Origin of the sequence: Rhodopseudomonas infernalis (assembly GCF_022271405.1) — a bacterium.
Taxonomy (GTDB): Bacteria; Pseudomonadota; Alphaproteobacteria; order Rhizobiales; family Xanthobacteraceae; genus Rhodopseudomonas; species Rhodopseudomonas infernalis.
This window is the reverse complement of the sequence record NZ_JAJNAL010000010.1, coordinates 56,595-113,203: the sequence shown is the minus strand read 5'-3', so window position 1 is coordinate 113,203 and position 56,609 is coordinate 56,595. Positions and strand designations below refer to the sequence as shown.

Here is a 56,609-nt window from a genome sequence, read left to right as displayed (position 1 = left end):
AGATCGCCCAGCGCAGCGCCTGCGGCAGTCCGACCAGCTTGGGCAGGAACCATGCGCTGCCGGCTTCGGGGACGAGGCCGCGTTGCGCAAAAATGAACCCGATCTTGGCGCCGGTCGCCGCGATGCGGACATCCATCGGCAACGTCATGGTGATGCCGATGCCGACCGCCGGACCGTTGATCGCGGCGATCGACGGCTTGCGGCAACGGAAGATCGCATCGACGAATCCGCTGCCCGATCGCGGCGCGCCGCTGGTCAGCCGGTTGCCGAACACGCCGGCGCCATGTGCGCCCGAGGTGTCGAAGCTGGCGGCGCCGCCCGAGACGTCGGCGCCGGCGCAGAACGCCCGGCCGGCGCCGGTGACGATGATGGCGCGGACGTCATCGTCCACGTCGGCGTCGCGAAACGCCGCCTCGATTTCGCTGCCCATGGCGCCGGTGTAGGCGTTCAGCTTGTCGGGCCGGTTCAGCGTGATGATCAGGATCGCGCCGTCCATGCTGCAGGTGATCTGTTGGTAGCTCACGGTGTCCGTCCTGAAAGATGAGAGCAGTGTGCTCGATTGGCGCCGTCAGATCGTGCGACCGGCGTCGCGCCAGAACGGCTCCTTCAGCTTGCGCTTGAAGATCTTGCCGGTGTCCTCGCGCGGCAGCGCGCTGGCGAATTCGATCCGCTTCGGGATCTTGTAGCCAGCGAGCCGCGGCTTCAGCTCGGCGCGGATCGCTTCGGCGCTCAGCACCTCGCCGATATCCGGCTGGATGAAGGCGCAGACGGTCTCGCCGAAATCCTCGTCGGGAATGCCGAACACCGCGCAGTCGGCGATGCCGGGCACCTTCATCAGCTCCGCCTCGATCTCCGCCGGATAGACGTTGGTGCCGCCGAAGATGATCATGTCGCCGGCGCGGCCCGACAGGTACAGATAGCCGTCCTCATCGAAGAAGCCGATGTCGCCGGTCGCCACCAGATCGCCGCGCGCCGACTTGGCCCGCTTGGCCGGATCGCCGTGGTAGGTGAATTCCGGAAAGCGCTCGCGGCCGCAGACCACTTCGCCGCTCTGCCCCGGCGGCAGCACGCGGCCCTCCGCGTCCATGATCACTACGGTGCAGCCGTCGAGCCGGCGTCCCACCGTGCCGGGATGCGCCAACCATTCGTCCGCGGTGCAGTTGGTCACCGCGCCGACTTCAGTGGAGCCGTAGTGCTCGGTGATGATCGGACCCCACCAGTCGATCATCGCTCGCTTGACGTGCGGCGGGCAGGGCGATCCGACGTGCATGACGTGGACCAGGCTCGACAGATCGTAGCGCGCGCGTGTTTCCGCCGGCAGTGCCAGCAGCCGCACGAACATCGTCGGCACGACGAGAGCATGGGTGACGCGGTGCGCCGCGATGGTCGCCAGCATCCGCTCGGCGTCGAAGCGCGGTTCGACCACGAGGTTGGTGCCCATGTTGTAGAACGAATACATCCAGCCGTTCGGGCTGGAGTGATACGCTGGACCCGGGATCAGCAGCGTCGCGTCGCCGAGCCGATCCTCCCAGCCGATCAGGCCGCCGACCGTGCGCATCATCTGCTGGCTCGCCGCAGCCTGCTCCGGCGTCGGCGGCTGGCGGCGGACACCCTTGGGATGGCCGGTCGTGCCCGAGGTGTAGATCATCGAACCCGGCGAGGTCGGGAACGGCGGCTGCGCCGGCGCGTGCTGCATCAGCCAGTTCTCGAAGGCCCGCAGCCCAGGCGCGACGGCCGCTGCTTCGTCACTGACATGGTAGTCCGCGCGCAGCATCGGCGGCGTTTCGGCGACCAGCACCTCGACGCCCTCGGGGATCGCCTGCTGCACCGCGCGCCAGAGATCGGCGTGGATCACCAGCACCTTCGCGCCGGAATTCTCCAGCACGTAGCGGGCTTCCTCCGGCGTGTTGTGCCAGTTGACCGGCACCACATAGGCGCCGCACAGGCCCGCGGCCAGCGCGGCTTCCATCAGCGCGAAATCGTTGCGCATATAGACCGCGACGACGTCGCCCGCAGTCACGCCGAGCTTGGCGTAGCCGGCCGCCGCGCGACGCGCGCGCTCATCGATCTCGGTCTTGCTCTTGACGAGGTCACCGATCCTGACCCACGAAGTCATGCGCCGTGCTCCTGCTGCTCAGCGCCCGGTGAACACCGGTTCGCGTTTTTCGAGGAAACTGCGGACACCTTCACGGTGGTCCTCGGTCTCGAACAATTTGTAGATGGTCTCGATCGCCCAGCTGCCGGTGTCCCGCGCATTCTGCTGGCCGGCGCGGCGCAACCCTTCCTTCATGTAGCGCAGCGCCAGCGGCGAATTTTTCGCGATACGTGCCGTCAGCGCCATCGCCGTCGGCATCAGCTCGGCGTGCGCGGTGACTTCGCCGACCAGCCCGATCCGTGCAGCCTCGTGCGCGTCGATGACGTCGCCTGTGTAGAGCAGCTCCGCGGCCTTGGCCGGGCCGACGATCGCCGGCAGCCGCAGCAGGCCGCCGACGTCGCAGATCAGGCCGCGGCGGATGAACAGTTCGGCGAATTGCGCCCGTTCGGATGCGAGGCGGATATCGGCGTACAGCGCCAGCTCCATGCCCCATCCCACCGCCGAGCCGTTGACGGCCGCGATCACCGGCACGTCGCATTCCAGTGCCGCCATCGCGGCGGGCGTCGGCGGCCGGCGTACCATCGGCGGCGCGGCTTTCTTTTCGCCGGTCATCATCTCCTTGACGTCCTCGCCGGAGCAGAACGCCGGATCACTGCCGGTGACGACGACGCAGCGCACATCGAGATCGGCAGAGGCCGCGCGAAACGCCGACTCCAGTTCGTCATAGGCGCGCCGGTTCAGCGCGTTGCGCCGCTCGGGCCGATCGAGGCGGATCAGCGCGACGTGGTCGGTCACCTGATAGACCAGGCATTCGAAATCCTGCGGCGCGATGGCCGGTCGTGCGCTCATGATCCATTCCTGTCGATGAGGGGCGGAGGCGAGGCGGCGCTCAATCCTGCGACGCCGGCTGCAACACGGTCTCGGTCATCACCGGGCCGACCTTGTCGAAGGTCTTGCCGTTGAAGCGCAGCAACTGCATCTGCGTGATCGGAAAGTAGTTGTCGGGGCTGGTGTTGACGGTGATGCCGTCGAACAGCAGTCCGAATTTGAGCCCCTTGAGATTCGCCGCCTGCTTCATGATGTTGGCGCGCGAGACGTCGTCGCCGCATTGCTCGATGACCTTGTGCATCACCTGCGAGGCGAGGAAGCCGTAGGCGTTCTGGCCGTTGGCGACGTCGCCCTCCGGATTGTAGGTCTTCATGAAGGTCAGATATTCCTGCACGCCGGGGTCGTCGGCGTACCGCGGGTCGAGCGGCTCCTTGATCGAGGTCGCGGTGATCAGGCCGGTGGAATTGTCGAGGCCGGCCGGCTTGAACACCGTGGCGATCGAGGCCGCGGTGGTGTTGATGAAATGCACCGGCTTCCAGCCGAGTTCGGCGACGCGGCGGATCGCCAGCGCGCCGAAGCGCGGCGTCGAGAAGTTGACGAAGATGTCGGCGCCCGAGGCTTTCAGCTTGCTGATCTGCGAGTCGATGGTCGGGTCGGAGCTGTCGTAGGCCGCCTCGGCGATGATCACGGTCTTGGCCTTGGCGCCGAGCGCGTCCTTGAAGCCGCCGTAGATGTCGCGGCCGTAATCGTCGTTGGGGTACAGCACCGCGACCTTGCCGTCCGGGTAGTTCGCCATGATGTGGCGGGCGTAGATCGCGCTTTCGATCCGGTAGACCGAGGTGGAAAAGCCCATCGTCCAGGGGAAGTTCTTCGGGTCGCCGAATTTCGACGCGCCGGTCGCCGACAGCAGTTGCGGCACCTTCTTGATGTTCATGTACTTCATGATCGCGGCGTTCGACGGCGTGCCGACCGCCTGGAAGATCGCGATGACCTCGTCCTGCTCGACCAGCTTGCGGGCCTGTTCGACCGCCTTGGCGGGGCTGTAGGCGTCGTCATAGGAAAGGAACTGAACCTTGCGGCCGTTGATCCCGCCCTGTTCGTTGACCATCCGGAAGTAAGCGGCCTCGGTCTTGGCGAAGGCGCTGTAGGCCGATGCCGGGCCGCTGTAGGGCGCGATATTGCCGAGCTTGATGTCGGGCTTCGCCGTCTGCGCGGTCGCCATGGTCGAGGCCGTCGCCAACACCACGCCGGCCATCAGGGCACAGATCATCGGCCGCAGACGCGGCATTTCGCGCAGACGCATGGCGTATCCTCCCGATCGTGCGGTGTCGCGACGCCGCGCGGCGCGCCCGCTTTTTTATAACGTGATATAAGTTTTTCGGGGTGTCAATCGACCATTATGGTGGCGGCGATCAGCAGCGGCGGATGGATTCGATGAGCGGCCGGCGAGAAACGGCAAAGGCGGAACGGCGGTCGCGGATCGTTCAGGCGGCGCGCGATCTCATTCGCGAGACCGGCGATCCGGGGCTGTCGATGCGATCGCTCGCGGCCCGCGCCGGCGTCAGCCTGGCGACGCCCTACAATCTGTTCGGCTCCAAGCGGGCGGTGCTGGTCGCGGTGCTGGAAGACATCGAAGGCTTCGGCACACGCTTCGCCCAGCTGCGCACGCTCGATCCGCTCGACCGCATCCTCGGGGCCGCACGATTGGCGGTGAGTTACTACGAGGCCGATCCGGCATTCTATCGCGCGCTGTGGGCCAGCATTCTGGCGGCGTCCGGTTCGGAGGAGCGCGGCGCGATCTTCAATCCCAAGCGGCACGATTTCTGGCTGCGGCTGCTCGACGACGCCGTCGAGGCCGGGCTTTTACTGCCGGAGATCGACACCGCGCTGCTGCTGCGCAACCTCGACTACACGTTTCGATCGGTGATGCTGCATTGGGTGATCGCAGAGATCGAGCTCGAGGACATCCAGCCGGCGGTCGGCTACGGCTACGCCCTGGCGCTGCGCGGCGCCGCGACGGCTGCCGGGCAGAAGGCGATGTTGAGGCGGCTGGCGACTTACGGCAAACGCGCCCAGCCGGCGCAAGGCGGCAAGCTGGCGGCGAAAGCACGCGCCCGCTTGCGCGACGAAGCAGCCGGATAACTCCGCCCGCCGCTATTCCTCCGGCTCGGTGGTGAACAGCAGCGGATAGCCCTTGGCGCGGCCGGCGTCGGTGGCGCGGGTTGCCTTGGTTTCGGCGACGTCCTTGGTGAACACCGCGACCACGCAGACGCCGCGCTGATGCGCGGTCAGCATCACCTTGGTGGCCTGATCCTCGGTCATCCGGAACTCGGCCTTGAGGATGTGCACCACGAAGTCGCGCGGCGTGAAGTCGTCGTTGACCAGGATCACCTTGTGCAGCTTCGGCCGCTCGACCTTCGGCTTGGTCTTGGTGGCCCGCCGCGTGACGACATCGATATTGCTCATGAGCCTTACACCGTGGTGGATCGCTCTCAGTTTACAACTCCGGGGCCGCGCGCGAAACCTGCGCGGCGCCTCGCTCTGCGCATTTTCGGTGCAGTGGCTGTTTGTTCGCGCGGCCTGGCTGCTAGCAAGTGACTGAAACGTGATCGCGGCGGAACCGGCTTTGCGGTTGCGCCTCCGGTCCGGCATGTCACCATCGTGTCATCCTCGAGCGGAGGCGTGCGATGCGGTGGATCTCGATCGGCACGATGGCCGCCGCCGTCACGGCGGCCGGGATGGTGGCGGGGCTTGCCGCGCCGAACCGCATGCCGCAACTCGCCGACCGCATTGACGATTCCAAGACGGTCGATGTCGAGCTGGTGCTCGCCGTCGACGTCTCCTACTCGATGGATGTCGACGAGCTCGCGGTGCAGCGCGAGGGCTATGCCCAGGCGATCCGCTCCAGCGATTTCCTCAAGACGCTGAAGACCGGGCCGACCGGCCGCATCGCCGTGACGTATTTCGAATGGGCGGCGTCGGGCGATCAGAAGATCATCCTGCCGTGGCAGGTGATCGAAGGCCCGGAGTCCGCCGACGCGGTCGCCACCGAGATCATGAACGCGCCGCTGCGCCGCGCCTCGCGCACGTCGATCTCCGGTGCGATCAATTTCGCGGTGCCGCTGTTCGATCAGAACCCGTATCACGGCCTGCGCCGCGTCATCGATATTTCCGGCGACGGCCCCAACAACAACGGCGAGCCGGTGACCCTGGCGCGCGACGCCGCGGTCGAGAAGGGCATCATCATCAACGGCCTGCCGATCATGGTGAAGGAGCCGTCGTACTCCACCATGGATATCGAGAACCTCGATTATTACTACGAGGACTGCGTGATCGGCGGCCCCGGCGCGTTCGTGGTCACGATCAAGAGCCGCGACAAGTTCAAGGAAGCGATCCACACCAAGCTGGTGATGGAAGTCGCCGGCCTGACGCCGCCCGGCCGCATTGTGCCGGTCGCCGAACAGGACCGCACGCCGCGGGTATCATGCCTGGTCGGTGAGAAGATCTGGCAGGACAGGTGGGGACGGTAGTGAGTGTTGCATTCTCCCCGTCGTTCCGTGACGCGCGGAATGCAACTCCGCGTCCGTCATTACGGGGCGCGGACGAAGTGAGCGAACCCGGAATCCCGCTGCGTTCTGCGAGACGGTAGACACGCGCGAGCCGCGCGTGCGGCGGATGCAGGGACAGTGCCCGTTGCAGATTTCGGATTCGCTCCGCTTCGCTGCGCGCCCCGGAATGACGGAGGCGGTGGGGCATGACGAGGCGTTCCGCCAGGAAGCGGACGCGCCGTGCGCGTCCGCTGTGGTGAGACGAGCCGTCAGGCGGCGGCGCGGAAGATGGTTTCGATCTCGGTTTGCGTCGCCTGCTTCGGATTGGTGAAGCCGCAGGCATCCTTCAGCGCATTGGCGGCGAGAATCGGCACGTCGGTCTCCTTCATGCCGAGCCCGCCGAGGCCCGCCGGAATGCCGACATCGGCCGACAGCCGCTGGATGGCGTGGATGGCGGCGTCGGCGCCTTGCGCGTCGGACATGCCGGTGATGTCGACGCCGAGCGCGTGGGCAACGTCCTTCAGCCGGCCGGCCGCGACCTGCGCGTTGTAGGCCTGCACGTGCGGCAGCAGCACCGCGTTGCAGACGCCGTGCGGCAGATCGTAGAAGCCGCCGAGCTGATGTGCCATCGCGTGCACATAGCCGAGCGAGGCGTTGTTGAACGCCATGCCGGCGAGGAAGCCCGCATAGGACATCGCCTCGCGGGCGGCGAGGTTCTGTCCCTCGGCCACCACCGTCCGCAGGCTATTCGAGATGATCGACATCGCTTTCAGCGCGCAGGCGTCGGTGATCGGCGTCGCGGCGATCGACACATAGGCTTCGATCGCATGGGTCAGCGCATCCATGCCGGTGGCGGCCGTCAGGGCCGGAGGCTTGCCGAGCATCAGTACCGGATCGTTGACCGACAGCAGCGGCGTGGTGTGGCGATCGACGATCGCCATCTTCACCTGACGCTCCTCGTCGGTGATGATGCAGAAGCGGGTCATTTCGCTCGCCGTTCCGGCGGTGGTGTTGACGGCGATCAGCGGCAGCTGGGCGTGCGCCGACTTGTCGACGCCTTCGTAGTCCTTGATGCTGCCGCCATTGGTGGCGGTGAGCGCGATGCCCTTGGCGCAGTCGTGCGCCGAGCCGCCCCCGAGCGAGATCACGCAGTCGCAGTTCTCCTGCTTCAAGAGCGCGAGCCCGTCCTCGACGTTCCTGATGGTCGGGTTCGGCTTCGCGCCGGGGAAGATCACGCTGCCCACGCCGCGCTCGACCAGCATCGAGGCGATCTGGTCGGCGACCCCGAGCTTGTGCAGGCCACTGTCGGTGACGATCAGCGCGCGCTTGAAGCCGCGGGACTTGGCGTGGTCCGCGGCGCTCGACACGCAGCCGGCGCCGAACAGGTTGAGGGAGGGAATGAAAAAGGTCGTTGCGGTCATTGGTGCTTCCTTCCATGCGTTTGTTTTGAGGTTGGTGGTCGATAAGCGCTCCGGCCGGACGAATGCGCCGGCTCGGATGCGCTCGGTACTTCAGGGCAAGGCCCTGCTGTCCGGACGGCGCGGGAAACGCCGTCCGGCATTGCTGCGGCCGAGTGCTCTGCACCCGCCGGTGAAATCAGTTCGTCCTAGAAAAAGCCGAGCGGTCCGGTGCCGTAGCTCACCAGCAGGTTCTTGGTGTGCTGATAGTGATCGAGCATCATCTTGTGGGTCTCACGCCCGATGCCGGATTGCTTGTAGCCGCCGAAAGCGGCGTGGGCCGGATAGGCGTGGTAGCAATTGGTCCACACCCGGCCGGCGGCAATCGCCCGCCCGAACCGATAGGCGCGGGTGCCGTCCCGCGTCCAGACGCCGGCACCAAGGCCATACTGGGTGTCGTTGGCGATCGCGAGCGCTTCGGCTTCGTCCTTGAAGGTGGTGACCGACACCACGGGGCCGAAGATCTCTTCCTGGAAGATCCGCATCTGGTTGTGGCCGCGGAACACGGTCGGAGTCACGTAGTAGCCGCCGGCGAGTTCGCCGGGAAGCTGCGCGCGGGCGCCGCCGGCGAGCAGCTCGGCGCCTTCCTGCCGGCCGATGTCGATGTAGGAAAGGATCTTGTCGAGCTGTTCCTGGGACGCCTGCGCGCCGATCATCGTCGCCGGATCGCGCGGGTCGCCCTGGCGGATGGCGGCGACGCGGGCGAGCGCGCGCTCCATGAAGCGATCATAGATCGACTCCTGCACCAGCGCGCGGCTCGGGCAGGTGCACACCTCGCCCTGGTTGAGCGCGAACATCACGAAGCCTTCGATCGCCTTGTCGAGGAACGGATCGTCTTCGGCCGTGACGTCGCCGAAGAAGATGTTCGGCGATTTGCCGCCGAGCTCGAGCGACACCGGCACCAGATTCTCGCTGGCGTATTGCATGATCAGCCGGCCGGTCGAGGTCTCGCCGGTGAAGGCGATCTTGGCGATGCGCGGGCTCGACGCCAGCGGCTTGCCGGCCTCGACGCCGAAGCCGTTGACGATGTTGAGCACACCCGGTGGCAGCAGATCGCCGATCAGCTCGGCCCACACCAGGATCGACGCCGGCGTCTGCTCGGCGGGCTTGAGCACCACGCAGTTGCCGGCGGCGATCGCCGGTGCCAGCTTCCAGGCCGCCATCAGCAGTGGGAAGTTCCACGGAATGATCTGGCCGACGACGCCGAGCGGCTCGTGGAAATGATATGCGATGGTGTCGTGGTCGATCTCGGAGATCGAGCCTTCCTGGGCGCGTAGTGCACCTGCGAAGTAACGGAAGTGATCGATCGCGAGTGGCAGATCGGCGGCGCGCGTTTCGCGGATCGGCTTGCCGTTGTCGAGCGTTTCCGCAGTCGCGAGCAAATCGAGATTGGCCTCCATCCGGTCCGCGATGCGATTGAGAATGAGTGATCGTTCGGTCGTGGTCGTCTTCGCCCAGCCGGGGCTCGCGGAGTGGGCGGCATCGAGCGCGAGTTCGATGTCTTCCTTCTGAGAGCGCGGAATCTCGGTGATCTTACCGCCGGTAATCGGCGTGGTGTCGTCGAAGTAACGCCCGTCGAGCGGCTCCACCCAGCGCCCGCCGATGAAGTTGCCGTAGCGGGCCTTGAAGATCGAACTCGCCTTGGGCTGCAGTGTCGTGATGATGTTCATGGTGTCCTCCCGTTTATTAAAGCGCGGTCAACTACGCACATTGCGTGCCAATTCATCGGGGGAGGAGCGTAGGGCTGCGACCGACCGCGCAGTCCGTTGATAAGTCTGGGATGATTCTATCCGGCGTAAATCGGCGATGACGTTCGCTCTCTGGACAGCGCGCGACACTGCGTGTGATACTGCGATCAGTTGGACGCAACAGCTGTTGCAGAATCCAACACCCCCGGAGACGCCCATGTCGCCTGCATCAAGTCATGATGCCGTTTTCGTCGCGCGTCGTCGCTTCTTCGACGAAGGACGGTCAGCTTCTGGAATTGTCGCGGCACCGATCCTGCGGTCGTGGGAGCGATGCGCCGGGCAGGGGCTCGACGTCAGCCGCTCGCCCTCGCCGGAACTACCAACTGCTCATGAGTTGCGTGAGCTTCAAGAGCGTCACGCCCGGCTCAGTCGCCTGGCTCGCCCCGAGCTGGATGCGCTCCAGGGCGATGCGCGGCTGACTGGTAGTGTAGTAGTTCTCACCGATACGGCGGGCGTGCTGCTCGATATGGTCGGCGACGCCGCCTTCGCGGGACGCGCCGCCGAAGTGGCGCTGCGGCCCGGCGTGTCTTGGAGCGAGGCCGCCACCGGCACCAATGCGATCGGAACGGCGCTGGTCGAGCGGCAGCCGATCGCCGTGCATGGTGCGGAGCATTTCTTCGAGCACCACAGGATCCTGGCCTGTGCGGCCGCCCCGCTGATCGATCCCTACGGCAATATCGCAGGCGCGCTCGACATGACCGGGCCCGCAGCGATCCGCCACGTCCACGCCCTCGGATTGATGCGCCTCGCGGCCGAGCAGATCGAACATCGCTTCTTCAGCGAGGGGTTCGAGCACTGCACGATGCTCCGCTTTCATGCGGACCGTGCGCTGGTCGGCACGCCGCGGGAGGGCGTGCTGGCCTTTGCGGATGGCGTGCTGGTCGGCGCCAATCGGCGCGGCCTCGACCTGATGAAGCTCGACTGGTCATCGATCAACCGGGCGAAGCTGGCGGCGGTGCTGCCGGGAATTCGGCCGTCCTATCAGATCCAGCCGCTGCGCGGGCCGGAAGGGACGCGGCTCTACGGCCGTCTCTTGGATGCTCCTCGTCGGCCCTCCCGGAGCGTTCCTGCAACCGCTCGTGCGGCACCGGCGCCCGCAGCGTCGTGCGAGATCGAGCCGATCCTCGGCGAGGAAATGCAGGCATCGCTGGTGCGGGCGGTGCGTCTGGTCAACGCGGGCATTCCGTTGCTGCTGCTCGGCGAAACCGGCTCCGGCAAGGACGTGTTTGCGCGCCGTGTCCACGCCGAGAGCGACCGGCACAACAAGCCGTTCGTGCCGGTCAATTGTGCGGCGCTGCCCGAAGGCCTGATCGAGTCCGAGCTGTTCGGTTACGAGGCCGGCGCCTTCACCGGTGCGCGGCGCCAGGGCGCGCCGGGTCTGTTGCGCCAGGCGGACGGCGGCGTGCTGTTTCTCGACGAGATCGGAGACATGCCGCTGTCGCTGCAGAGCCGTCTGCTCCGCGTGCTGCAGGACAAGCAGGTGTCGCCGCTCGGCGGCGGAAAGCCGGTGCCGGTCGACTTCGCGCTGATCTGCGCCACGCATCAGTCGTTGTCGACATTGCTGGCAGCCGGCGCGTTCCGGCAGGATCTGTACTTCCGCATCGCCCAATATGTCGTCGAGCGGCCGCCGGTCCGGCATCATCCGGACCGGCTCGCACTGGTGCGCCGGCTGTGGCGCCAGCTTGGCGGCGAGACGGCGGGCGTCGAGCTGTCGATGGAGGTCGAGCGGCTGCTCGCCGCCTATGAGTGGCCGGGCAATTTCCGCCAGCTGGTCGGCACGCTGCGCGCCCTGATGGTGCTTGGCGAGCCGGGCCAGCCGGTCGACGTCTCGGCGCTGCCGGCAGAGATTCGCGCGGTGGCGCCATCGTGCGACGCGGTGATCAGCGCTCCGCCACCGCTCTCGCTGGCCGCGCAGACTCGCTCGGCGTTGCAGGCAGCGCTCGACGCCAGCGGCGGCAACGTCTCCCGCGCCGCGCGCCGTCTCGGGATCGATCGAAGCACGTACTATCGCCGCCTGCTCAAGGAGAAAGACGGCGGCCCTTGAGCAAATGCGGCCAAGTCCTCGCGTGAGGCGTGACCCTCAGCGCGCCGCCACCCAGTTGCCGTGAAAGCCGTCCGGCACGCGGTGGCCGAGTTGGACCAGGGCGATCGGGCCGCTGCCGATATCGGCGGCGTTGAACACCGCGAGGTCGCTGCGGTTCTCGCAGCCGCGCCAGATTACGGTTAGCAGCCAGCCGTCGGCTTCCTCCGCATCCGGCGTCCGCGGCACGAACACCGGCTCGCCGATGGTGTCGCCGGCCGGCAGCAGATAGCGGGCGCGGCGAGTGCCGTCGCCGTCGACATGCACCAGCCCGGTCAGCATGCCGAGCATCGGGGTTTCCGGGCTGGCGCAGGCGTACCAGCCGTGACGGTTGGGCAGGCCGGCGCGGCGTTCGTCGATCCGCGGAAACTCGCCGCTGATCTCGTCGAGATAATTGCGCGAAAAGCCGCTGCTGTTGCTGGCCATGTCGAAACTCCAGCGGCACAGCCGGGCGCGGCCCTTCTCCGAGTCGGTGCGGCGGCCGTCCGGATGCGGAAACAGCGGCGCGACTTCCGACTGCATCACGTCGGCGACGATCTTGGTGCCGTCCTCCCACGCGTTCATGACGTGGAAGACGAAGCAGGCGTCGCCGCGGAACCAGCGGATGTCGCGCGTCGTGCCGCTGCGCTTCATCACCCCGACATAGGCGCCTTTTGCCGGCTCCCAAGCGTAAGGCGGCTTGCCTCGTATCGCGCGCCACATGCTGCCGGTCAGCGGCAGGATCGGAAACAGCACGTAGTTCTCGGTGACGATGAAGTCGTGCACCATCGCCGCATAGGGCGCCTTGAAGTACTCGAGCCGCGTGACGTGCCCCGAGGCGTCGACGGCGCCGAACGACATCGTGCGCTTCAAGGGACCGGCGGCATTGTAGCCGAAGAACAGCATCTCGCCGGTCACCGGGTCGATCTTCGGGTGCGCCGTGAACGGCCCCTTCAGCGCGCCTCCGTAGTCGTGATAACCGCGTGTCGCCAGCGTGCCGGGCTCGATCTCCATCGGCAGATGCGCTTCTTCCAGCGCCAGCAGCCGACCGGCGTGGTACACGATGTTGGTGTTGGCGACGTTGCCGTCGTCCGGCGTGGAGCGCGGCGCGTCGGGTAGCTTCATGTTGAACTCGCCGTAGAGCGGCCGGCCGGCTTCGTGCTCGGCCAGCCATTTCGGCGTGCGGACCCAGCGGTTGCGGTAGCTGACGCGTCCGTTCTCGATTTGGAAAGCGTGCAGCATGCCATCGCCGAAGAACCAATGCGCGTTCTTTGAGGCGAATTGCGGGTTGGCGCCGTTGCGATAGAGCGTGCCGTTCAGCTCGCGCGGCAGTTCGCCCTTGATCGGCAAAAACGGCGCGTCGCACTCCATCGGGATCGGCGCGAGATTGTCGCACGCATCTGGAATTCCGACGACTTGCAGCATGGCATGCTCCTGACGATGTTCATCGTCGCAATCGACTTAGTGTAATTGTCTTAGTTCAATGTCAGCAGCCGGCCGAACGGTTGTGCCGCCTGCGACTGCGTTTCCGGCACGGCCCAGATCACCGGCCAACGTGGCTTGAAATCCGCCGGCCCTTCGAGATCGGTCAGCACCACGGCGATGTCCGGCTTGTGCCTGTCTGCTTCGGCGAGCAGCGGCGTGAAGTCGGTGCCGCCGCCGCCGCTGAAGGATATCTCGCCGAGCACGAAGCGGCGGCCGGGCTCGAACCATTCGACCTGCCGGACACGCTCGTCACCGATGATCAGGACCAGCCCGGCTTCCTGCCGTCGCAGGATGGTCTCGATCTCGTTGGCGAAGCGTTCGATCAGCCGGTCGTCGATCGAGCCCGAGACGTCGATGATCAGTGCCAGCCGCGGCTCGTTCTTGGTGGCCTGAAAGCCAGGCTCGAACGGCATGCGATGCCGTCCGGAGCGGCCCTGATTGGCAATGTAGGAGCGTGCCGGCCGCGACCAGGTCAGCGCCGGCTTGCGCGCCAACCCGCGCGCCAGCTGGACACGCAGCACCTGCGCCCAGGGCGTGCGGGTCCGCGGCAGATCGGCGATCAACGTGCGCAGCATCGAGAACGCGCCGTCGCCGGCGTGGCCGCGCAGGATGCGCTCGCTCCAGTCGCGGGCGTGTTCGGCTTCGGCCTCCGGTGCCGATTGCGACTCCGCATTCGGGATCAGATCGCGCGCGCCGCCGGCGCCGAGTTGGCGGACCTTGGCGGAGCGGGCGCCGTCGGCGCGCTGCTCCGTGCTCTCTTTCGCGGAATCCGACTGCGACTGCGATGGATTGCGTCCGCCGCTGCCGGCGTCATCCGCCTCGGAGCCGGAGCGCGATGCGTCACGTGACTTTTGCTTGCCGTTATTGGCGGTCTCGTCGCGATCGTCGATCGCGCGGTACAGTTTCTCGACGTCCCATTCCAGCAGCGCCGCTTCGGGCGCTTGCTCGCGCTTCAGCGCCTGGACGAGGAGCTGCTCCAGCATCACCGACATGGCCGGCAGCTTGAGCCAGCTGAGATGGGCGAGCGTGGAGTTGACGATGGCGTCGGCGCAGATGGTGTAGAGTTCGAGATCGACGTCGCCGATCACGCGCTGCAGCTCGACGAAGCGCTGCGGGTGGCGCAGCGCGATGTGCAGCACCTCGTGGGCGACCAGCCCGGTCTGCTCGGCGAGCGGCAGCTTGTCGAAGGCGGCGCCGTAAAACACGGTGGTGCCGTCGGTCACCGCGATCGTCGCGGCGTCGCTCTCGGCGGGCAGGTCCTGATGCCGGACCCACAGCGCCAGCCCACCGGTGGAAGGCGCAAACTCGACCATGCGCTGGATCGCGCGCGTTCCGCGATGGCTGTAGAGCGCCGCGGTGTCAGGCATCCTGCGCTTCCAATTGCCGGCGTTCGCCATAACTGGCGTAGGCCGGGCTGTCGAAGATCGCCGCTTCGAGACCGTTCTCCAGCGCGCGCTGCATCAACAGCTCCATCGCCAGTGTCTGAGCCTCGCGGATCGGCAGCGGGACATTGCCGCGAATGTCGGGCAGTTGCTCGATGATCTCGAGCGCGCGGGCCAGTGTCGGCTGATCGTTGCACGCCGCGAGCAGGCCGTACAGCATGCCGTAAAGCCCATCCAGCGTTCTGGGCAGCAATGCCGCGGTTTCCGGGCCGGAACGCGCCGCCAGCAGCTTCAGCACGTCGGTCCCGGCCTTGATCTCGCGCAGCACGCCGAAGAACTCGGCCGCATTGGCGGCGCCGATCCGCCCTTGCACGAACAGCCGCTTGGCGGAGTCGGACAGGCCCGACTTCAGCACGTTGGAGATGTCTTCCCAGCCGCGCGGGCTGGCGCCGATCAGATGATCGCCGGCCAGCTGCGCCTGCGTATCGTCGAGCTTGTCGGGCCGCACCTTGAGATAGGCCATCACCTCCGGCGCGAAGTCGCGCGCCATCGCGTGGCTGAGGAAGGCGTCGATCGCGGTCTGGACGTTGAAGTGGAACATCCGGTCGGCGAGCGCGGTGCCCATGTCGTGGCTGATCGCGCCGTGGAAGCTGGCGTTGCCGGCCGCGACCACCAGCCAGCCATCGGGCAGCACGTAGTTGCCGACGCGGCGATCCAGGATCAACGAATAGGCCGAGATCTGCAGCCGCTGGTCGGCGGCGGTCAGCTCGTCGAGAAACAGCAGCCCTTCGGGCTGATCCGGCGACGGTAGAAACTCCGGCGGAAACCACACCGTCTTGGCGAGGTTCTCGTCCGCATAGATCGCGCCGCGGATATCGACGGGCTCGATGGTGGTGAGCCGGAGATCGACCAGCGGCACCTTGTAGTGCTCGGCGACCTGGCGGACGACCGATGACTTGCCGACCCCGCGGGTGCCCCACAGCATCGAGGCGCGCCGCCGCAAAGTCGGCTCGCCGTACTGTTCGATCAGCGCCGCCTTGGCGGCCGCGATCGAGACCGGGGGGATATTCATCGGGTTGCCGTGCATCGATCGGGTCCTCGGTTAGGTCGTCTGAACGTCGAGACTGGGCGGCGCCGCGGTCTCGGCTTGCGGATGCCACGCGGGGTGATCGATGCGGCGCGGCAGCGGCGGAATCTCCATCGACGGGATGTCACGCATCCCGAATGCGCCGATCATCAGCAGCGGCGGCGCGCCCATCAGCAGCAGGTTGAAGATCGAGTCCTGCGGAATATCCACCAGCGTCAGCCCGGCCGCGCCCACGATCAGGCTGCCGAAGAACAGCAGCGGCAGTGCGCGGCGCAGCGCCACGCCCCACCGGGCGCGCACCTGAGTGGCGTGGAAGGCGGCCGGCGGCTGCGACAGCGTGCGGGCGAGATGCGCGATGGCCTGCTCGAACCGTGCCTCGATCGTGCGGCTCAGCTCCGCGCCGCTACCGCGTGCCTTCAGCTTGCCGCTCCAGCCGGCCTTGCTGCGGCGCAGTGGGGACCACGCCCAGCCCATCACCGCGAGCAGATCCTCCGGCAACTTGACGTCGGCTGCCGGCGGCGTGATGTCGATCTCGGCCGGATAGCCACGGACCTGCGGCGTGCGCAGCACGATGGTGAAGCCGGCAATGCGCGCTTCGCCGCGCAGCAGCTCGCGGTCGACCGCTGCCGGATCATATCCCTTTGCGCCGGCGCGCGGCGCCAGGCGATAGTTCAGCGCCACGATGGTGCCGTCGACGGAGCGGAATTGCTGGTGCGGCCGCATCGTCTCGATCCGCGCCAACAGCACGCGCGGATCTTCGCCTTGCGTTTCGAGCGTTGCGCAGAGCCCGCTGCCGAGCGTCAGCGTGCGGGTGAGGATGCTGTAGCCGGGGCGGGGATTGTCGAGCTGCAGCACTTCCTGCGCATCGATCCCGCCGACCCCGTCTTCGTGATGCGAGACCGGCTTGAAGACCAGCCGCCGGTTGACGCGGTCGGTGGCTGCGAGATCGACGTGGAGGTCACGCCGCGTGAACGGCTGCACGAGCGTCAGGATCTCATGGTGAGTGAGCGGATGCGCCGGCGGTGTGTCGAGTCCGGCCGAGCCGGTGAGGAGGCTTGCGTAGTTCATTCTCGTTCAACACCTCCGCAGGGAGAGTCGGATCACATGATTTGCATTGTCAGTTAACAGTGCTCGTATTGACGTTTGCAACCCGAAAACAGAATCCGTGTAGTGATCACAGGGAGCGCCGCTTCACATCCTCGTGCGGCGCTCCGGTGTTTGTCAGGCGGTCAGGACAGGTGCGTCAGCTCGCTCTGACACTGCGATAAACCGGTCGTATGACCGTACCACCTGGTCGAGAATTTCGAAGTGCATCATCGCGCCGGCGTCGAATTGCTGGATGGTCCAGTTGGACCGGCCTGCGACGCGGCTCTTGTGCCGATAGTCGACGAAGTCGCCGCGGGTGCCATACGCCATCCAGACCGGCAGCCGCAGCGATTCGTAGACGCTCAGGATGTCCTTGCTGAACATGTAGCCGGCCACGAAGTAGTACGGGGCGTAGCGCGCGCCGGGCTGGTGGGTAGTATGGTAGTCGTAGTCCAGCATCGATTCGTCGATCTTCTTCGAACCCCAGGCTTTTTCCAGGAATTTCCGGATCACCGGGCGTGCCGTCAGCAGCTTGAAGAAACCTTCGTCCCACAGCTTGAAGCGCAACGTGCCGAGCAGCCAGCCCTGGCCGCGTGTGGTCGGCACGTGCTCGTCGCGCGCCTTGCCTTCGAAGCCGGTTGGGCTGATCAGGCCGAGCGTGTGAAAGGCCTCCGGCTTCTCGGCTGCGGCGCGTGCGGCGAATTCGCACGAGAGCGATAGCGCCATTACGTCGATCGGCTGCGGCCCGTGCAGCTCCTGCACCCGCGCGATGGCGGCATGCACCGCGTCAGTCATCATCCGAGCGGTGTATTCGCGATCGTCGCGATCGGACTGACCGAAGCCGGGCAGGTCGACGGCATGCACCGGGCGATATTTGGCGTAGTGATCATACAGCGTCTTGATCTCGAACGCCGAGCCTGCGGCATTGACGCTGTGAATCAGCAGCAGCGGTCGCGTCGTCTCTTCGCTCGCCGCAAAGCCGAGCGAGTAGGTCGCGAGCCGTCCCACGGTGGTGGCGATGTCTGTTCGTGTGCCGCCGACCGGATTGGCGAGGCTGGACCTTGCATGGGTCTGCCGTGCCCTGGTCTGGTCGATGATTTCGCTGTTGGTGACGGACATTTGCGATCCCCTTTGCGTCGCCTTGGCGCGAATGAATGCAAGGCAAATGAAATGGAACCTGATCCGTTCCAATCATGTCTGCGCAGAAGGGAACTAATTGGAGAAATGGTATTCGCGTATATAAGCAGGCGCCACGTGATCGCGCATGCTTAGTTATTTGTGTCTTGTTTGGCACGCGAAGAGTCAGCCGCGCGTGACGTCAACCGATGACGTTGAAATGCGCGGCGTGCGGCGATCGATCGGCGCACGCGCTACGACTCATCAGCCTGCGAATGGCGGGCCGTTCGGCTTGATGCGGACGCCGGGGCGCAATCGCCTCCAGGGCAGCGATGCGGGATCGGCCGGCATGGCGCCGGGCGCGGCGCAGATCAGCAGCCGCTCGGCGATCGGTTGGAAGTCGGCGCGGAAATGCACCGAGCTTTTCACTACCAGGATCGCCTGCGCGGTCGGCTCGATGCCGACATAGCGATACATCGCCTGGTCGGCGAGCTGCGCCTTGTGCGACGACACCACGACGCGGACGTCACCGATGCGCAGGCAGGCCGACGGCCCCATCTCCATGACGCGTCCGCCGTAATACGGGCCGGGCGCGACAAAGCGGCCGTCCGACAATTGATCGACCACAAAGTTTGCTTCATAGGGCGCGTCGCCGGCGATGCCGGACTTGCCGCCGAGTGCGAGCTGCACCGTGGCGCCGACGCCGGCATCGTGCGCGGCCTGCGCCGAGGCGGGATCGTAAATGACGCCGATCGCGGCGCGCTGCGCGTCGTTGCGCACCAGCGCGCGCAGCATGCCGGTGGTGTCGGAATCGCCGCCGGCGCCGGGATTGTCCTGGGTGTCGGCGATGATCACCGGCCTGGTCGCGGTCTTGGCCAACTCCATCGCCAGCCGCACGCCGTCGTCGGGTGAATAGATCGGCCCGTCGAAATCGTTCTCGTGCCCGATCACCAGAGCGGCGAGCTTGTCGGCGGCCTCGTCGGCATCGGCCTGGGTGCGGCCATAGGCGAAGACCGAGGCGCCGCAGTCGGGGAAGTCCGCGGCCGGGAAGCCCGGCGCGAACGACAGTGTCGGCACCGCCTCGCTCTGCAGCGCGGCCAGCTTGGCGTAGATGCCTTTGGTCGGCTCGTCGAAGGTGCATTGCCACGAGATCGGAATCAGGAACGGCAGTTGCCGAAACGCCTTGGCGAATTTCTGTCCGCTGCTCAGCAGCAGCGCCAAATGTTTGGCAGAGGCGCGGCCGGTGTCGGCCATGTCGACATGCGGATAGGTGCGGTACGCGATCAGCGCGTCGGCGTGTTCGACCATGCGCGGCGTGACATTGGCGTGGAGATCGAGGCTGACCACCAGCGGCAGGTCGGGGCCTATCACGTCACGCACGCGGGCCAGGATCTCGCCTTCGCCGTCGTCGAGATGTTCGGTCACCATCGCGCCATGAAGATCGAGATACACCGCATCGAGAGGGCCGGCGCTCGCGATGCCGTCGATCATCTCGTTCACGACGCGCTCGAACGCGTCCTTGGTGACATGCGCCGAGGGGCTGGCGCCGCAGGCGATGGTCGGGATCAGCTCCCAGCCGTTGGCTTCGGCTTCCTCGACGAAGCCGGCAAGCCCGACATTGATGCCGCGCATCACCTTCAGCACATCGGCCCCCATCGTCATCGCCGGCCAGCCCCCGCCGTGCACGAACGCCTCCCACGTCGCCTTGGTGGGCGCAAAGGTGTTGGTCTCGTGCAGAAAGCCGCCGACGGCGATACGGGTCATTTGTAGATCTCTCATGATGACTTAGTTGTCGTCATTCCGGGATGCGCCCTCTTGGGGCGCAGGCCCGGAATCCATATCCCCTGGCGGTGGTTCTGGAGTCCGGGCTCGCGCTACGCACGCCCCGGAATGACGCGGGGAGGGGTGGATGCTTAGCTCACCATCGCGGCAGGCGCTTCGTTCACCGGCCGGAAATTCGCGAAATCCCAGCCGCGGCCGGGGGCGGCTTCGAGCAGTTGGCGGGTATAGGCCTGCTTCGGATTGGTGAGCACTTCGGCGGCCGGGCCCTGTTCGACGACGCGGCCTTTCTCCATCACCGCGACGTCGTCGCAGATCTGTGCGGCGACGCGCAGATCGTGGGTGATGAACAAGAGCGCGATGCCGAGCCGGGTCTGGATCTCGGCGAGCAGGTCGAGCACCTGCGCCTGCACCGAGACGTCGAGCGCCGACACCGCTTCGTCGGCCACCAGCACGTCGGGATCGAGCGCCAGCGCGCGGGCGATGGCGATGCGCTGGCGCTGGCCGCCGGAGAACTGATGCGGGAAGCGCGAGATCGCATCCGCCGGCAGACCCACCAGTTCGAGCAATTGCCGCGCCTTGGCCATCGCCTCGGCATGCGGCATGCCGTAGTTGATCGGACCCTCGGCGATGCTCTCGCCGACGCTGACGCGAGGATTGAGCGAGCGATACGGATCCTGGAAGATGATCTGGATCTTCTTGCGGTGCGGCCGCAGCAGCCGCCGCGACAGCTCCGAGATCTCTCGGCCGGCGAGGCGGATGCCGCCCGAGGTCGGATCGATCAGCCGCACGATGCAGCGCGCCACCGTCGATTTGCCCGAGCCGCTTTCGCCGACGATGCCGAGCGTGCGGCCCTTGTGCAGCGTCAGCGTCACGTCCTTTGCGGCCACCACTTCGCGGCGGCCGCCGAACAAGGAGCGCTCGCGATAAACCTTGCCGAGCTCGTTGGCTTCCAGCACCACCGGCGTGCCGGTCGCTGCGCGCGGCGCGCGCGGCACCAGGCTCGGTACCGCCGACAGCAGCTTGCGGGTGTAGTCCATCGTCGGCTGCCGCAGCACGGTGTCGAGTGCGCCGGTCTCGACCAGCCGTCCGGTCCGCATCACCGCGACGCGGTCGGCGATCTCGGCGACCACGCCCATGTCGTGGGTGATGAACAGCACCGCGGTGCCGTGCGCGTGCTGCAAGTCGCGGATCAGCGTCAGGATCTGCTTCTGGGTGGTGACGTCGAGCGCGGTGGTCGGCTCGTCGGCGATCAGCAGCTTGGGTTCGAGAACCAGCGCCATCGCGATCATGATGCGCTGGCGCTGACCGCCGGACAGGCGATGCGGATAGGACGCGAAGATGCGCTCGACGTCGGGCAGGCGGACCTGCTCCATCATGTCGAGGATGCGCCGCCGCCGCTCGCGCGCGCCCAGATCGGTGTGGAAACGCAGCACCTCGTCGATCTGCTTGCCGACCGGCACCACCGGGTTGAGCGCCGTCATCGGCTCCTGGAAGATCATCGCCATCTGGCTGGCGCGCAGCTGCCGCAACCGCCGTTCGCTGGCGGCGAGCACATTCTCGCCGGCGAGGCGGATCTGCCCGTTTGAAGCGTGCAGCGCGCCCTTCGGCAGCAAACCCATGGTGGCGAGCGAGGTCACCGATTTACCGGAGCCGCTTTCGCCCACCAGGCACATCGTCTCGCCCGGCCGCACGCTGAGCGAGATCCCGTCGATCACCTTGTCGCCATCGCCGCTCTTGCCGAGCCGCACGACGAGGTTGTCGATTTCGAGAACGTTGTCGGTCATGTGGACCTCGAATCTGCACGCAATGACGAACGCCGAGCACGGCGCGCTCCCTCTCCCCGCGTGCGGGGAGAGGGGGCGTCTCCACGCAGCCCAGCAGCTCGGCCCTGGTGAGGCGCCCCCTCACCCGACAGCCTTCGCTGCGCGAAGCCTGTCGACCTCTCCCCGCACGCGGGGAGAGGTGAGCGCTGTGTGTGTAGAACTGGCCCACTCATCGCGACCCCTCGCGCTGTTTCATCCGCGGATCGAGCGCGTCGCGGGCGGCGTCGCCGATCAAATTGACGCTGAGGATCGCGATCGACAGCAGCACGCCGGGCCAGAAGATCAGCGACGGCTTGACCTGGAACAGGGTGCGGCCCTCGGCCATGATGTTGCCCCAGGTCGGCGTTTCCGGGCTGATGCCGGCGCCGAGGAACGACAGGATCGCTTCGGTGAGGATCGCCGACGCGGCGATGTAGGTGCCCTGCACGATCAGCGGCGCGATCGTGTTCGGCAGCAGGTGCCGCGCCATGATCTTGGGCAGGCTGGAGCCGAGCGAGATCGCGGCCTCGACGTAAGGCTCCTCGCGCGCCGTCAGCACCACTGAGCGCACCAGCCGCGCGACGCGCGGGATCTCCGGGATGGTGATGGCGATCAGCACGGTGGTCAGGCTCGCGCCCGACAGCGACACCACGGCGATCGCCAGCAGGATGCTGGGGATCGCCATCAGGCCGTCCATCAATCGCATGATGATGGCGTCGAGCCATTTGAAGAAGCCGGACAACAGTCCGACGACCAGGCCGATCGCGATGCTCACCACTGCGGCGCCGAGGCCGATCAGCAGCGAGACGCGGCCGCCGTAGAGAATCCGGGACAGCACGTCGCGGCCATACGCATCGGTGCCGAGCAGAAACTCGGCGCTCGACGGCTTCAGCCGCTGCGCCGGGGCGAGCAGCAACGGATCGTGCGGCGCCAGCCACGGCGCGAAGATCGCCGAGGCGACCACCAGCGCCAGGCAGATCGACGCCGCGGCGATGATCGGGCTGGAGTAGAGAAATCCGAATTTCTGGCCGAACGGCCGGGTCACCGGCATCGAGGATTCGGGGAGGCTGTCGATGGCCATCGCTGCGCCCCTAATATCTGATGCGCGGATCGAGCAGCGTGTAGGCCACGTCGATCAACAGGTTGACGGCCACGTAGATGCCGGAGGTGAGCAGGATCATGCCCTGGATCACCGGGTAGTCACGCGCCAGCACCGCGTCGACGGTGAGGCGGCCGATGCCGGGCAGGTTGAACACGCTTTCGGTGACGACGACGCCGGAGATCAGCAGCGCGAAGCCGGTGCCGATGACGGTGATCACCGGCACCGCAGCATTACGCAGCGCGTGGCGCAGCAGCACGCGGCTTTCGGTGATGCCCTTGGCGCGCGCGGTGCGGACATAGTCCTCGCCCAGCACATCGAGCATCGCCGCGCGCGTCATGCGGGCGATCAGCGCGATGTAGATGAAGGACAGCGTCAGCGTCGGCAGCACCAGCCGCTCGAAGAACGGGCCGAAGCCGCGCGACATCGTGCGGAAACCCTGCACCGGGAACCAGCGCAGCTCGATGGCGAAGATCTGGATCAGCACGTAGCCGATCACGAATACCGGCACCGAGAAGCCGATCACCGACAGGCCCATCACGAAGCGGTCGATCCAGGTGCCGTGCCTCCACGCGGCGATCACGCCGAGCGGCACTGCGACCAGGATCGACAGAATGATGGTGGAGATCGCGACGCTCAGCGTCGGTTCGATGCGCTGGCTGATCATCTGCAGCACGGGCACCTGCGAGATCAGCGAAACACCGAGATCGCCGTGCAGCAGCTTGCCGATCCAGCTGAAGAACTGCGTGTAGAGCGGCTCGTTGAGGCCGAGCGAGGCGCGAATGCGGGCGAGTTGTTCGGGAGAGGCGTTGTCGCCGGCAAGGATCGCGGCGGGATCGCCGGGCGTCAGCCGCAGCAGCAGAAACACGACGAGCGCGACCACGCCCATCACCGGAATGGCCGCAAGAATGCGGCGGATCAGATAGCCGAGCATCGACGCTCCGCGATTGTGGCAAGCTGCCGATTAGCTGAGTTTATCCGCGTGATGCTGTTCGTCATATCGCCTTGGGTCCGTATGCGGATTGAGCAAGTTTCGCAGCGGATCAATGAGCAAGTCCCATGCCATGAAACATGCGATGGAATCCTGGCTGCTGACGCGGGATAGGGATCGTCGCATCATTCGAGTGTCGCGAGCAGTCCGGCCATCAAGCGTCCGCGTTCGGCCAGGCTGTCGACGTCGATATGCTCGTTCAGCGTGTGCGCATCGGCGCCGCGCACGCCGAGACCGTCGAGCGTCGGAATCCCCATCGCGCCGGTGAAGTTGCCGTCGGAGCCGCCGCCCGCACTGCCGTGCGGCAGACTGACACCCATCTGCGCAGCGACCGCATAGGCCTTGTCGTAAAGCGCCATCGTGCCGGCGTCCGGCTCCCACACCGGACGCGTCACGCCGCGGCTGACGTCGAAGGCGACGTCGTTGCTGCTGCCGCTCAGCGCCAGCATTCGCTCGACGCCTCGGTCGAGATCGGCCTGCCGCTTGGCCATGCTGAGTGCTTCGCCCGTGCAGGTGGTGGCGACGCAATTCACCCATTGGCCGCCGTGCACGATGCCGACGCTGAAGGTGCAATCCTCGCCGGTCATCGCGTCGATCGCCAGGATCTGCCGTGCCATCTCGCGGATCGCGGAGCGGCCCGACGAAAGCGTCGCGCCGGCGTGGCTGGGCTTGCCGGTGGCGGTGAGGTTGAAGCGCGCGATCGCGTAGCGGCCGGTGACGACGCCGTTGTCGGGCCGGCCCGGTTCCGGCACCAGCACATATTTGTTCCGCGCCGCCTCGGCCTCGATGATGTCACGGGTCGATGGCGTACCGACTTCCTCGTCCGGGGTGAATAGCACTGTGATCGGCAGCGGCGTGGTGAACGATGCGCGCGCCAGCTGGCGGATTGCCTCGAGCGTCAGATAGTTTCCGCCCTTCATGTCGAAGATGCCGGGCCCGAACGCCTTGTTGCCCTCGCGGCGAAACGGAAGCTTCTCAATGGTGCCGATAGGGTGCACGGTGTCGAGATGACCGGCGATCAGGATGCCCGGCTCGCCCATTCGCGGATGCGGAAAACGGGCGCGCACGCAGCCCGCAAAGCCCTGCCGTCCGGCAATGCGCTCGATCGATGCGCCCATGATCGCCATGTCCCGCGCCGCAAGATCGAGCATGCGTTCGACCGCGGACTTGTCCCAGGTCGGACTTTCGCACTCAACCCACGCGCGCAGGCCTTGCAGCATCGTCTCGGAATCGAACGGCAAATTGGCAGGGTTCATGTCGTACTCACGTTTGGGACGCTGCTACGAGAAACAGTGCAGGCGCATTTGTAAAGTGAAACATGCGCGACCTTGCGCATGGCGCACCTCGATTGCCCACTGCGAACAGATTGACGCTTGGCACGCTTGGTGCAAGTCTTGGTAGTCGTAGTGCTGCAACGCGCAATAACGGCGCATCAGCGCGCGATGACTTGCCGCCTTGTCTGTCGTCCTGCCTAAGCAATCATCTGCGAATGATCAGTTTCACGCCAGGAGAACATCGAATGTTGCACAGGTCGCATCGGCTGCGTTCAGTAGCTGCGTCCAAATTCCTGCTGCCGGCGCTCGCGCTCGCAGCTTCGCTGACGCTTCCGGCGATCGCCGATGCCCAGACCAAGACCATTCATGCGGTGATGCATTCCGATCTGCGCGTGATCGATCCGGGTCTGACCACCGCCTACATCACGCGCGATCACGGCTACATGGTCTACGATACGCTGCTGGCGATGGATTCCAAGTTCAAGGTCCAGCCGCAGATGGCGGACTTCAAAGTCTCCGACGACAAGCTGACCTACACCTTCACGCTGCGCGACGGATTGAAGTGGCACGACGGCACGCCGGTGACGGCGGAAGACTGCGTCGCCTCGCTGAAGCGCTGGGGCCAGAAGGACGGCATGGGCCAGAAGCTGATGGACTTCACGGCCAGCCTCGAGGCGACCGATGCGAAGACCATCACGCTGAAGCTGAAGGAGCCCTACGGCCTGGTGCTGGAGTCGATCGGCAAGCCGTCGTCGCTGGTGCCGTTCATGATGCCGAAGCGCATCGCCGAGACGCCGGCCGACAAGGCGATCCCCGAGCAGATCGGTTCAGGTCCGTTCAAATTCGTCGCTGCCGAATTCCAGCCGGGCGTCAAGGCGGTGTACGTCAAGAACACCGACTACGTGCCGCGCAAGGAGCCGCCGAGCTGGACTTCGGGCGGCAAGGTCGTAAAGGTCGACCGCGTCGAATGGATCACGATGCCGGACGGCCAGACCGCGATCAACGCGCTGCAGTCGGGTGATATCGACTTCGTCGAGGCGCCGTCGTTCGACATCCTGCCGGTGCTCAAGCAGGATAAGGAACTGACGATCCATACTCTCAGTCCGCTCGGCTTCCAGACGCTCGGCCGGATGAACTTCCTGTATCCGCCGTTCGACAACGTCAAGATTCGCCGCGCCGCGTTCCTGGCGATGAGCCAGAAGCCGGTGCTCGACGCGCTGGTCGGCAATCCCGACTACTACAAAGTGTGCGGCGCCGTGTTCGGCTGTGATACTCCGCTCGCCACCGATGTCGGCTCCGAGACTCTGGTGAAGGGCAACGGCATGGCCGAGGCCAAGAAGCTGCTCGCCGAGTCCGGCTACGACGGCACGCCGATCGCGCTGATGGCGCCCGGCGATGTCGGCTCGCTGAAGGCTCAGCCGATCGTCGCCGCGCAGCTGCTGCGCGAGGCCGGCTTCAAGGTCGATTTCCAGGCGACCGACTGGCAGACCGTGGTGACGCGGCGCGCCAGCCAGAAGCCACCCAAGGACGGTGGCTGGAATATGTTCTTCACCAATTGGGCCGGCCCCGACATTCTTAATCCGGTCGCCAACGTGTCGACCGGCGGCAAGGGCAAGAACGGCGGCTGGTTCGGCTGGCCGGACGACCCCAAGGTCGAAGCGCTGCGCGACAAGTTCGCCCGCTCGACGTCACCGGAGGAGCAGAAGAAGCTCGCCGAGGAGATCCAGAAGGAAGTCTACGATCAGGTGCTGTACATCCCGCTCGGCCAGTACAAGGCGCCGAGCGTCTGGCGCAACGAACTCACCGGCGTCCTCGATGGACCGGCGACTCCGGTGTTCTGGAACATCGAGAAGAAGGACTAGGCGAGGCCGCGGAGGCCCCGTCGCCGCGACGACCACATCACCAGTCCGACCTTCGCCGTTCCGGCCCCGCGGGACGGCGAAGTGCTGTCGGGGATTGGCTTCGGGACGCCTGGTGGAGGGGGAGCGTCTCCCCCCGTCATAGCGAGCGCAGCGAAGCAGTCCACAGCCCAGTGCTGGATTGCTACGTCCGGTTGCGCCTCCTCGCAATGACGGGGAGGGTCGTGCGACCGGCTGAAAACAAAAAGCCCGGCGCGAGGCCGGGCTTCAGGTCGCCGAGGGCGAAACGGATTACTTGCGGGCGCAGGCGACCGAGATGCTGCTGGCGCTGGGGCTGCAGCGGGCCGTCACGGCGCCATCCTTGACCTGCAACTGATCGGCCAGGCGCGCGGCGCCGCCGCTGATGCAATAGGCAGAGGCCAGCGTTTCCTCGGCGCTGCACGACACCGGGCAGCCATCCGAGCTGCAGCTCGACGAGGTGACGGTGCGCACCGCGCCCGGCGTCGCCATGCTGGCCATCGCATTCGCCGCGCCCTGCGACGGCGCGGCAGCGACAGGCGCAGCGGCCGGCTTCTCTGCCGCCGGCGCGGCAGCCACGTTTGCGGCTGTGGGAGCGGCTGTCGGAGCGGCGGCTTCGGCCGGCGCTGCACTTTCTTCCGCCGTCACAGCGGGGGCCGGGGCCCGGTCCATGCTGCCGGCAGCTGTATAAACCACGAAGGCGCCGACCACGATGGCGGCCGCGACGATCGCCGGCCCTGCCGGCACCCCCTTCAGCCGCTCCGTCAGCGACGTCATGGAGACGGGGAAAGAGCCGCCGTTCCAGGACAGCCCGCGCGCACGCATGTCATCGAACGCCAGATAGGCAACTATCACGAGGCCGCCGCCGAAGATCATCACTATCAGCAGCGTCCCGATCGCGGAGAGATACTCCATGTCAATGTCTTTCCATCCGTGCCATGCGCGCGGGCGTGTATAGAAGCTGCCGGCCGCTAACTGCATTGTCGAAAATCAAAAGAACACGCACCTGCAGGGCTTCGTTGAGGCAAATCAAAACCCTCGCGGCCGTGAGTGATGTGTATCATAGCCCCTTCCGCCGCGTCATTGGCGGGATACGGCGGGGCGGTTCTGCCCGCAGCCTCCCTTCGGCGGCGTTTGTCTGTCCTCCGTTAATCCGCCTCCCCCGGGGAGGGTTCCGATTTCGTGATCCAGATCAAACGCCAGCCTGACGTGAAGCGGTTTAACTTTCTCTAACGACCCGCCCGACCGCTGCCAAAGTCGCAGAACTTCCGGCGATTTCGCTGCGGACGCTGCCATGTCCGGCCCCTCGCGCCGAGCTCCACTGCGCCGTTCGCAGGTCCGATTTCGTCAAACTGATCGAATCCGCAGCTAGGATGCGGGGCAATCGCGCGGAACGATGTGACCGCGCGATGACGGGAAAGCGCGATCCGATCAAGGAGTGAACATGAAAGCAGCCGACGTGATGACCACCAGGATCGTGACGGTGCAACCGGATGCGTCCGTGCGTGCGGTAGCGGAGACCTTGCTGACCCACGGCATCAGCGCGGTGCCGGTGGTCGACGCGGCCGGCGCGCCGCTCGGTATCATCAGCGAAGGCGATCTGATGCCGCGTAACGAGACCGCCCGCGAAGCACGCCGCGATTGGTGGCTGCAGATGCTGTCCGAAGGCGGTGACGTTCATCCGGACTATCTGCAATTCCTAAAGTCCGATCACCGCACCGCTGCGCAGATCATGGTATCGCCGGTGTTGACCGTCGACGACAATGTCCCGGTCGCCGAGATCGCCGATCTTCTGTACGAGAAGAACATCAAGCGGGTGCCGGTGCTGCGCGACGGCCGCGTTGTCGGCATCGTCAGCCGCGCCGATCTGCTGAAGACGCTGGCGGGTCCTCATCCCCATCCCCATCCCCATCCGCATGATCCCGTTCACGACGACGGGAGCTTGCGGCCGGTGGCGTCGGATCAGCTCGAGGCGCTGTCGCGCCGCGGTCAGTCCGCCGCGCCGCCGCCGCCGCATGATCCCGCCGCCGATCAACTATCCGCGTCGGCCTTTCAGGCACTCGGCGTCGAGCACGAGCGCCACGAAGAGCAGGAGCGGCGCGAAGCCAAGCGGATCGCCGAGGAACAGCATCATCGCCAGGCTAGCCAGATGCTGGCGACGCATCTCACCGACGAGGCGTGGGAACACATGCTGCACACCGCCCGCGCGATCGCCAAGAAAGGCGAGGTCGAGTTTCTGCTGCTGCGCTTTCCCTCGGAGCTATGCACCGATCATGGCCGCGCCATCAACGCGCCAGATCCGGAATGGCCGTCGACACTGCGCGGGATGGCGGCCGACATCTATCTGCGCTGGAAGGCCGAACTCCGCCCCCGCGGCTTCTCGCTGACCGCCCGCGTCGTCGACTTCCCCGACGGAATCCCCGGCGACATCGGGCTGTTTCTGAGCTGGGCCAGGCACGAGGATTGAAACGCGGCAAAGGCCTGAACCCCGTCCTCCGTCCGTGCCATGCATCGGCTACTGATCACTCGGCCACCATCGAAGCGCAGCGCTTCACGTCCTGCGCGGCATCCGAAACGGCAGCATCGCCTGCACCACCGGCATCTTGAAGCGATCCAGCGACAGGCTTTCGTGCATCAGCGTGACGCGTTCGCCGAGCAGCGTGGTTTCGATCATCGAGCGGGCGTAGAACGGGGTGTCTTCGACGGTGCGGACGACACGCGCATTCGCTTCGCTGCGGGCGTTGCGGTCAATGCGCCAGCCGGAGCGGGGCAGGGGGAGCAAAGGCGGCTGGGCGAAGCGCTCCATGTTGCCCTGGGCGTCGAACGTGATGGCGAGGTCGAGGCGGCTGCCGTCGCGGCGTTCGGCTTCGTACAGGATCGCGGTCTTGTCGCGCAGCGCGCCGCGGGCCCATTCCCAATGCGTGAAACCGGTCTCGATCGGGGCGTCTCCGGCATTCGTGTCGAGATAGGCCTCGCCCTGCCAGGACAGCTTCGGCTGGTCGAGCGTCACCTCGATCCGCGAGCGCGGCGCGATCGGCCACCAGCGGTGATTGCCGTTTTCGTTCAGCACGAAGTAGTTCTTGGTCACCACCTGCGGGATGACGCGGACGCGGCCCTTGATCCGGCCGGGGATCGGGGCGCTCAGCTCGTTGATGTTGATGGTCAGCGCCCGGCCGTCCCAGCCGAGATCGCTGGGGCCGATCAGGAACGAGCCGCGATTGCGCGCGACCTTGCGGCGCGAGCGTTCGGTCATGGTCCAGCGTTTGCTGTCTTGGTGATACAGCGCGACGTTGATGGCGCAGTGGTTCAGCGGATCGGCCGTGCCGCTGCGGCGGGCGAACGCGTAGTAGGGCGAAAACACGCTGCCGATGAAGGCGATGATGGTGAGGCCTTCGCGGCCGTCGTCGCTGATCGCGTCGACGTACCACCAGGCGTAGCCGTTCGGCGGAACGTCGAGGTTGAATCCGGCGCGGCGTTCGTCGGTCTCGTTGGGCCAGGCAATCATCAGGACAGATCTACACTCTAGCTCGTGACGGTTCAGGTGGTTTTGGACGCAGCCGGCTTCAACCGCTGCGCCTCGGCGTCGAGATCGGCGAGCAGGCTGGTCGCGGCGGCGCGGCCCGACAGGCCGGCCATCGGCACGCCGGGGCCGGGATGCGTACTGCCGCCGGCGAGATACAGGCCGGGAACTTTGGTTCGTGCGCCGGGGCGTTCGAACGAGGCGCTCCAGCCGTGCGAGGCGCGGCCGTACAGCGCGCCGCCGGTCGCCGGAAACAGCCGGTTGAAATCCTCCGGCGTCGTCACTTGCGTCTTGTCGGGCTGTGCTTCCATGCGCAGGCCGCAGCGTTCGAGCACGGCGAAGGTCCGTTCAGTCACCCGCGCGATTTCATCCTGGTCGAAGCGCTTGCGATCGCCGATCGGCGGCGCGTTGACCAGCACTAGCAGCTCTTCTTCGCCGCTATCGCCGAGCATGGCCGTGTCGTCGATGCGATCCTGGCCGCAGACATAGACGGTGGGTTCGGCCGGCACTTCGCCGCGCTCGAAGATATCGGTGAACTCGCGCGCGTAGTCGCGTGAGAAGAACACCGAATGCCGACTGAGCGGAAAACCCCCGGTCTTCGCCACCATGCTCCAGGTCATGGCCGAGAGCGAGCGCAGCTTCGGCGCGATCGGCGCCGCCGCGCGCTGCACGAGTTGGCCGAACAGGCCGGCGGGCAGGGCACCGACGTCGGCATTGACGATCACCGACGAGGCTTCGATGCGGTCGCCATTCGCCAGGATCACGCCGGCGGCGCGGCCGCCCGAGACCATGATCTCGCGCACCTCCTGTTCGTAGTGGATGCTGGTGCCGAGCTTGCTGGCGCAATCGGCCAGCGCGCGCGCCAGCGCGTGCATGCCGCCCTCGATGATCCAGACGCCCTGCTGCTCGACATGCGCCACCAGCATCAGCGTCGCCGGCGCTTCGAACGGCGACGAACCGCAATAGGTCGCGTAGCGGCCGAAAAGTTGCCGCAGGCGCGGATCCTTGAAGTAATCGCCGAGCGCGGTCCACATCTTGGTGAATGGCCGGATCTTGCGTAGTTCGAGCAGGCCGCCGAGGCCGTTGGCGGTGGCGAGGCCGGGCAGGCTCGGCGCGGTGGCGCGCAGGAACGGCTTCTCCAGGATCTGATAAATCCGCCGGCTGTCGGCGCAGAATTGCTTGTAGCGCTGCGCCTCCGCGGCGCCGGCGAAAGCGCCGATCGCGTCGACCGAGCGGGCTTCGTCGGCGAACAGATCGAGCCGCGCGCGATCGTCCCAGGCGTGCCGGGCCAGCACCGACAGTGGGCGGAGCCTGACGTGGTCCGAGAAATTCAGGCCGGCATTGGCGAATAATTCTTCGAACACCCAGCGCATCGTGAAGACGGTCGGGCCGCTGTCGATCCGCGCGGCGCCGATCCCGACCTCGCGTATCTTTCCGCCGGGCGCCGCGGCGCGCTCGACCACAGTGACGTCCAGACCGCGTGCGGCCAGGGCGATGGCGGAGGTCAGGCCGGCCACGCCGGCGCCGACGATCACCACCCGATTCCGTGCGGTCAGGTCCCTCATGCCGGTTCTCACTCCGCCTTAAGTGTCATTGCGCCATGTCATTGACAGGTGTCCATAATAACTTACACTTGCCGATGACAAGTTAAATTGACGCTTGCTGCCTTTGAGCGGGAGTCTGCCATGGACGTGACCAGCCGGATCGAGCGCGCTCTCACCGACGCCCTCAACCAGGCGGACCTTGCGGGGTGTCCGCCCCGGCTTGCGGCCGCGATGCGCAGCGCTGTGTTCCCGCGTGGCGCGCGGGTGCGGCCACGACTTTGCCACAGCGTCGCGGCGGCCTGCGGTGAGGACAATCCGGCCGCCACCGCAGCTGCCGGCGCCGCCCTCGAATTGATGCACTGCGCCTCGCTGGTGCACGACGATCTCCCCTGTTTCGACGGCGCCGATCTGCGCCGCGGCCGCCCCTCTGTCCACAAGGCTTTCGGCGAGCCGCTCGCCGTACTCACCGGCGACGCGCTGATCGTGCTGGCGTTCCAGTCGATCGCTCAGGTGTCTTGCCAGCCCGAGCGGCTGCTCAAGTTGACCCAGATCATCGGCAGCGCAGTCGGCGTGCCGTTCGGCATCGTCGCCGGGCAGGCTTGGGAATGCGAGTCCGAGATCAATCTCGCACATTATCACCGCTCCAAGACCGGCGCGCTGTTCGTCGCCGCGACCGCCGCCGGTGCGGCCTCGGCCGGCGCCGATCCTGAACCGTGGCGGATGGTCGGCGAGAAGATCGGCGAGGCCTATCAGGTCGCCGACGATCTGCGCGATGCCGCCGCCGACGAGGAAGAGATCGGCAAGCCGGTCGGCCAGGATATCGCGCATGATCGCCCCAGCGCGGTGCGCGAAATGGGCATCGATGGCGCCATCTATCACCTGAAGTCGCTGGTGCGCGGCGCGGTGGACGCGATGCCGCCCTGCTCCAACGGCAACGAACTGCGCTCGCTGATCATGTCGGAAGCGACGCGGCTGGTGCCGGCCAAGCTCGCCGCGACTGCGGCGTGAGGCAAGCCGGCTTGGCCTTCCGGGCCAGCCGGTGGTAGCAGGAGTGATGAGTTCCTTCAGCCTGAGCGACCGGCTTCTCGGCTGGCGCGATACGATCCTGTCGAGTCCGCGGTTTCAGCGGTTTGCCGCGGTTTTTCCACTGACGCGAATGGTGGCGCGGCGCCGTGCCGTGGCGATGTTCGATGTCGTCGCCGGCTTTGTCTACTCCCAGATCCTGCTCGCCTGCGTGCAGCTGCGGCTGTTCGATGTGCTGCGCGAGCGGCCCGCGAGCGTCGATGAGCTCGCGGCGCGGCTCTCTCTGTCCCGCGACTCGATGCAGCTGCTGCTCGAAGCCGCGACCGCGCTCAAGCTGGTGCAGCCGCGCAGCGGCGGGCGTTACGGCCTCGGCCAGCTCGGCGCCGAACTGTGCGGCAACCCGGGCGTGCTCGCTTTGGTCGAACACCACGCGATGCTGTACCGCGACCTCGCCGATCCGCTCGCCGTGCTGCGCGGCCCGCGCGGTGGCGGAGAACTCGCGGCGTATTGGGCCTATGTGCGCGGCGAGGGCGCGGCCGAACTCGGTCCCGATCAGGTGTTGCCCTACACCGCGTTGATGGCCGCCTCGCAACCGATGATCGCCCGCGAAGTCCTGCACGTGGTGTCGTTCAAGGATCACCGCTGTCTGCTCGACGTCGGCGGCGGCGACGGCTCCTTCCTGTCCGCGGTCGCGGCGCAGACGCCCGAGCTGCGGGTGATGCTGTTCGATCTGCCGGCGGTCGCCGCCAAAGCGGCCGAGCGGTTTCAGGCCAACGGGCTGGCCGGCCGTGCCACCGCGATCGGCGGCAGCTTCCGCGACGATCCTCTGCCCGAGGGCGCCGACATCGTTTCGCTGGTCCGCATCGTCCATGATCACGACGACGATGTCGTCGATGCACTGCTGCGCGCGGTGCATAAGGCCTTGCCCGATAACGGAAAACTGCTGATCGCCGAGCCGCTTGCCGGTCCGTCCGGGCGGGAATCCAGCGCCGACGCCTATTTTGCCGTTTACCTGCGCGCCATGGGCACCGGGCAGGGCCGCACCTTCGCGCGCCTGCAGGCGATGCTGGGCGACGCCGGCTTCGATGACATCCGGTTGCATGCGGTCCCGATGCCGATGGTGGCTTCCGTAATTACCGCAATCAAGCGACCGATGTGTTAATCTAGCTTGACACTGCGGTCCGTCAGTTTACTCTGACACTCCATCGGCGGGACTTTGCCGCCTGGATTTGGAGTAAGCGATGGACACCATCGCGGTCGTACTCAAGCAGCCACAACACGTCGAACTCAGTCGCCTCAGCCTCACGGCGCCGACGGCCGACGACGTCGTTGTCGATGTTGCCTGGAGCGGTGTCAGCACCGGGACCGAGAGGCTGTTGTGGTCCGGCCGGATGCCGCCATTCCCCGGAATGGGCTATCCGCTGGTGCCGGGGTACGAGTCGGTCGGCGAAGTGGTCGAGGCTGGTGCCGCGACAGGCTTGCAGCCGGGCCAGATGGTGTTCGTGCCGGGCGCGAAGTGCTTCGGCGAAGTCCGCGGCTTGTTCGGTGCCTCGGCTTCGCGGCTTGTTGTCCCCGCCAAGCGCGTCGTGCCGCTCGATCAGCAACTGGGTGAGCGCGGTATTCTGATCGCCCTTGCCGCAACCGCATACCATGCCATCGCCGCGCGCGGCGCGACGCCGCCGGACTGCATCGTCGGTCACGGCGTGCTCGGCCGGCTGCTGGCGCGGATCTCGGTCGCGCTGGGCAATCCGCCGCCGACGGTGTGGGAGAAGAACCCGATCCGTAGCGGCGGCGCCGATGGTTATGCGGTGATCGACCCCGAAACCGACGAGCGACGCGACTATCGTAGCATCTACGACGTCAGCGGCGACCCCAAACTCCTCGACGTTTTGATTTCGCGCATCGCGGCGACCGGAGAGATCGTGCTCGCTGGCTTCTACAGCGAGCCGCTGTCCTTCGCATTTCCGCCGGCCTTCATGCGCGAAGCCCGGATCCGGATCGCGGCGGAATGGCAGCCGCCGGACATCGTCGCCACCAAGGCGCTGATCGACAGCGGCAAGCTCTCGCTCGACGGATTGATCACGCACCACCAGAAGGCGGCGTCGGCCCCCGACGCCTATCGGATCGCTTTCGAAGACCCCGCCTGCCTCAAAATGGTTTTGAACTGGAGACCGAGCTGATGAACGTCGTTCCGCAGATCCGCCTGCAAGACGCACAACTCCGGGCCGAGGCGTCGATTGAACCCGATGCCCCGGTGACGACTCCCGTCACCAAAGAAACCCAGATCATCGCGATCTACGGCAAGGGCGGCATCGGCAAGAGCTTCACGCTCGCCAACCTCAGCTACATGATGGCGCAGCAGGGCAAGAAGGTGCTGCTGATCGGCTGCGATCCGAAGAGCGACACCACATCGCTGCTGTTCGGTGGCAAGGCCACCCCGACGATCATCGAGACCTCGTCGAAGAAAAAGCTCGCCGGCGAAGAAGTCACCATCAGCGACGTCTGCTTCAAGCGTGACGGCGTGTTCGCGATGGAATTGGGCGGGCCGGAAGTCGGCCGCGGCTGCGGCGGCCGCGGCATCATCCACGGCTTCGAGACGCTGGAGAAGCTCGGCTTCCACGAATGGGGCTTCGACTACGTGCTGCTCGACTTCCTCGGCGACGTGGTGTGCGGCGGCTTCGGCCTGCCGATCGCCCGTGACATGTGCCAGAAGGTGATCATCGTCGCCTCCAACGACCTGCAGTCGCTGTACGTCGCCAACAACGTCTGCTCGGCGGTCGAGTACTTCCGCAAGCTCGGCGGCAATGTCGGCGTCGCCGGCATGGTGATCAACAAGGACGACGGTACCGGCGAGGCGCAGGCTTTCGCCGAGATCGCGGGCATTCCGGTGCTTGCGGCAATTCCCGCCGACGATGGTATCCGCAAGAAGAGCGCGAATTACGAGATCATCGGCCTTCCCAGCGGGGAGTGGGGGCCGTTGTTCGCGACCCTCGCCGAGAACGTCAGGATCGCGCCGCCGGTGCGGCCGAAGCCGCTCACCCAGGACGGTCTGCTCGGGCTGTTCTCCAGCGACATCACCGGGCGCGACGTCGTGCTGTTGCCCGCCACCATGGAAGACATGTGCGGCGCCGCAGTGATGAACAAGCCGTCGCTCGAAGTGATCTACGACGCGGTTTGATCCACAGCGTGTCCGGGAGTCCGCCATGAACGTCATGTCTCGCTATTCAGGTCCCATCGGCGAATCGATCGTTACGGATCCAGCCGATGGCGACGCCATGGCGGATGGCGCCGCCGCGATCGACGTCGCCGCGACCAAAACGGACGGGCTCGGCTGTCATGCCGGCGCGGCGGAAATGAAGGCCGCGGCCGAGGCCGCGGGCAAGAGCGAACTGCTCGAGCGTTACGCCGAAGACTACCCGAAAGGGCCGCACGATCAGCCGCAGAGCATGTGCCCGGCGTTCGGGTCGTTGCGCGTCGGCCTGCGGATGCGCCGCACCGCGACGATCCTGTCCGGTTCGGCGTGCTGCGTGTACGGCCTGACCTTCGTGTCGCATTTTTATGGCGCGCGCCGCACCGTCGGCTACGTGCCGTTCTCGTCCGAGACGCTGGTCACCGGCAAGCTGTTCGAGGATATCCGCGAGGCTGTGTACAAGCTCGCCGACCCCGAGCAGTACGACACCATCATCATCACCAATCTCTGCGTGCCGACCGCGTCGGGCGTGCCGCTCGATCTGCTGCCGAACGAGATCAACGGCGTCCGCATCATCGGCATCGACGTGCCGGGCTTCGGCGTGCCGACCCATGCCGAGGCCAAGGACGTGCTGGCCGGCGCGATGCTGGAATATGCCCGCAAGGAAGCCGAGCAGGGGCCGGTGCAGGCGCCGCGCGGCGGCCGCAGCGAGCGCCCGACCGTCACGCTGCTCGGCGAAATGTTTCCGGCCGATCCGGTCGGCATCAACATGATGCTCGAGCCGCTCGGTCTGGCGGCAGGTCCGGTTGTTCCGACCCGCGAATGGCGCGAGCTCTATGCGGCGCTCGATTGCCAGGTCGTCGCCGCGATCCACCCGTTCTACAAAGCCAGCATCCGTCAGTTCGAACTCGCCGGCCGCAAGGTCGTCGGCTCCGGGCCGGTCGGTCACGACGGCACCGAGACCTGGCTGGAAGCGATCGGCACCGCCTGCAACGTGTCGCGCGACAACATCGATGCGGCCAAGAACCGTTTCCTGCCGGCCATCAAGGCCGCGCTCGCCGCCAAGCCGATCGACGCGCGGATCACCGTGTCGGGTTACGAAGGCTCCGAGTTGCTGGTGGCGCGGCTGTTGATCGAAAGCGGCGCGCGTGTGCCTTATGTCGGCACCGCCGTGCCACGCACGCCGTGGTCCGAGCTCGACCGCGAATGGCTCGAGGCCAAGGGCGTGCGGGTGCAGTACCGCGCCTCGCTGGAGCAGGACTTCGCGGCGGTCGAGGAATTCCGTCCGGATCTTGCGATCGGCACCACCCCGGTGGTGCAGAAGGCCAAGACGATGGCGATCCCGTCTTTGTACTTCACCAATCTGATTTCGGCGCGGCCGCTGTTCGGCGTCGCCGGCGCCGGCTCGCTCGCACACGTGGTCAACGCGGCCCTCGCTAATCAGGCGCGCTTCGACGAAATGAAAGAGTTCTTCGGCGACGTCGGGCAGGGTCACGCCGCCGGCGTCTGGGAATCGACCCCGAAGGACTACCCGGCGTTCCGCGACAAATATCGCAAGCAGATCGAAGCCGCAGCCAAGAAGCGCAAGGCGGAGGAGATGATCTGATGCTTGTTCTCGATCACGATCGCGCCGGCGGCTATTGGGGCGCCGTCTATGCCTTCACCGCGGTGAAGGGTCTGCAGGTCATCATCGACGGCCCGGTCGGCTGCGAAAACCTGCCGGTGACCTCGGTGCTGCACTACACCGACGCGCTGCCGCCGCACGAATTGCCGATCGTCGTCACCGGCCTCGGCGAGGACGAACTCGGCAAGACCGGCACCGAAGGAGCGATGAAGCGGGCGCACCGTGCGCTCGATCCGTTTCTGCCGGCCGTCGTGGTGACCGGGTCGATCGCCGAAATGATCGGCGGCGGCGTCACGCCGGAAGGCACCGGCATCAAGCGCTTCCTGCCGCGGACGATCGACGAGGATCAATGGCAGAGCGCCGACCGTGCAATCGCCTGGCTGTGGAAAGAATACGGACCCAAGAAGGTCCCTGAGCGCCACCGCAAGGAGGGCGAGAAGCCGCGCGTCAACATCATCGGCCCGATCTACGGCACCTTCAATATGCCGTCGGACCTCGCCGAGATCCGCCGCCTGATCGAAGGCATCGGCGCCGAGGTCAACATGGTGTTCCCGCTCGGCACCCATCTCGCCGAGATTCCCAAACTGGTGAACGCCGACGTTAACGTCTGCATGTATCGCGAGTTTGGCCGGCTGGTGTGCGAATTGCTGGAGCGGCCGTATCTGCAGGCGCCGATCGGGCTGCATTCGACCACGCGTTTCCTGCGCAAGCTCGGCGAGCTCACCGGGCTCGACCCGGAGCCGTTCATCGAGCGCGAGAAGAACACCACGATCAAGCCGCTGTGGGATCTGTGGCGCTCGGTGACGCAGGACTTCTTTGGCACCGCCAGTTTCGCGATCGTAGCGACCGATACCTATGCGCGCGGCGTGCGGCACTTCCTCGAAGAGGAGATGGGCCTGCCGTGCACCTTTGCGTTCTCGCGAAAGGCCGGCGTGAAGCCGGACAACGAGGCCGTACGTGCGGCGATCCGGCAGACGCCGCCGCTGATCATGTTTGGCAGCTACAACGAGCGCATGTACCTGGCCGAGGCCGGTGGCCGTGCGATCTACATCCCGGCGTCGTTCCCTGGCGCGGTGATCCGCCGCCATACCGGGACGCCGTTCATGGGCTACTCCGGCGCCACCTATCTGGTGCAGGAAGTCTGCAATGCGCTGTTCGACGCGCTGTTCAACATCCTGCCGCTCGGCAGCGATCTCGATCGGGTGGATCCCACTCCCGCGCGGCGCCACGAAGAATTGCTGTGGAGCGACGAGGCGAAAGCCCTGCTCGACGAAGTCCTCGAATCTCATCCGGTGTTGGTACGTATTTCGGCGGCGAAGCGCTTGCGCGACGCGGCGGAAAACAGCGCGCGCCGCGCCGGGCAGGAGAAAGTTACGACGGAATTCGTCAGCAAAGCACGTGCCGCGCTGCTCGATGGCCAAACGGCATAACGAAGATTTGAGCTAGAACAATGCGGTTCACGATGTCGCGACCAAATATGCGCAATCCCAGAGTGAGGAGATGATCGATGTCCGATTACGTCTACACCGGCCGTCGCTCGCGGGTCCTACCAGATAACGCTGCGATCGAATCCAAACTGATGTTCTGGGCGTGCTACGCGCTGTTTCTGCTTCGTGCGATCGTCACGCGGGCGCTGCCTTGGCGCAAACAGAACGGACAGAATCAATCCGTGTTCAGCGAGGCCCACAACGCCGCGAGCGTTCTGGTGACCTCGTCGTTCATGGGCATGTAATTCGAATTTCGTCCGGCTTCGCCGGACGGAACACTGCCGTTCTCGGAAACGAAACGGTAACTCGCTGTCGTTTCGGAAACGATACGGCATTGGTTGCCGCCCACCCTAGGGCGGCGAGTCGGCCGAAAGGCCATCACTAGGAGGTGTACCAAATGAGTGACGGTTCCATCTCGGGACTTTCCGAAGCGGAAGCCAAGGAATTCCACTCGATCTTCGTGACCAGCTTCTTTCTCTTCATCGTGGTCGCGGTTGTTGCTCACATCCTCGCTTGGATGTGGCGTCCGTGGCTGCCGAAGGCCACCGGCTACGCGATGGACACTGTCCATCAGCTGACTTCGTATCTGTGCTAAGGGGAGACGACTATCATGTGGCGAATTTGGTTGCTGTTTGATCCGCGTCGCGCGCTGGTCCTGCTGTTCGTGTTCCTGTTCGGCCTGGCCATCATCATCCACTTCATCCTGCTGAGCACCAGCCGTTTCAACTGGCTGGACGGCCCGAAGAAGACGGCTGAGATCTCTCAGACCTACACCAGCATGCCCGTCTAACGGCATGATGAATTGCTTGCCGGAACGGGCGGGAAACGGACCCATCTGCCGGGCCCGTCCGCTTCCGGGAAGCTACCTGGACCGGATCACTACGATGGATTTTCCCTGGCGCGCTCGCGGAGGAACGATCGATGGCAATGCTCAGTTTTGAGAAAAAATACCGCGTTCGTGGCGGAACGCTAATCGGAGGCGACCTGTTCGATTTCTGGGTCGGCCCGTTCTATGTCGGTTTCTTCGGCGTCGCGACGGTGTTCTGCGCTCTACTCGGGATCGCGCTGATCGTTTGGAATACCGCGCTCGGCCCGACCTGGAATCTTTGGCAGATCAGCGTCAACCCGCCGGACGCCAAATACGGCTTGGGCTTCGCACCTCTCGCCGAGGGTGGCATCTGGCAGTGGGTCTCGATCTTCGCGACCGGCGCCTTCGTGTCCTGGGCGCTGCGTGAAGTCGAGATCTGCCGCAAGCTCGGCATCGGCTATCACGTCCCGTTCGCCTTCAGCTTCGCGATCTTCGCCTATCTCACCCTGGTGGTGATCCGTCCGGTGCTGATGGGTTCGTGGAGCTACGGCTTCCCCTACGGCATCTTCACGCATCTCGATTGGGTGTCGAACACCGGCTACGCCTACGGCCAGTTCCACTACAATCCCGCGCACATGATCGCGATCACGTTCTTCTTCACGACCTGTCTGGCGCTGGCGCTGCATGGCGCTCTGGTTCTCTCGGCCCTCAATCCGGACCGCGGCGAGCCGGTGAAGTCGCCCGAGCATGAGAACACCATCTTCCGTGATCTGGTCGGTTACTCGATCGGCACCATCGGCATTCATCGCCTCGGTCTGTTCCTGGCGCTGGCTGCCGTGTTCTTCAGTGCGGTCTGCATGATCCTCAGCGGCCCTGTGCTCGCCGAAGGTGGTTCGTGGCCGGATTGGTGGAACTGGTGGCGCAACCTGCCGATCTGGAATCAGTAATTCAACCGGTCACAAGAGAGTCTTGTCATGGCCCAATATCAGAACATCTTCACGCAGGTCCAGGTTGAAGGACCTGCCTATGCGGGGGTGCCGCTAAGACCCGGCAGCTCAGCCCGCGAGACCCAGACGACGTTCAACTACTGGCTCGGCAAAATCGGCGACGCGCAGGTCGGTCCCATCTATCTCGGGTTCACCGGTGTGTGCTCGCTGCTCTGCGGGTTCGTCGCGATCGAGATCATCGGCCTCAATATGCTGGCGTCGGTGGACTGGAGCCCGATCGAATTCCTGCGCCAGTTCTGCTGGCTGGCGCTCGAGCCGCCGAAGCCGGAATACGGTCTTTCCATTCCGCCGCTCAAGGAAGGCGGCTGGTGGCTGATGGCCGGCTTCTTCCTCACCGTGTCGATCGCGCTGTGGTGGGTTCGCACCTATCGCCGCTCGCGGGCGCTCGGCATGGGCACCCACGTGTCGTGGGCGTTCGCCTCGGCGATCCTGCTCTATCTGTCGCTCGGCTTCATCCAGCCGGTGCTGATGGGCACGTTCAGCGAAGCGCCGCCGTTCGGCATCTTCCCGCACCTCGACTGGACCAACAACTTCTCGATCAAGTACGGCAACCTGTACTACAACCCCTTCCACTGCCTCTCGATCGCCTTCCTGTACGGCTCGGCTCTGCTGTTCGCCATGCATGGTGCGACCATTCTGGCGGTGAGCCGCTACGGCGGCGAGCGCGAAATCGAGCAGATGCTCGATCGTGGTACTGCTCTTGAACGCGCTGCTCTGTTCTGGCGCTGGACGATGGGCTTCAATGCGACGGCCGAATCGATCCATCGCTGGGCCTGGTGGTTTGCGGTGCTGTGCCCGCTGACCGGTGCGATCGGCATCATCCTCACCGGCCCGGTGGTCGACAACTGGTTCGACTGGGGCGTGAAGCACGGTCTGGCTCCGCCGCGGTAGGACAGCCAGATCCTCTCGACTGAAAATTGCGCACGCCTGATTGAAAATACCGATCAGGCGTGCGCTGCTTGGGGCCCTACGAACCGGAAATATAGGCAGCCGGGCCCCGGACAAACATCTCCGCCGGATCATGACGTGCGGAGCGACGTGAGCTAAAGAAGCACGTCCCATTCGCGCGTGAATCGCCAAGACAAGCCGACGCCGGCCCGCAGCTCCATCTAAGGCTCAAGGCAACAACAAGACTTGGTGGACGCAGGCGCCGGACGGAGGGACGGGTTCTTGCTGGAGGATATTTGCCCTGGTGCAAGTGTTCAAATCGCCGAACGAATCGCTGGGGGATCTCGGTGCCGGGGCTGCGGCGAAGCTGATCGCTACGGCGACGGACGTTGCTCTGGTGATTGATCCTCAAGGCGTCATTCTCGATGTGGCGTTCAACAAAGACGAACTGGCGCTCGAATTGGACGCGCAGGGCCGCTGGCTCGGCTCCCGGCTGGTCGACGTGGTGACGTCCGATACCCAACCGAAGATTCGTGAATTGCTGCTCGATGCCACGGTGCGCGACGCCCCGACCTGGCGTCAGGTGAACCACCCGTCCCCCGGAGGCGACGACGTTCCGGTGTTGTATTCGGCCGTTGGCTTCGGACGCGATGATCGGCTGCTGGTGGTCGGTCGTGATCTGCGTCAACTCGCATTGATGCAGCAGCGGCTAATCAACGCGCAGCAATCGATGGAGCGGGACTACATCCGGCTCCGCCACGCGGAAACCCGCTATCGCCTGCTGTTCCAGGTGTCTTCGGAAGCCGTCATGATCGTGGATGCGACCAGCGAACTGATTGTCGACACCAATCCCGCGACGCTGGCGATGTTCGACGCGACTGCCCCGCAAACGCAAAACTCTTCTCTCGTCAGTCACTTCGATGCCGCAGACCGAGCGGCCGTGCTGGGCTTGCTGGCGGATGTCCGGTCGACCGGGCGTGATGGCCGCGCCAAGGTGCGGCTCGCCAATTCCGGCCGCGCCTGTGAGATGTCGGCGTCGCTGTTCCGGCAGGAGAATGCCTCGCTGTTCCTGGTGCGGCTGACGTCGCAATCGCCGGTGCCGGAACTCGGTGCCGCGAAGAGCGCCTCGCTGCTGCTGAAATATTTCGAATCCGCCGCCGACGCGCTGGTGATCACCCAGTTCGACGGCCGCGTCGTCCGCACCAATCTGGCTTTTCTCGAAATGGCGCAGCTCGGCAGCGCCGAGCAGGCGCGCGGCGAATTGCTCGATCGCTGGCTCGGCCGCACCGGCGTCGATCTCAGCGTCGCGCTGGCCAATCTCCGGCAGAGCGGCACGATCAAGCTGTTCGCCACCGTGCTGCGTGGCGAATATGGCGCGGCTGCCGAGGTCGAAGTGTCAGCCGTTGCCCTCAACGACACCGACGACAAGCCGTGCTTCGGGTTCGCGATCCGCAACGTCGAAAAGCGGCTGCCCGCGGCGGCGAGCTCGAAGCGGGAGCTGCCGCGCTCGGTCGCGCAGCTCACCGAGCTGATCGGCCGGGTGCCGCTGCGCGACCTCGTGCGCGAGACGACGGACGTGATCGAAAAGCTGTCGATCGAGGCGGCGCTCGAACTCACCGGAGACAACCGCGCATCGGCCGCCGACATGCTCGGCCTCAGCCGGCAGAGCCTCTACGTCAAACTGCGCCGCTACGGCCTCGCCGAACACGCGCCCGAAGGAGAGGCCGCCGATGAGTAACGCGCCATTGAGTAACGCGCCGATCGGCAAGCTGCCGAATGGGAGCGTGCCGAGCGGCAAAGTGCCGAACGCCTTGGCAACGCGTCCCGCGCCGTCGGCGGTGCTCGAGGTCTTGCACCCGATCACCTGGTTTCCGCCGATGTGGGCGTTCGCGTGCGGCGTGGTGTCGTCGGGCGTGCCGATTTCGTCGCGCTGGATCGAAGTGATTGCCGGCATCGTGTTGTGCGGCCCGCTGCTGGTCGCCACCAGTCAGGTCGTCAACGACTGGTTCGACCGCGACGTCGACGCCATCAACGAGCCGAACCGGCCGATCCCGTCCGGCCGCATTCCCGGGCGCTGGGGTCTGTATCTGTCGTTCATGTGGACCGCCGCGTCGCTGCTACTCGCCAGCCAGCTCGGCGTCTGGGTGTTCGGCGCCGCCGTGCTCGGCCTGGTGCTGGCCTGGATCTATTCCATGCCGCCGTTCCGGCTGAAGCAGAACGGCTGGCTCGGCAACGGCGCCTGCGCGATTACTTACGAAGGCTTCGCCTGGTTCACCGGCGCCGCCGTGATGCTCGGCGGCCTGCCGCCTTGGCCGATCGTGATCCTGGCGCTGCTCTACAGCGCCGGCGCGCACGGCATCATGACGCTGAACGATTTCAAGTCGATCGAGGGCGACATCAAGACCGGCGTCGGCTCGCTGCCGGTGAAGCTCGGCGTCGACAACGCCGCGCGCACCGCCTGCGCCGTGATGGCGATTCCGCAGGTGGTGGTGATCGCTTTGCTGCTGTCCTGGGACCGGCCGATCGGCGCCGCGATCGTTTGCCTCGTGCTGGTGCTTCAGCTCGCCCTGATGGTGCGTTTCCTGCGCGCGCCGGTCGAGCGCGCCACCTGGTTCAGCGGTCTTGGCGTCGCTCTTTACGTCATGGGCATGATGGCGAGCGCGATTGCGGTGTCGTCGTTCGGAGCCCCGACATGAGTTTCTTCGCGAGTGGAGTGACGCAATCATGATGCGGCCGTTGTCCTGGCTCGGCATTGTTCGGATGGGTCTGGTGCAAACCGGCCTCGGCGCCATCGTGGTGCTCACGACGTCGACGCTCAACCGCGTGATGGTGGTGGAGCTGGCGCTGCCGGCGATGCTGCCGGGGGCGCTGGTGGCGATCCACTATGCGCTGCAGGTGTTTCGTCCGGCCTGGGGCCATGGCTCGGATCGCGGCGCGCGCCGCACGCCGTGGATCATCGGCGGCATGGCGGTGCTCGCGCTCGGCGGTTTCCTCGCGGCGGTGGCGACTGCCTGGATGGCGACCGAGCCGCTGTTCGGCGTGGCGCTCGCGATCGTGGCGTTCTGCCTGATCGGCGGCGGGGTCGGCGCGGCCGGCACCTCGCTGCTGGTGTTGCTCGCCAAGCGCGTCGACGACAAGCGCCGCGCTGCGGCGGCGACCATCGTCTGGGTGATGATGATCGCGGGCTTCATCGTCACCACCGGCTTCGCCGGCCACCTGCTCGATCCATTCTCGCCGTCGCGGCTGGTCGCCGTGTCCGGCGGCGTATCGCTGATCGCGATGGTGCTGACGCTCGTCGGCGTGTGGGGGATCGAAGGCAAGGTTGCGGCCGCCACGGTCGCGCCACCGGAGAAGGGGTCGTTCCGCGCCGCCATCAAGGAAGTCTGGGCCGAGCCACAGGCCCGGCGCTTCGCGATCTTCGTGTTCGTCTCGATGCTCGCCTACAGCGCCCAGGATCTGATCCTGGAGCCGTTTGCCGGCGCGGTCTTCGCCTTCACGCCGGGCGAGACCACCAAGCTGTCGAGCGTGCAGCACGGCGGCACGCTGCTCGGCATGGCACTGGTGCCGCTGATCGGCGCGCTGTTGCCGAAGACGCGCGGCAATCTCAAGGTCTGGACGATCGGCGGCTGCATCGCCTCGGCGCTGGCGCTGCTGGGTCTGTCCATGGCCGCATTGGTCGGCGGATCCTGGCCGCTGCGCGAAAACGTGTTTCTGCTGGGCGTCACCAATGGCGCCTACGCGGTGGCGGCGATCGGTTCGATGATGGAGCTGGTCAGCGCCGGCGGCGAAAAGCGCGAGGGTGTGCGCATGGGGCTGTGGGGGGCCGCGCAGGCGATCGCGTTCGGCGTCGGCGGCTTCATCGGCACGCTGGCGAGCGACGTCGCCCGCCTGGTGCTGGGGTCGCCGGCGTTGTCCTACGCGTCGGTGTTCGCGGCCGAGGCCGGTCTGTTCATGGTCTCCGCGGTGATGGCGGTGTGGGTGCATCGCGCCCAGCAGCGCTCGGCACGCAATGCGGGCAGAAGCGTCGATTTGGCGAATGCAGCAGTGGCGGGAGGATAGGATGAGCGAGAATTCCGCGATTTATGATGTCGTTGTCGTCGGCGGAGGGCCGGCCGGCGCGACCGCGGCCTGCGATCTTGCCCGCGCCGGCAAGCGCGTCGCACTGCTCGACCGCGCCGGTCGCATCAAGCCGTGCGGCGGCGCAATCCCGCCGCGGGCGATCCGCGACTTCGCCATTCCGGACGGCATGCTGGTCGCCAAGATCAACGCCGCCCGCATGGTGTCGCCGACCGATGTCGAAGTCGACATGCCGATCGACGGCGGCTTCGTCGGCATGGTCGACCGCGAACATTTCGACGAATGGCTGCGCCAGCGCGCCGCCAGCGTCGGCGCCGAGCGCGTCACCGGGCTGTTCCGCCGCTTCAGCCGCGACGAGAGCGGCCTGAACACCGTGTACTACGAAGCGCGCCAGCCCGACGGCAGCATGCAGGAGCAGGCGCTACGGGCACGCGCCATCATCGGCGCCGACGGCGCGGTGTCGGCCGTCGCGCGGCAGTTCCTGCCGGACGCCGATCGTGTGCCGTTCGTGTTCGCCTATCACGAGATCATCAAGGCGCCGGCAGCCGAACAGAGAGCGGCCTACGAAAGCCGGCGCTGCGACGTGTACTATCAGGGCAAGGTGTCGCCGGACTTCTACGGCTGGGTGTTTCCGCATGGCGACACCGTGAGCGTCGGCACCGGCTCGATGCACAAGGGCTTTTCGCTGCGTGATTCGGTCGCCGAGCTGCGCAAGCAGACCGGGCTCGACGAGGTCGAGACCATCCGCAAGGAAGGCGCGCCGATTCCGCTGCATCCGCTGCCGCGCTGGGACGACGGCCACAGCGTGCTGCTCGCCGGCGATGCCGCGGGTGTCGTCGCGCCGGCGTCGGGCGAGGGCATCTACTACGCGCTGCTTGGCGGTCGCCTTGCGGCCGAAGCGGTCGGCGAATTTCTTGATACCGCCGACGCCAAGGCGCTCAAGGGCGCGCGCAAGCGCTTCATGCGCGCCAACGGCTCGGTTTTCCGCATCCTCGGCCTGATGCAGTGGTACTGGTACGCCAGCGACAAGCGCCGCGAGCAGTTCGTCAGCATCTGCCGCGATCGCGACGTTCAGAAGCTGACCTGGGACGCCTACATGAACAAGAAGCTGGTCCGCGCCAAGCCGATCGCGCATGTCCGGATCTTCTTCAAGAACCTCGCCCACATGACGGGGTTCGCCTCGGTCTGACCTCGGCGTCGCTGCGCGCGACAAGTCGCGCCTCCCGGCGCAGAGAGCTCCATCTCCCGCTTGCGGGCCAGGGGTGGGGTGGGTGAGGGCAACACGGGCACCGAGCTTGTGCATCCGAAGTCCGATGCGTTCGGTCGCGCGTGCTGTGCCGGCCTTGCGTGTCAAACAGCCATGCGCGCCGACGGCGCGATTTTGATAGTCTGAGGATCCGATTGCGATTCTCTTTTCTCCTTCGACTCGTCCCGCCACCAAGCGAGACGCGCGAAGCTTCAACTTGCTGCAGGTCCGACGTGAACCCGATCCTTGTCGCCTTTGCCGTCGCCATCCTGGTCGGATTGCTGGGCGGATCGCTCACCGACACCGGGGCGTGGTATCAAAGCCTGAGCAAACCATCATGGCAGCCACCGGATTGGGCGTTCGGACCGGCCTGGACCTTGATCTTCGCGCTGGCGGCGATGTCCGCGGTGTATGCCTGGCGCGGCGCGACCACGCGGGCGCAGCGCGAATGGGTGATCGGCATCTTCGCCGCCAACGGCTTTTTCAACGTGCTGTGGAGCATGTTGTTCTTCACTGTGCAGCGGCCGGATTGGGCGCTGTTGGAAGTGCCGTTGCTGTGGCTTTCGGTATTGACCGGCATCGTGGTGTTTTGGCGCGGCGCACGCACGGCGAGTTACTATCTGGTGCCGTATTTGCTCTGGGTCAGCTTTGCGGCCTATCTGAACTGGACGGTGGTCCAGCTCAACGCGCCGTTCTGATCGCCGCCATCCGCGGGGAATGCTCGCATCAATGAGCCGCTCATGTCGATGATGTCCGATCTGTTCGCCAGCGGCCTCGTGGTCGATCTGATCCTGGGCTTCCTGCTGCTCGAGGCCATCGGAATCATCGGTTACTGGGTATGGCGCCGGCGTGGGATCGCACCCGCCGATTTTCTGCCGGGGCTATGCTCGGGCGCGCTGATGCTGCTGGCGCTGCGAGCGGTGCTGGCCGGCGGCTCCTGGGTGATGCCTACGGTTTGCCTCATGCTGGCCGGCCTGGCGCATCTGGTCGACGTGCTGCGGCGCTGGCGCAGCTGAGCTTCGCGGCTCCCGCCGGGCGACGGCCGAACCCCTGTCCAAAAAGAGAAGAGCTCCGATCCTCGCGGACCGGAGCTCTCGAATTCGGGCTGACTGCGTCAGCGCAGGATCTGCTTACTTCAAAGTCGCCAGATAAGCGGCGACGTCCTTGCGCTGCTGTTCGTTGGCCAGCTTGAAGGTCATCTTGGTGGAGCCGGTCGCCTTGTCGGCATGGCCCTTGTCGGTCAGGTACTTCTTCAGGAACCCGTTCGGATCCGCGAGATATTCCACGACGTTTTCCTGCGACCAGACCAGACCGGCTTCGCCGGCAGCGTGGTTCAGCGGCGAATAGGTGAAGCCGGCCGCGGTGCCCGTCTTGCGGCCGATCACGCCGCCCAGCGCCGGACCAACCATGTTCTTGTCCGCGCGGTGGCAGGTCTGACACTGCTTGAAAACCGCCTCGCCCTTGGCGGCGTCCTGCGCCGACGCGATGCCCGTCGACAGAGATCCTGCGGCAGCGGTGATGGTGACAATTGCGAGAAGTTTACGGACCACGTCTCTCTCCTAGATCTCAGTCGGTTGCGCCCACGGTATCGGGGCCCGGTTCGGGCTCGACGATGGGTTATCCAAACTCTTTCTAAAGTGGTCTGTAAAGCAGTTATGACACTTAATGTTCCATGCAGTTGGACGTTTGTGTCTCATACCGCGTTGATTCCGCGCAACAAAGTTACGGATTAGGCAATTCGGCCAATTTCCTGCGCTATTCGGATCAGCTTGCACTTGTCATTGGCACAATGTCTGCATAATTCGACTAGGCGCGACCGTTCGACTGCCGTCTCCCGACGCCGGAACCGCCTGCGAGTGGAACGATGTCTGCCAAACCAGCTCAGCCTGACATCACACTGTTACTAGACATGGACGGTGTGATCCGCGACGCCAGCCTGTCGCCTGCGCTGTCTGCTGAGAGCGTTGAGACGTGGCTCGGCCGCGCCTGGACGGACATCGCCGGCGAAGACTGCGGCGACAAGGTTCGCCGCATGGTGGAAGACGCTCGGTCCAGCGGGATTTCAGCGTTCCGCCAGATCAATCAGCGCTTTCCGTCCGGGACAGAGATCCCGATCGAATTCACCACGATGCTGCTCGGCGATCGCACCGGCATGCTGGCGGTCGGCAAAAACCTTCAAGCCGTCACCGAGCTGCATTCGCGGCTGATCGCGGCACAGCAGACGATCGAGCGCGATTATTGGCGTCTGCGCGAAATGGAGACGCGGTACCGGCTGGTGTTCGATGCAGCCACCGAAGCGGTGCTGATCGTCTCGGCCAACGACCTCAGGATCGTCGAGGCCAACCGCGCCGCCGTGCAGGCGCTCACCGGCATCGATCGCGACAATGCCGACGTCACCGGGCGTGAGATCATTGCGGAAATCGCCGAGGTTGATCGTGACGCGGTTCGCGAAATGCTGGTGCGCGTCCGCGATCGCGGCAAGGCTTTGAGTATCCTCGTCCATCTCGGCCGCGACGCGCGCCCGTGGATGGTGCGAGGCTCGCTGGTGTCCTCGGAACGCGGTCAGGTCTTCCTGGTGCAGTTTGCTCCCGTGACGTCCGCGCCCCGGGGCGAGGACCGTGAACCCACCGTGCTGAAGACGTTGATTGATCGTGTGCCGGACGGCTTCGTTGCGCTCGACTCGGCGGGCGTGATCCGCCACGCCAATCAGGCATTTCTCGACTTGGTACAGATCGGCTCCAAGGGCTCGGCGATCGGCGAATCGCTGGGGCGCTGGCTGAGCCAGCCCGGCGCCGATCTCGCCGCGCTGCTGTCGCACCTGCAGCGCTACAAGACGGTGCGGCTGTTCCAGACCACGATTCGCGGCGAACTCGGCAGCGAGACCGAGGTCGAGATCTCCGCGGTCGATGGCGACGACCACAACTACGTCGGCGTCCTGATCCGTAATGTGTCGCGGCGTCTGACCGGCGGAGAGACCGACGCGTTGCGCGCTGCGCTCGGGCCCATCAGCAAGCAACTCGGCCGTTCTTCGCTGCGCAAACTGGTGAAGAATACCGTTGGCATCGTGGAGCGCCACTACGTTAAGGAAGCGCTCGAACTGACCAAGGGCAACCGGACTGCGACCGCCGAATTGCTTGGCTTGAGCCGGCAGAGTCTCTATGCCAAGCTTGCGCGGTATGGACTCGATGAGAAGGGGTCCAGTTCACCGGACTTCGTTCCAGACGACGACCCTGAGGATTGATTGGCCGTCCAACCGACCAGCTCGCCCGCATTCGGAACCGCGGACCTTTCGAATTGTGAGCAGGAGCAGATCCACCTCGCGGGGTCGATCCAGCCGCATGGCGCATTGCTCGTCGTCAGTGAGCCCGACCACCGCATTATTCAGGCCAGCGCCAACGCGGCCGAATTTCTCAATCTCCCAGAGGTCGTCGGCGTCGCGCTTGCGGACCTCGAAGGCGATCTGCTGATCCGCATCCTGCCGCATCTCGATCCGACTTCCGAGGGGACGCCGATCGCGGTGCGCTGCCGGATCGGCAGGCCGGCCGTGGAGTTCGACGGCCTGATCCACCGGCCGCCGGAAGGTGGCCTTATCGTCGAACTCGAGCGCGCCGGTCCGCCGCTCGATATGCTGACGACCGTTGGCCAAGCGCTCGACAAGATCCGCGCCTCGAACTCGATCCGCGCGCTGTGCGACGAAGCCGTCCTGCTGTTTCAGGACCGCATCGGCTACGACCGCGTGATGCTCTATCGCTTCGACGAAGAGGGGCACGGAGAGGTGTTTTCGGAGCGTCACACGCCGGGTCTCGATTCCTATCTCGGCAACCGCTATCCGGCATCCGACATTCCCCAAATGGCGCGGCGGCTTTACGAGCGGCAGCGCGTCCGCGTGCTGGTCGACGTCGCCTACGATCCGGTCCCGTTGCAGCCGCGGCTGTCGCCGCTGACTGGGCGCGACCTCGACATGTCGGGCTGCTTCCTGCGATCGATGTCGCCGATCCATCTGCAGTACCTGAAGAACATGGGCGTGCGTGCCACACTGGTGGTGTCGCTCATGGTCGGCGGCAAGCTATGGGGGCTCGTCGCCTGCCATCACTATCAGCCGCGCTTCATCCATTTCGGACTGCGCGCGGTCTGTGAACTTTTGGCCGAAGCCATCGCCACGCGCATTACTGCACTGGAAAGCTTCGCCCAGAGCCAGTCCGAATTGTTCGTGCAGCGGCTCGAACAGCGCATGATCGAAAGTATCTCGCGCGAGGGCGACTGGCGTGCGGCGATCTTCGATGCCTCGCAGTCGATCCTGCAGCCGGTGCGCGCCAGCGGTGCCGCGCTGGTCTATGAGGGGCAGGTGACCACGGTCGGCGAGGTCCCAGGCACGCAAGACATTCGGGGGATTGCCGCGTGGCTGGCGCGCCAGCCCCGCGCCACGGTGATCTCGACGTCGTCGCTTGGGCTCGACGTGCGCGACTTCGCGTCGTTGACGCCGGTCGCAAGCGGAATCGCTGGGGCGCCGGTTTCGAATCATCCTGGCGAATTTCTGATCTGGTTTCGTCCCGAGCGGGTGCGCACCGTCACCTGGGGCGGCGATCCGAAAAAGCCATTCGTGATCGGCAACACCCCCGCCGATCTATCGCCGCGACGCTCCTTCGCTAAATGGAATCAAGTGGTGGAGGGAACGTCCGACCCGTGGACCCCGGCCGATCTCGCCGCGGTGCGGACTATCGGCCAATCCGTCGCCGATATCGTGCTGCAATTCCGCGCGGTTCGAACGCTGATCGCGCAGGAGCAACTCGATCAGTTCTCGCGGCAGGTCGCGACCTCCGACCATCCGGTGGTGATCGCCAATGCCGAAGGCAAGATTCTGCTGATCAACTCCGCTTTCACCGCGATGCTGCCGGAGGGCTATCCGCCGCTGCACCGCCTCGAGGATCTTGCATTGGCGTTCCTCGATCCGTTCGAATTCAGGCGCAACATCGCCGAGATGATCGAGCGGCAGCGCGGCTGGCGCGGCGAATTGTTGCTGCGGGAAGCGGCCGGCCAGGCCCGCTCGCTGCTGGTTCGGGCCGATCCGGTGGTGCCGTCACGCGATCGCGCGCTCGGCTTTGTGCTGATTTTCAACGACAACGCCGCTCGCCGGGCGGCCGAAGCCGCGCGCGGTCGCTTCCAGGAAGGCATCCTCAAGAGCAGCCGCAACACCGGCTTGCGGCTCGATTCGAAATCCGACCTCGTCTACCAGAACCTGCTGTCGGCCGTCGTCGAGAACGCGCAACTGGCGGCGCTGGAAATCACCTACGGGGTGGAGACCGGGCGAATTGCCGAACTGCTCGAGGGCGTGCGCGACTCGACGATGCGGACCGCCGAAGTGCTGCAACATCTGATGCTGCACGCGTCCCGCACGTCCGCCGATCCGATCCCGGGCAAATCGCGGAAGACCGAAAAGTAGCGCGGCGCTATGCAGCCGCGCCGGATAGGTGGCGTTGCACGGCGATCGACAGCGCGATGTTGCATTCGAATGCGACCGCGCCTTCCGCGATAATCGCGTCCGGATCTGCCGCGGCAGCACCAGCCAAATCCAAAGCCTGGCGGTAACCGGCCTTCAAGGCTGCAGGTTCTCCGATCGACGAGAAGTCGTAGTGGGTGAGCTCGCGCGGACCGAGTCCGAGCGACTTCTCGAGCAGGCGCTTGACGATCTGACCGCCATTGAGGTCTCCGAGATAGCGCGTGTAGGCGTGCGCGATCAGCCGGCTGCCGTCGCCCTCGCCAGCGGCCGCGATGGTCCGCGCATAGGATTCACCCTCCGGCAGCAGCGGCAGCGTGTCGTTGCCTGTCAACGCGGCCAGATCAGCCGCGATCGCCGGCGCCCGCGCCAGGCGATAGCGCGCCAGTGGCTGTAGCACCGGATTCTCGCAATGGCGCTCGAGGCCGTCTTCGATTTGCCAATATGCGGGCAGCAGGTTGCGTAGCAGCAGCGCGTAGCCTTTCCGGCTGGCTGCGCCGCGCAGCATGTCGGCGATGAAGCCGGTTCGCTCCGCTTCGAGATGGAGGGCTTTGGTTCGAACGTAAAGTGCGGTTACGACGCTCGGCGCGGCGTTCCCCGCGGAAACTGCGGTCATTCGATCTCCTCGTCTTCAGCCTGTCTTATAGCAGAGCGGAAGCGAGGCGGCGAAGCCCGCAAGCGTCACCGGCGCGCTTTCAACATCGGCAGCAGGGCGCGCGCCAATTGCGGCGCGTGAGCGCCGTCAGTGGCGCTCAGATCGGCGCCCAGCATGTTGACCAGTTCGGGGTGATTGACCAGGATCGGCCCGCCGATGATGACGCCGATCTGGCGATTTCGGGACTCGCGCCGCACGACCTGGATCAAACGTTTCAGATCGTCGATCCGGCGGTCGCTGGTCATCGAGAAGCCGATCAAGTCGAACCATCGATCTGCCAACAGAGACGACAGATCGCTCGACGACCTGAACGGCCCGGTGCAGATGTCCCAGCCGTCACGCCGGAAGAATTCGGTCACCATCGCCAGACCGAAGCTATGCTGCTCGCCCGGGATTGTCGTCAGCAGCACTGAGCCAATGCGCTGGACATCGTCTGCGGGCGATGACGTTTCGCCGAGATGGCGCAGGATCCGCTGCAGTTTACTCACGCCCAACGTGACGTTGGCGAAGTCAGTGGTGTCGTCTTCCCACATCTCCCCGAGTCGCCGCGCGACCGGGCCGAGCAGGTTGAGGAAGATCAAATCGATCGCCATGCCGCGCGAGATAAGATTCTCGACATACGCGAAGGCCGCAGCTTCATCGGCTCTCAGGATGAGAAGCGTGAATTGCTGAACTTCGAAAGGCGCAGCCGGTTCGGTCATGTCCGGGGTCGGCGGGAAAGAGATGGAGCGAAGCGCGAGACCAGCCTGAGGGAGTATCTGAGTGCGGATCGAGCGTGCAATCGCATCGCCGCTGATCGGCGGTCGGTAGCGCCAGATCGGCTCAGGAGGTGACAAGTCCAGGCTCACCGGTATCGGGCGCAGGTCCAGGTCGGGGCTATTCCAGATCGAAAGCTCTTTGCGGTCGGTCATTGGATACCCCCTTTTGACCAGATAACTCGACCGGCCCCTCGACCGTCAAGTTTAATTTACGTATGGTTAGGTTGACACTCGTGTTGCCGGGGTCTAGCCTTTATCAATCAGCCGCACGTAGGGAGTGGCGTGGTGCAATTCAGAAGAGCATCAGATCAAGAAACTGAGGGTCTTGGTGCGATGGTGCCCGTTTCCCCATTCCGTTCATCGGTATCGCATCACCGGGACGGCCAAGTGTCAAACATTCTTTACATCGACAGCGTCAAAACCCCTGCCGCAGCGCCAAACGCTGACGCAGTGCGGGGTGCGCGTGTTGCTGAGCGAGTCCAGAGGCTTAAGATGCTTTACACGCCCGAGGAGCGCGCCCGCCGCGACGCAACAAAGTGGACGTTGGTGCAGGGCATCCTCGCGCCCGTGCAGTTTCTCGTGTTCCTGATCAGCCTCGGATTGGTGCTGCGTTATCTATGGACCGGCGACGGTTACACGGTTGCGACGGCCTCGGTCGTGATCAAGACGCTGGTGCTCTACACCATCATGATCACTGGCGCGATTTGGGAGAAGGAAGTCTTCGGCTGCTATCTGTTTGCGCCGGCCTTCTTCTGGGAAGACGTCTTCAGCTTCCTCGTGCTCGCTCTCCACACCGTCTACCTGGTGATGCTGTTTGCCGGCCTCGGTGATCCGCGCCAGCAGATGCTGGTCGCGCTCGCGGCCTATGCGACCTACGTGGTCAACGCCACGCAATTCGTCCTCAAGCTGCGCGCTGCACGCCGTGACGAGCGGATCGCCGCGCAGGGCGCCGCTCACATTTCCGGAAGCCGCGCATGACCGTCCATGTCTCCCCTTGCGCCGCGCCCGCGGTCGATCCTGTCGCGCGTGAGGTCCGCACCGAGAGCGGCCAGCGTGAAGTGTTCTGCGGCCTCACCGGCATCGTCTGGCTGCATCGCAAGATTCAGGACGCGTTCTTCCTGGTGGTCGGTTCGCGCACCTGCGCGCATCTGATCCAGTCCGCCGCTGGCGTGATGATTTTCGCCGAGCCGCGGTTCGGCACAGCGATTATGGAAGAGAAGGATCTCGCCGGTCTCACCGACGCCAACGACGAACTCGATCGCATCGTCACGCAATTGCTGACGCGGCGTCCGGACATCAAGCTGCTGTTCCTGGTCGGCTCGTGCCCCTCGGAAGTGATCAAGCTCGATCTGTCGCGCGCGGCGCTGCGGCTGTCGCAACGGTTCACACCGGGCGTGCGCATCCTGCATTATTCAGGCAGCGGCATCGAAACCACGTTCACGCAAGGCGAGGACGCCTGCCTCGCTTCGCTGGTGCCCGAGTTGCCGGCGGCGACCGGTGACGCGCCGTCGCTGCTGGTGATCGGCTCGCTCGCCGATGTCGTCGAAGACCAGTTCATGCGGATGTTCGATGCGCTCGGAGTGGGGCCGGTGGCGTTCTTCCCGCCGCGCAAATCCACCGTGCTGCCGAGCGTCGGGCCGAACACCAAGATCCTGATGGCGCAGCCGTTCCTGCCGGACACCGTGCGGGCGCTGCAGGAGCGCGGCGCCAAGCGGCTCGCCGCGCCGTTCCCGCTCGGTGTCGAGGGCACCACCGCCTGGCTGCGCGCTGCGGCCGACGCGTTCGGTGTCGACCCGGCGCACTTCGAGAAGGTCACCGCGCCGAACTGCGCCCGCGCCGAGCGCGCGCTCGCGGCCTACAGCAGCGAGCTCGCAGGCCGTCGCATCTTCTTCTTCCCCGACTCGCAGCTCGAAATTCCGCTCGCGCGATTCCTGTCGCGCGAACTCTCGATGCAGCTTGTCGAAGTCGGCACGCCCTATCTGCATCGCGAGCACCTCGCCGAAGAGCTCAAGCTGTTGCCGGCCGGCGTCGCGCTGACCGAAGGCCAGGACGTCGATCGGCAGCTCGACCGCTGCCGCGCGGCGCGTCCCGATATCGCTGTGTGCGGTCTCGGCCTCGCCAATCCGCTCGAAGCAGAGGGGATCACCACGAAATGGTCGATCGAACTCGTGTTCACCCCGATCCAGGGCTACGAGCAGGCGGCCGATCTCGCTGAATTGTTCGCGCGGCCGCTGGTGCGCCGCGCCAAGTTGGTGGCCTGACATGCAGCTCACCGTCTGGACCTATGAAGGACCTCCCCATGTCGGCGCGATGCGCGTCGCCACCGGCATGGAAGGATTGCACTACGTTCTTCACGCCCCCCAGGGCGACACCTATGCCGATCTACTGTTCACCATGATCGAGCGCCGCGCCAAGCGCCCGCCGGTGACCTACACGACCTTTGCGGCGCGCGATCTCGGCAAGGACACTGCTGAGTTGTTCATGACCGCGGCACGCGATGCTTATGCGCGCTTTCAGCCGCAGGCGATGATCGTCGGCGCGTCCTGCACCGGCTCCCTAATCCAGGACGATC

The 56,609-nt window shown here is 65.7% G+C and carries 50 protein-coding genes (2 of these 50 cut by a window edge); 27 read left to right on the top strand and 23 right to left on the bottom strand.

The features are described from left to right. The 4 genes in view from LPW26_RS09490 to LPW26_RS09475 are tightly spaced (at most 45 nt apart) and all read right to left on the bottom strand, a layout consistent with a single transcriptional unit that may run on beyond the window. A protein-coding gene (locus tag LPW26_RS09490) for an enoyl-CoA hydratase-related protein (protein WP_319942174.1) crosses the window boundary here: on the bottom strand, window positions 1-523 show its 5' portion. Its footprint begins 344 nt before the window's first position; the window shows 523 of its 867 coding nt (coding positions 1-523); it begins with the start codon at window positions 521-523; its stop codon lies beyond the left edge, outside the window. 45 nt (window positions 524-568) lie between these two features. After that, window positions 569-2,116, bottom strand: a complete 1,548-nt coding sequence (locus tag LPW26_RS09485; protein WP_238734593.1) for an acyl-CoA synthetase — start codon at window positions 2,114-2,116, stop codon at window positions 569-571. 18 nt (window positions 2,117-2,134) lie between these two features. Next, complete coding sequence (locus tag LPW26_RS09480) at window positions 2,135-2,944, bottom strand: enoyl-CoA hydratase/isomerase family protein (protein ID WP_238734592.1); 810 nt, start codon at window positions 2,942-2,944, stop codon at window positions 2,135-2,137. A gap of 40 nt (window positions 2,945-2,984) precedes the next feature. Beyond that, entirely contained in the window at window positions 2,985-4,211 is a 1,227-nt protein-coding gene (locus tag LPW26_RS09475) for an ABC transporter substrate-binding protein (protein ID WP_406677315.1), read from the bottom strand. Between the two features lie 146 nt (window positions 4,212-4,357). On the opposite strand from LPW26_RS09475, the gene LPW26_RS09470 reads away from it, so the two are divergent. Continuing rightward, complete coding sequence (locus tag LPW26_RS09470; protein ID WP_238734589.1) at window positions 4,358-5,065, top strand: TetR/AcrR family transcriptional regulator; 708 nt, start codon at window positions 4,358-4,360, stop codon at window positions 5,063-5,065. 12 nt (window positions 5,066-5,077) lie between these two features. Here the strand turns inward: LPW26_RS09470 and clpS are convergent, their stop codons facing one another. Beyond that, window positions 5,078-5,389, bottom strand: coding sequence for an ATP-dependent Clp protease adapter ClpS (gene clpS / locus LPW26_RS09465; protein ID WP_238734588.1), 312 nt, complete (start codon window positions 5,387-5,389; stop codon window positions 5,078-5,080). 221 nt (window positions 5,390-5,610) lie between these two features. Between clpS and LPW26_RS09460 the strand changes: the two genes are divergently transcribed. Next, window positions 5,611-6,453 carry a DUF1194 domain-containing protein gene (locus tag LPW26_RS09460; protein WP_238734587.1) on the top strand — a complete coding sequence of 281 codons (843 nt, stop codon included), beginning with the start codon at window positions 5,611-5,613 and terminating at the stop codon, window positions 6,451-6,453. 287 nt (window positions 6,454-6,740) lie between these two features. Here the strand turns inward: LPW26_RS09460 and yiaY are convergent, their stop codons facing one another. Beyond that, the gene (gene yiaY, locus LPW26_RS09455; RefSeq protein ID WP_238734586.1) at window positions 6,741-7,892 is read right to left on the bottom strand and encodes an L-threonine dehydrogenase; all 1,152 of its coding nucleotides are present in this window, start codon (window positions 7,890-7,892) and stop codon (window positions 6,741-6,743) included. Window positions 7,893-8,077: 185 nt separating this feature from the next. Further along, window positions 8,078-9,598, bottom strand: coding sequence for an aldehyde dehydrogenase (adh, locus tag LPW26_RS09450; RefSeq protein ID WP_238734584.1), 1,521 nt, complete (start codon window positions 9,596-9,598; stop codon window positions 8,078-8,080). Window positions 9,599-9,833: 235 nt separating this feature from the next. On the opposite strand from adh, the gene LPW26_RS09445 reads away from it, so the two are divergent. Then, complete coding sequence (locus LPW26_RS09445) at window positions 9,834-11,720, top strand: sigma-54-dependent Fis family transcriptional regulator (RefSeq protein ID WP_238734582.1); 1,887 nt, start codon at window positions 9,834-9,836, stop codon at window positions 11,718-11,720. Between the two features lie 36 nt (window positions 11,721-11,756). On the opposite strand, the gene LPW26_RS09440 is transcribed toward LPW26_RS09445, so the two are convergent. The 10 genes from LPW26_RS09440 to LPW26_RS09395 all read right to left on the bottom strand — a co-directional run bounded on the left by LPW26_RS09440 (window position 11,757) and on the right by LPW26_RS09395 (window position 24,821). Next, window positions 11,757-13,160, bottom strand: coding sequence for a carotenoid oxygenase family protein (locus LPW26_RS09440; RefSeq protein WP_238734580.1), 1,404 nt, complete (start codon window positions 13,158-13,160; stop codon window positions 11,757-11,759). Window positions 13,161-13,210: 50 nt separating this feature from the next. Beyond that, the gene (locus tag LPW26_RS09435) at window positions 13,211-14,587 is read right to left on the bottom strand and encodes a vWA domain-containing protein (protein WP_238734578.1); all 1,377 of its coding nucleotides are present in this window, start codon (window positions 14,585-14,587) and stop codon (window positions 13,211-13,213) included. Next, window positions 14,580-15,689: an ATPase gene (locus LPW26_RS09430; protein WP_238734577.1), complete on the bottom strand. Its 1,110-nt coding sequence runs from the start codon at window positions 15,687-15,689 to the stop codon at window positions 14,580-14,582. Before LPW26_RS09430 ends, LPW26_RS09435 begins: the two co-directional genes overlap by 8 nt. 15 nt (window positions 15,690-15,704) lie before the next feature. Beyond that, complete coding sequence (locus LPW26_RS09425; RefSeq protein WP_238734575.1) at window positions 15,705-16,757, bottom strand: hypothetical protein; 1,053 nt, start codon at window positions 16,755-16,757, stop codon at window positions 15,705-15,707. Window positions 16,758-16,910: 153 nt separating this feature from the next. Further along, complete coding sequence (locus tag LPW26_RS09420) at window positions 16,911-17,894, bottom strand: alpha/beta fold hydrolase (protein ID WP_238734573.1); 984 nt, start codon at window positions 17,892-17,894, stop codon at window positions 16,911-16,913. A gap of 261 nt (window positions 17,895-18,155) precedes the next feature. Then, window positions 18,156-19,655, bottom strand: coding sequence for a M81 family metallopeptidase (locus tag LPW26_RS09415; protein ID WP_238734571.1), 1,500 nt, complete (start codon window positions 19,653-19,655; stop codon window positions 18,156-18,158). A gap of 149 nt (window positions 19,656-19,804) precedes the next feature. Continuing rightward, window positions 19,805-21,457: an ABC transporter ATP-binding protein gene (locus tag LPW26_RS09410; protein ID WP_238734569.1), complete on the bottom strand. Its 1,653-nt coding sequence runs from the start codon at window positions 21,455-21,457 to the stop codon at window positions 19,805-19,807. A 208-nt stretch (window positions 21,458-21,665) separates the two neighbouring features. Next, entirely contained in the window at window positions 21,666-22,556 is an 891-nt protein-coding gene (locus LPW26_RS09405; RefSeq protein WP_238734566.1) for an ABC transporter permease, read from the bottom strand. A 10-nt stretch (window positions 22,557-22,566) separates the two neighbouring features. Beyond that, window positions 22,567-23,508, bottom strand: coding sequence for an ABC transporter permease (locus tag LPW26_RS09400; RefSeq protein WP_238734564.1), 942 nt, complete (start codon window positions 23,506-23,508; stop codon window positions 22,567-22,569). Between the two features lie 182 nt (window positions 23,509-23,690). Further along, window positions 23,691-24,821 carry a M20/M25/M40 family metallo-hydrolase gene (locus LPW26_RS09395; protein WP_238734562.1) on the bottom strand — a complete coding sequence of 377 codons (1,131 nt, stop codon included), beginning with the start codon at window positions 24,819-24,821 and terminating at the stop codon, window positions 23,691-23,693. 263 nt (window positions 24,822-25,084) lie between these two features. Here LPW26_RS09395 and LPW26_RS09390 point away from each other — a divergent pair, with 263 nt between their 5' ends. Continuing rightward, window positions 25,085-26,701 carry an ABC transporter substrate-binding protein gene (locus LPW26_RS09390; protein WP_238734560.1) on the top strand — a complete coding sequence of 539 codons (1,617 nt, stop codon included), beginning with the start codon at window positions 25,085-25,087 and terminating at the stop codon, window positions 26,699-26,701. Between the two features lie 288 nt (window positions 26,702-26,989). Here the strand turns inward: LPW26_RS09390 and LPW26_RS09385 are convergent, their stop codons facing one another. After that, on the bottom strand, window positions 26,990-27,631 hold the full coding sequence (locus tag LPW26_RS09385) for a hypothetical protein (RefSeq protein WP_238734558.1): 642 nt from the start codon (window positions 27,629-27,631) through the stop codon (window positions 26,990-26,992). 529 nt (window positions 27,632-28,160) lie between these two features. Here LPW26_RS09385 and LPW26_RS09380 point away from each other — a divergent pair. Beyond that, window positions 28,161-29,183 carry a CBS domain-containing protein gene (locus LPW26_RS09380; protein ID WP_238734557.1) on the top strand — a complete coding sequence of 341 codons (1,023 nt, stop codon included), beginning with the start codon at window positions 28,161-28,163 and terminating at the stop codon, window positions 29,181-29,183. Window positions 29,184-29,267: 84 nt separating this feature from the next. Here LPW26_RS09380 and LPW26_RS09375 read toward each other — a convergent pair whose 3' ends face one another. After that, complete coding sequence (locus LPW26_RS09375; protein ID WP_238734555.1) at window positions 29,268-30,221, bottom strand: carotenoid 1,2-hydratase; 954 nt, start codon at window positions 30,219-30,221, stop codon at window positions 29,268-29,270. A gap of 32 nt (window positions 30,222-30,253) precedes the next feature. Further along, on the bottom strand, window positions 30,254-31,801 hold the full coding sequence (gene crtD, locus LPW26_RS09370; protein ID WP_238734553.1) for a 1-hydroxycarotenoid 3,4-desaturase CrtD: 1,548 nt from the start codon (window positions 31,799-31,801) through the stop codon (window positions 30,254-30,256). 120 nt (window positions 31,802-31,921) lie between these two features. On the opposite strand from crtD, the gene LPW26_RS09365 reads away from it, so the two are divergent. From LPW26_RS09365 to LPW26_RS09285, 17 genes are all read left to right on the top strand, one after another. Then, window positions 31,922-32,788, top strand: coding sequence for a polyprenyl synthetase family protein (locus LPW26_RS09365; RefSeq protein ID WP_238734551.1), 867 nt, complete (start codon window positions 31,922-31,924; stop codon window positions 32,786-32,788). A 46-nt stretch (window positions 32,789-32,834) separates the two neighbouring features. Continuing rightward, window positions 32,835-33,965 carry an acetylserotonin O-methyltransferase gene (locus tag LPW26_RS09360; protein ID WP_238734549.1) on the top strand — a complete coding sequence of 377 codons (1,131 nt, stop codon included), beginning with the start codon at window positions 32,835-32,837 and terminating at the stop codon, window positions 33,963-33,965. A gap of 79 nt (window positions 33,966-34,044) precedes the next feature. Next, window positions 34,045-34,983, top strand: a complete 939-nt coding sequence (gene bchC / locus LPW26_RS09355; RefSeq protein WP_238734547.1) for a chlorophyll synthesis pathway protein BchC — start codon at window positions 34,045-34,047, stop codon at window positions 34,981-34,983. Beyond that, window positions 34,983-35,981: a chlorophyllide a reductase iron protein subunit X gene (locus LPW26_RS09350; protein ID WP_238734546.1), complete on the top strand. Its 999-nt coding sequence runs from the start codon at window positions 34,983-34,985 to the stop codon at window positions 35,979-35,981. The genes bchC and LPW26_RS09350 overlap by 1 nt, the downstream gene beginning before the upstream one ends. 25 nt (window positions 35,982-36,006) lie before the next feature. Continuing rightward, window positions 36,007-37,599, top strand: coding sequence for a chlorophyllide a reductase subunit Y (gene bchY, locus LPW26_RS09345; RefSeq protein ID WP_238734545.1), 1,593 nt, complete (start codon window positions 36,007-36,009; stop codon window positions 37,597-37,599). Then, window positions 37,599-39,047 (top strand): chlorophyllide a reductase subunit Z, encoded by a 1,449-nt coding sequence (gene bchZ / locus LPW26_RS09340; protein WP_238734543.1) that lies wholly within the window; start codon window positions 37,599-37,601, stop codon window positions 39,045-39,047. The genes bchY and bchZ overlap by 1 nt, the downstream gene beginning before the upstream one ends. 77 nt (window positions 39,048-39,124) lie before the next feature. Further along, window positions 39,125-39,349: a hypothetical protein gene (locus tag LPW26_RS09335; protein ID WP_238734541.1), complete on the top strand. Its 225-nt coding sequence runs from the start codon at window positions 39,125-39,127 to the stop codon at window positions 39,347-39,349. A 152-nt stretch (window positions 39,350-39,501) separates the two neighbouring features. Then, window positions 39,502-39,699, top strand: coding sequence for a light-harvesting antenna LH1, beta subunit (pufB, locus tag LPW26_RS09330; RefSeq protein WP_238734539.1), 198 nt, complete (start codon window positions 39,502-39,504; stop codon window positions 39,697-39,699). A gap of 15 nt (window positions 39,700-39,714) precedes the next feature. Next, complete coding sequence (gene pufA / locus LPW26_RS09325) at window positions 39,715-39,894, top strand: light-harvesting antenna LH1, alpha subunit (RefSeq protein WP_011442873.1); 180 nt, start codon at window positions 39,715-39,717, stop codon at window positions 39,892-39,894. A gap of 131 nt (window positions 39,895-40,025) precedes the next feature. Beyond that, entirely contained in the window at window positions 40,026-40,859 is an 834-nt protein-coding gene (gene pufL / locus LPW26_RS09320; protein WP_238734537.1) for a photosynthetic reaction center subunit L, read from the top strand. A 27-nt stretch (window positions 40,860-40,886) separates the two neighbouring features. Beyond that, complete coding sequence (gene pufM / locus LPW26_RS09315; RefSeq protein WP_238734536.1) at window positions 40,887-41,810, top strand: photosynthetic reaction center subunit M; 924 nt, start codon at window positions 40,887-40,889, stop codon at window positions 41,808-41,810. Between the two features lie 301 nt (window positions 41,811-42,111). Next, on the top strand, window positions 42,112-43,545 hold the full coding sequence (ppsR, locus tag LPW26_RS09310) for a transcriptional regulator PpsR (RefSeq protein WP_238734535.1): 1,434 nt from the start codon (window positions 42,112-42,114) through the stop codon (window positions 43,543-43,545). Then, complete coding sequence (gene chlG / locus LPW26_RS09305; RefSeq protein ID WP_406677295.1) at window positions 43,538-44,503, top strand: chlorophyll synthase ChlG; 966 nt, start codon at window positions 43,538-43,540, stop codon at window positions 44,501-44,503. Before ppsR (LPW26_RS09310) ends, chlG begins: the two co-directional genes overlap by 8 nt. Before the next feature lie 28 nt (window positions 44,504-44,531). Then, window positions 44,532-45,866, top strand: a complete 1,335-nt coding sequence (locus LPW26_RS09300) for a BCD family MFS transporter (protein WP_238734534.1) — start codon at window positions 44,532-44,534, stop codon at window positions 45,864-45,866. 1 nt (window position 45,867) lies between these two features. Next, the gene (locus LPW26_RS09295) at window positions 45,868-47,073 is read left to right on the top strand and encodes a geranylgeranyl diphosphate reductase (RefSeq protein ID WP_238734532.1); all 1,206 of its coding nucleotides are present in this window, start codon (window positions 45,868-45,870) and stop codon (window positions 47,071-47,073) included. A gap of 290 nt (window positions 47,074-47,363) precedes the next feature. Then, entirely contained in the window at window positions 47,364-47,828 is a 465-nt protein-coding gene (locus LPW26_RS09290; protein ID WP_238734531.1) for a TspO/MBR family protein, read from the top strand. Between the two features lie 42 nt (window positions 47,829-47,870). Then, window positions 47,871-48,146, top strand: a complete 276-nt coding sequence (locus LPW26_RS09285) for a hypothetical protein (protein ID WP_238734528.1) — start codon at window positions 47,871-47,873, stop codon at window positions 48,144-48,146. 114 nt (window positions 48,147-48,260) lie between these two features. Here the strand turns inward: LPW26_RS09285 and LPW26_RS09280 are convergent, their stop codons facing one another. Beyond that, window positions 48,261-48,680, bottom strand: a complete 420-nt coding sequence (locus LPW26_RS09280; protein WP_238734525.1) for a c-type cytochrome — start codon at window positions 48,678-48,680, stop codon at window positions 48,261-48,263. Window positions 48,681-48,994: 314 nt separating this feature from the next. Here LPW26_RS09280 and ppsR (LPW26_RS09275) point away from each other — a divergent pair, with 314 nt between their 5' ends. Next, window positions 48,995-50,371: a transcriptional regulator PpsR gene (gene ppsR, locus LPW26_RS09275; RefSeq protein WP_238734522.1), complete on the top strand. Its 1,377-nt coding sequence runs from the start codon at window positions 48,995-48,997 to the stop codon at window positions 50,369-50,371. After that, window positions 50,372-52,570: a GAF domain-containing protein gene (locus LPW26_RS09270; RefSeq protein WP_238734519.1), complete on the top strand. Its 2,199-nt coding sequence runs from the start codon at window positions 50,372-50,374 to the stop codon at window positions 52,568-52,570. It begins immediately after the preceding gene. 7 nt (window positions 52,571-52,577) lie between these two features. On the opposite strand, the gene LPW26_RS09265 is transcribed toward LPW26_RS09270, so the two are convergent. Continuing rightward, complete coding sequence (locus LPW26_RS09265; RefSeq protein WP_238734516.1) at window positions 52,578-53,240, bottom strand: biliverdin-producing heme oxygenase; 663 nt, start codon at window positions 53,238-53,240, stop codon at window positions 52,578-52,580. Between the two features lie 65 nt (window positions 53,241-53,305). Then, complete coding sequence (locus LPW26_RS09260) at window positions 53,306-54,190, bottom strand: cobalamin B12-binding domain-containing protein (protein ID WP_238734513.1); 885 nt, start codon at window positions 54,188-54,190, stop codon at window positions 53,306-53,308. A gap of 339 nt (window positions 54,191-54,529) precedes the next feature. On the opposite strand from LPW26_RS09260, the gene bchF reads away from it, so the two are divergent. The 3 genes in view from bchF to bchB are tightly spaced (at most 1 nt apart) and all read left to right on the top strand, a layout consistent with a single transcriptional unit that may run on beyond the window. Further along, complete coding sequence (bchF, locus tag LPW26_RS09255; protein ID WP_238734512.1) at window positions 54,530-55,015, top strand: 2-vinyl bacteriochlorophyllide hydratase; 486 nt, start codon at window positions 54,530-54,532, stop codon at window positions 55,013-55,015. Continuing rightward, window positions 55,012-56,298 carry a ferredoxin:protochlorophyllide reductase (ATP-dependent) subunit N gene (locus tag LPW26_RS09250; protein WP_238734511.1) on the top strand — a complete coding sequence of 429 codons (1,287 nt, stop codon included), beginning with the start codon at window positions 55,012-55,014 and terminating at the stop codon, window positions 56,296-56,298. Before bchF ends, LPW26_RS09250 begins: the two co-directional genes overlap by 4 nt. Window position 56,299: 1 nt before the next feature. Further along, window positions 56,300-56,609: the start of a ferredoxin:protochlorophyllide reductase (ATP-dependent) subunit B gene (bchB, locus tag LPW26_RS09245; RefSeq protein WP_238734510.1), read on the top strand. The gene runs 1,313 nt beyond the window's last position; 310 of the gene's 1,623 nt are visible here — the first part of the coding sequence; its start codon is at window positions 56,300-56,302; its stop codon lies off the right edge, out of view.

What these genes read in the sequence shown, in the direction of transcription:
- LPW26_RS09485 (WP_238734593.1), bottom strand. Translation starts at nt 2,116, where the DNA reads ATGACTTCGTGGGTCAGGATCGGTGACCTCGTCAAGAGCAAGACCGAG.
- LPW26_RS09480 (WP_238734592.1), bottom strand. Translation starts at nt 2,944, where the DNA reads ATGAGCGCACGACCGGCCATCGCGCCGCAGGATTTCGAATGCCTGGTC.
- LPW26_RS09475 (WP_406677315.1), bottom strand. Translation starts at nt 4,211, where the DNA reads ATGCCGCGTCTGCGGCCGATGATCTGTGCCCTGATGGCCGGCGTGGTG.
- LPW26_RS09470 (WP_238734589.1), top strand. Translation starts at nt 4,358, where the DNA reads ATGAGCGGCCGGCGAGAAACGGCAAAGGCGGAACGGCGGTCGCGGATC.
- clpS (WP_238734588.1), bottom strand. Translation starts at nt 5,389, where the DNA reads ATGAGCAATATCGATGTCGTCACGCGGCGGGCCACCAAGACCAAGCCG.
- LPW26_RS09460 (WP_238734587.1), top strand. Translation starts at nt 5,611, where the DNA reads ATGCGGTGGATCTCGATCGGCACGATGGCCGCCGCCGTCACGGCGGCC.
- yiaY (WP_238734586.1), bottom strand. Translation starts at nt 7,892, where the DNA reads ATGACCGCAACGACCTTTTTCATTCCCTCCCTCAACCTGTTCGGCGCC.
- adh (WP_238734584.1), bottom strand. Translation starts at nt 9,598, where the DNA reads ATGAACATCATCACGACACTGCAGCCCAAGGCGAGTTCGATCTTCAAG.
- LPW26_RS09445 (WP_238734582.1), top strand. Translation starts at nt 9,834, where the DNA reads ATGTCGCCTGCATCAAGTCATGATGCCGTTTTCGTCGCGCGTCGTCGC.
- LPW26_RS09440 (WP_238734580.1), bottom strand. Translation starts at nt 13,160, where the DNA reads ATGCTGCAAGTCGTCGGAATTCCAGATGCGTGCGACAATCTCGCGCCG.
- LPW26_RS09435 (WP_238734578.1), bottom strand. Translation starts at nt 14,587, where the DNA reads ATGCCTGACACCGCGGCGCTCTACAGCCATCGCGGAACGCGCGCGATC.
- LPW26_RS09430 (WP_238734577.1), bottom strand. Translation starts at nt 15,689, where the DNA reads ATGCACGGCAACCCGATGAATATCCCCCCGGTCTCGATCGCGGCCGCC.
- LPW26_RS09425 (WP_238734575.1), bottom strand. Translation starts at nt 16,757, where the DNA reads ATGAACTACGCAAGCCTCCTCACCGGCTCGGCCGGACTCGACACACCG.
- LPW26_RS09420 (WP_238734573.1), bottom strand. Translation starts at nt 17,894, where the DNA reads ATGTCCGTCACCAACAGCGAAATCATCGACCAGACCAGGGCACGGCAG.
- LPW26_RS09415 (WP_238734571.1), bottom strand. Translation starts at nt 19,655, where the DNA reads ATGACCCGTATCGCCGTCGGCGGCTTTCTGCACGAGACCAACACCTTT.
- LPW26_RS09410 (WP_238734569.1), bottom strand. Translation starts at nt 21,457, where the DNA reads ATGACCGACAACGTTCTCGAAATCGACAACCTCGTCGTGCGGCTCGGC.
- LPW26_RS09405 (WP_238734566.1), bottom strand. Translation starts at nt 22,556, where the DNA reads ATGGCCATCGACAGCCTCCCCGAATCCTCGATGCCGGTGACCCGGCCG.
- LPW26_RS09400 (WP_238734564.1), bottom strand. Translation starts at nt 23,508, where the DNA reads ATGCTCGGCTATCTGATCCGCCGCATTCTTGCGGCCATTCCGGTGATG.
- LPW26_RS09395 (WP_238734562.1), bottom strand. Translation starts at nt 24,821, where the DNA reads ATGAACCCTGCCAATTTGCCGTTCGATTCCGAGACGATGCTGCAAGGC.
- LPW26_RS09390 (WP_238734560.1), top strand. Translation starts at nt 25,085, where the DNA reads ATGTTGCACAGGTCGCATCGGCTGCGTTCAGTAGCTGCGTCCAAATTC.
- LPW26_RS09385 (WP_238734558.1), bottom strand. Translation starts at nt 27,631, where the DNA reads ATGGAGTATCTCTCCGCGATCGGGACGCTGCTGATAGTGATGATCTTC.
- LPW26_RS09380 (WP_238734557.1), top strand. Translation starts at nt 28,161, where the DNA reads ATGAAAGCAGCCGACGTGATGACCACCAGGATCGTGACGGTGCAACCG.
- LPW26_RS09375 (WP_238734555.1), bottom strand. Translation starts at nt 30,221, where the DNA reads ATGATTGCCTGGCCCAACGAGACCGACGAACGCCGCGCCGGATTCAAC.
- crtD (WP_238734553.1), bottom strand. Translation starts at nt 31,801, where the DNA reads ATGAGGGACCTGACCGCACGGAATCGGGTGGTGATCGTCGGCGCCGGC.
- LPW26_RS09365 (WP_238734551.1), top strand. Translation starts at nt 31,922, where the DNA reads ATGGACGTGACCAGCCGGATCGAGCGCGCTCTCACCGACGCCCTCAAC.
- LPW26_RS09360 (WP_238734549.1), top strand. Translation starts at nt 32,835, where the DNA reads ATGAGTTCCTTCAGCCTGAGCGACCGGCTTCTCGGCTGGCGCGATACG.
- bchC (WP_238734547.1), top strand. Translation starts at nt 34,045, where the DNA reads ATGGACACCATCGCGGTCGTACTCAAGCAGCCACAACACGTCGAACTC.
- LPW26_RS09350 (WP_238734546.1), top strand. Translation starts at nt 34,983, where the DNA reads ATGAACGTCGTTCCGCAGATCCGCCTGCAAGACGCACAACTCCGGGCC.
- bchY (WP_238734545.1), top strand. Translation starts at nt 36,007, where the DNA reads ATGAACGTCATGTCTCGCTATTCAGGTCCCATCGGCGAATCGATCGTT.
- bchZ (WP_238734543.1), top strand. Translation starts at nt 37,599, where the DNA reads ATGCTTGTTCTCGATCACGATCGCGCCGGCGGCTATTGGGGCGCCGTC.
- LPW26_RS09335 (WP_238734541.1), top strand. Translation starts at nt 39,125, where the DNA reads ATGTCCGATTACGTCTACACCGGCCGTCGCTCGCGGGTCCTACCAGAT.
- pufB (WP_238734539.1), top strand. Translation starts at nt 39,502, where the DNA reads ATGAGTGACGGTTCCATCTCGGGACTTTCCGAAGCGGAAGCCAAGGAA.
- pufA (WP_011442873.1), top strand. Translation starts at nt 39,715, where the DNA reads ATGTGGCGAATTTGGTTGCTGTTTGATCCGCGTCGCGCGCTGGTCCTG.
- pufL (WP_238734537.1), top strand. Translation starts at nt 40,026, where the DNA reads ATGGCAATGCTCAGTTTTGAGAAAAAATACCGCGTTCGTGGCGGAACG.
- pufM (WP_238734536.1), top strand. Translation starts at nt 40,887, where the DNA reads ATGGCCCAATATCAGAACATCTTCACGCAGGTCCAGGTTGAAGGACCT.
- chlG (WP_406677295.1), top strand. Translation starts at nt 43,538, where the DNA reads ATGAGTAACGCGCCATTGAGTAACGCGCCGATCGGCAAGCTGCCGAAT.
- LPW26_RS09300 (WP_238734534.1), top strand. Translation starts at nt 44,532, where the DNA reads ATGATGCGGCCGTTGTCCTGGCTCGGCATTGTTCGGATGGGTCTGGTG.
- LPW26_RS09295 (WP_238734532.1), top strand. Translation starts at nt 45,868, where the DNA reads ATGAGCGAGAATTCCGCGATTTATGATGTCGTTGTCGTCGGCGGAGGG.
- LPW26_RS09285 (WP_238734528.1), top strand. Translation starts at nt 47,871, where the DNA reads ATGTCGATGATGTCCGATCTGTTCGCCAGCGGCCTCGTGGTCGATCTG.
- ppsR (WP_238734522.1), top strand. Translation starts at nt 48,995, where the DNA reads ATGTCTGCCAAACCAGCTCAGCCTGACATCACACTGTTACTAGACATG.
- LPW26_RS09265 (WP_238734516.1), bottom strand. Translation starts at nt 53,240, where the DNA reads ATGACCGCAGTTTCCGCGGGGAACGCCGCGCCGAGCGTCGTAACCGCA.
- LPW26_RS09260 (WP_238734513.1), bottom strand. Translation starts at nt 54,190, where the DNA reads ATGACCGACCGCAAAGAGCTTTCGATCTGGAATAGCCCCGACCTGGAC.
- bchF (WP_238734512.1), top strand. Translation starts at nt 54,530, where the DNA reads ATGCTTTACACGCCCGAGGAGCGCGCCCGCCGCGACGCAACAAAGTGG.
- LPW26_RS09250 (WP_238734511.1), top strand. Translation starts at nt 55,012, where the DNA reads ATGACCGTCCATGTCTCCCCTTGCGCCGCGCCCGCGGTCGATCCTGTC.